The 53,395-nt window shown below is 65.9% G+C and carries 62 protein-coding genes and 1 tRNA gene (1 of these 63 cut by a window edge); 42 read left to right on the top strand and 21 right to left on the bottom strand.

Going from position 1 to position 53,395, the window contains the following annotated elements:
• Together msrA and ACTIFE_RS04015 are read right to left on the bottom strand one after the other, a co-directional pair.
• A protein-coding gene (gene msrA / locus ACTIFE_RS04020) for a peptide-methionine (S)-S-oxide reductase MsrA (RefSeq protein ID WP_439527881.1) crosses the window boundary here: on the bottom strand, window positions 1–530 show its 5' portion. Its footprint begins 154 nt before the window's first position; the window shows 530 of its 684 coding nt (coding positions 1–530); its start codon is at window positions 528–530; its stop codon lies off the left edge, out of view.
• Window positions 531–539: 9 nt separating this feature from the next.
• Window positions 540–863 carry a hypothetical protein gene (locus tag ACTIFE_RS04015; RefSeq protein WP_439527880.1) on the bottom strand — a complete coding sequence of 108 codons (324 nt, stop codon included), beginning with the start codon at window positions 861–863 and terminating at the stop codon, window positions 540–542.
• Between the two features lie 497 nt (window positions 864–1,360).
• Between ACTIFE_RS04015 and ACTIFE_RS04010 the strand changes: the two genes are divergently transcribed.
• A tRNA-Ser gene (locus ACTIFE_RS04010) sits at window positions 1,361–1,450 on the top strand.
• Window positions 1,451–1,715: 265 nt separating this feature from the next.
• On the opposite strand, the gene ACTIFE_RS04005 is transcribed toward ACTIFE_RS04010, so the two are convergent.
• The 10 genes from ACTIFE_RS04005 to ACTIFE_RS03960 all read right to left on the bottom strand — a co-directional run bounded on the left by ACTIFE_RS04005 (window position 1,716) and on the right by ACTIFE_RS03960 (window position 12,605).
• Window positions 1,716–2,432, bottom strand: a complete 717-nt coding sequence (locus tag ACTIFE_RS04005; RefSeq protein WP_439527879.1) for a M48 family metallopeptidase — start codon at window positions 2,430–2,432, stop codon at window positions 1,716–1,718.
• The gene (locus tag ACTIFE_RS04000) at window positions 2,429–5,656 is read right to left on the bottom strand and encodes a type I restriction endonuclease subunit R (RefSeq protein ID WP_439527878.1); all 3,228 of its coding nucleotides are present in this window, start codon (window positions 5,654–5,656) and stop codon (window positions 2,429–2,431) included. The genes ACTIFE_RS04005 and ACTIFE_RS04000 overlap by 4 nt, the downstream gene beginning before the upstream one ends.
• Entirely contained in the window at window positions 5,656–6,726 is a 1,071-nt protein-coding gene (locus tag ACTIFE_RS03995) for a DUF4917 family protein (RefSeq protein WP_439527877.1), read from the bottom strand. Before ACTIFE_RS03995 ends, ACTIFE_RS04000 begins: the two co-directional genes overlap by 1 nt.
• Window positions 6,727–6,729: 3 nt before the next feature.
• Window positions 6,730–6,960, bottom strand: a complete 231-nt coding sequence (locus tag ACTIFE_RS03990; RefSeq protein ID WP_439527876.1) for a DUF2188 domain-containing protein — start codon at window positions 6,958–6,960, stop codon at window positions 6,730–6,732.
• Complete coding sequence (locus tag ACTIFE_RS03985) at window positions 6,950–8,239, bottom strand: restriction endonuclease subunit S (protein ID WP_439527875.1); 1,290 nt, start codon at window positions 8,237–8,239, stop codon at window positions 6,950–6,952. The genes ACTIFE_RS03990 and ACTIFE_RS03985 overlap by 11 nt, the downstream gene beginning before the upstream one ends.
• Window positions 8,232–9,749, bottom strand: coding sequence for a type I restriction-modification system subunit M (locus ACTIFE_RS03980; protein WP_439527874.1), 1,518 nt, complete (start codon window positions 9,747–9,749; stop codon window positions 8,232–8,234). Before ACTIFE_RS03980 ends, ACTIFE_RS03985 begins: the two co-directional genes overlap by 8 nt.
• Complete coding sequence (locus ACTIFE_RS03975; RefSeq protein WP_439527873.1) at window positions 9,746–10,339, bottom strand: restriction endonuclease subunit S; 594 nt, start codon at window positions 10,337–10,339, stop codon at window positions 9,746–9,748. Before ACTIFE_RS03975 ends, ACTIFE_RS03980 begins: the two co-directional genes overlap by 4 nt.
• 81 nt (window positions 10,340–10,420) lie before the next feature.
• Window positions 10,421–10,819, bottom strand: a complete 399-nt coding sequence (locus tag ACTIFE_RS03970; RefSeq protein WP_439527872.1) for a hypothetical protein — start codon at window positions 10,817–10,819, stop codon at window positions 10,421–10,423.
• On the bottom strand, window positions 10,816–12,153 hold the full coding sequence (locus tag ACTIFE_RS03965; RefSeq protein ID WP_439527871.1) for a recombinase family protein: 1,338 nt from the start codon (window positions 12,151–12,153) through the stop codon (window positions 10,816–10,818). Before ACTIFE_RS03965 ends, ACTIFE_RS03970 begins: the two co-directional genes overlap by 4 nt.
• The gene (locus ACTIFE_RS03960) at window positions 12,150–12,605 is read right to left on the bottom strand and encodes a DUF2924 domain-containing protein (RefSeq protein WP_439527870.1); all 456 of its coding nucleotides are present in this window, start codon (window positions 12,603–12,605) and stop codon (window positions 12,150–12,152) included. Before ACTIFE_RS03960 ends, ACTIFE_RS03965 begins: the two co-directional genes overlap by 4 nt.
• A 497-nt stretch (window positions 12,606–13,102) precedes the next feature.
• On the opposite strand from ACTIFE_RS03960, the gene ACTIFE_RS03955 reads away from it, so the two are divergent.
• From ACTIFE_RS03955 to ACTIFE_RS03890, 14 genes are all read left to right on the top strand, one after another.
• A complete protein-coding gene (locus ACTIFE_RS03955; RefSeq protein ID WP_439527869.1) occupies window positions 13,103–14,341 on the top strand; it encodes a hypothetical protein in 1,239 nt (412 codons plus the stop codon).
• Complete coding sequence (locus tag ACTIFE_RS03950) at window positions 14,289–15,284, top strand: hypothetical protein (RefSeq protein WP_439527868.1); 996 nt, start codon at window positions 14,289–14,291, stop codon at window positions 15,282–15,284. Before ACTIFE_RS03955 ends, ACTIFE_RS03950 begins: the two co-directional genes overlap by 53 nt.
• Window positions 15,285–15,402: 118 nt before the next feature.
• Window positions 15,403–15,996 (top strand): hypothetical protein, encoded by a 594-nt coding sequence (locus ACTIFE_RS03945; protein ID WP_439527867.1) that lies wholly within the window; start codon window positions 15,403–15,405, stop codon window positions 15,994–15,996.
• Between the two features lie 28 nt (window positions 15,997–16,024).
• The gene (locus tag ACTIFE_RS03940; RefSeq protein ID WP_439527866.1) at window positions 16,025–16,366 is read left to right on the top strand and encodes a hypothetical protein; all 342 of its coding nucleotides are present in this window, start codon (window positions 16,025–16,027) and stop codon (window positions 16,364–16,366) included.
• Window positions 16,367–16,401: 35 nt separating this feature from the next.
• The gene (locus tag ACTIFE_RS03935; RefSeq protein ID WP_439527865.1) at window positions 16,402–16,884 is read left to right on the top strand and encodes a hypothetical protein; all 483 of its coding nucleotides are present in this window, start codon (window positions 16,402–16,404) and stop codon (window positions 16,882–16,884) included.
• A 104-nt stretch (window positions 16,885–16,988) separates the two neighbouring features.
• On the top strand, window positions 16,989–17,846 hold the full coding sequence (locus ACTIFE_RS03930; RefSeq protein ID WP_439527864.1) for an ATP-binding protein: 858 nt from the start codon (window positions 16,989–16,991) through the stop codon (window positions 17,844–17,846).
• Window positions 17,847–17,868: 22 nt separating this feature from the next.
• Complete coding sequence (locus ACTIFE_RS03925; protein WP_439527863.1) at window positions 17,869–18,645, top strand: hypothetical protein; 777 nt, start codon at window positions 17,869–17,871, stop codon at window positions 18,643–18,645.
• A gap of 79 nt (window positions 18,646–18,724) precedes the next feature.
• On the top strand, window positions 18,725–18,955 hold the full coding sequence (locus ACTIFE_RS03920; RefSeq protein WP_439527862.1) for a hypothetical protein: 231 nt from the start codon (window positions 18,725–18,727) through the stop codon (window positions 18,953–18,955).
• A gap of 140 nt (window positions 18,956–19,095) precedes the next feature.
• Entirely contained in the window at window positions 19,096–19,323 is a 228-nt protein-coding gene (locus tag ACTIFE_RS03915; protein ID WP_007426738.1) for a DUF6511 domain-containing protein, read from the top strand.
• Between the two features lie 11 nt (window positions 19,324–19,334).
• The gene (locus ACTIFE_RS03910) at window positions 19,335–19,550 is read left to right on the top strand and encodes a hypothetical protein (protein WP_439527861.1); all 216 of its coding nucleotides are present in this window, start codon (window positions 19,335–19,337) and stop codon (window positions 19,548–19,550) included.
• Window positions 19,547–20,344, top strand: a complete 798-nt coding sequence (locus ACTIFE_RS03905) for a hypothetical protein (protein ID WP_439527860.1) — start codon at window positions 19,547–19,549, stop codon at window positions 20,342–20,344. Before ACTIFE_RS03910 ends, ACTIFE_RS03905 begins: the two co-directional genes overlap by 4 nt.
• A complete protein-coding gene (locus ACTIFE_RS03900; RefSeq protein WP_439527859.1) occupies window positions 20,341–21,090 on the top strand; it encodes a hypothetical protein in 750 nt (249 codons plus the stop codon). Before ACTIFE_RS03905 ends, ACTIFE_RS03900 begins: the two co-directional genes overlap by 4 nt.
• Window positions 21,087–22,406, top strand: a complete 1,320-nt coding sequence (locus tag ACTIFE_RS03895; protein WP_439527858.1) for an ATP-dependent DNA helicase — start codon at window positions 21,087–21,089, stop codon at window positions 22,404–22,406. Before ACTIFE_RS03900 ends, ACTIFE_RS03895 begins: the two co-directional genes overlap by 4 nt.
• An 8-nt stretch (window positions 22,407–22,414) precedes the next feature.
• Window positions 22,415–25,006: a VapE domain-containing protein gene (locus ACTIFE_RS03890; protein WP_439527857.1), complete on the top strand. Its 2,592-nt coding sequence runs from the start codon at window positions 22,415–22,417 to the stop codon at window positions 25,004–25,006.
• Window positions 25,007–25,099: 93 nt separating this feature from the next.
• On the opposite strand, the gene ACTIFE_RS03885 is transcribed toward ACTIFE_RS03890, so the two are convergent.
• Window positions 25,100–26,326 (bottom strand): hypothetical protein, encoded by a 1,227-nt coding sequence (locus ACTIFE_RS03885; RefSeq protein ID WP_439527856.1) that lies wholly within the window; start codon window positions 26,324–26,326, stop codon window positions 25,100–25,102.
• Window positions 26,327–26,898: 572 nt separating this feature from the next.
• Here ACTIFE_RS03885 and ACTIFE_RS03880 point away from each other — a divergent pair.
• Genes ACTIFE_RS03880 through ACTIFE_RS03870 form a run of 3 tightly spaced genes read left to right on the top strand, consistent with a single transcriptional unit; the run spans window position 26,899 to window position 28,035 of the window.
• Window positions 26,899–27,420 carry a crossover junction endodeoxyribonuclease RuvC gene (locus ACTIFE_RS03880; protein WP_439527855.1) on the top strand — a complete coding sequence of 174 codons (522 nt, stop codon included), beginning with the start codon at window positions 26,899–26,901 and terminating at the stop codon, window positions 27,418–27,420.
• A complete protein-coding gene (locus ACTIFE_RS03875; RefSeq protein ID WP_439527854.1) occupies window positions 27,417–27,617 on the top strand; it encodes a hypothetical protein in 201 nt (66 codons plus the stop codon). Before ACTIFE_RS03880 ends, ACTIFE_RS03875 begins: the two co-directional genes overlap by 4 nt.
• Window positions 27,610–28,035, top strand: coding sequence for a DUF6362 family protein (locus tag ACTIFE_RS03870; RefSeq protein WP_439527853.1), 426 nt, complete (start codon window positions 27,610–27,612; stop codon window positions 28,033–28,035). The genes ACTIFE_RS03875 and ACTIFE_RS03870 overlap by 8 nt, the downstream gene beginning before the upstream one ends.
• A gap of 9 nt (window positions 28,036–28,044) precedes the next feature.
• Here ACTIFE_RS03870 and ACTIFE_RS03865 read toward each other — a convergent pair whose 3' ends face one another.
• Entirely contained in the window at window positions 28,045–28,458 is a 414-nt protein-coding gene (locus ACTIFE_RS03865) for a type II toxin-antitoxin system VapC family toxin (protein ID WP_439527852.1), read from the bottom strand.
• Window positions 28,455–28,739, bottom strand: coding sequence for a hypothetical protein (locus tag ACTIFE_RS03860; RefSeq protein ID WP_439527851.1), 285 nt, complete (start codon window positions 28,737–28,739; stop codon window positions 28,455–28,457). The genes ACTIFE_RS03865 and ACTIFE_RS03860 overlap by 4 nt, the downstream gene beginning before the upstream one ends.
• A 504-nt stretch (window positions 28,740–29,243) precedes the next feature.
• On the opposite strand from ACTIFE_RS03860, the gene ACTIFE_RS03855 reads away from it, so the two are divergent.
• Window positions 29,244–30,575, top strand: a complete 1,332-nt coding sequence (locus ACTIFE_RS03855) for a site-specific DNA-methyltransferase (RefSeq protein ID WP_439527850.1) — start codon at window positions 29,244–29,246, stop codon at window positions 30,573–30,575.
• Here ACTIFE_RS03855 and ACTIFE_RS03850 read toward each other — a convergent pair.
• Window positions 30,520–31,149 (bottom strand): hypothetical protein, encoded by a 630-nt coding sequence (locus ACTIFE_RS03850; RefSeq protein ID WP_439527849.1) that lies wholly within the window; start codon window positions 31,147–31,149, stop codon window positions 30,520–30,522. The genes ACTIFE_RS03855 and ACTIFE_RS03850 overlap by 56 nt on opposite strands.
• 67 nt (window positions 31,150–31,216) lie before the next feature.
• On the opposite strand from ACTIFE_RS03850, the gene ACTIFE_RS03845 reads away from it, so the two are divergent.
• Both ACTIFE_RS03845 and ACTIFE_RS03840 read left to right on the top strand, forming a co-directional pair.
• A complete protein-coding gene (locus ACTIFE_RS03845; protein ID WP_439527848.1) occupies window positions 31,217–31,420 on the top strand; it encodes a DUF7220 family protein in 204 nt (67 codons plus the stop codon).
• Between the two features lie 128 nt (window positions 31,421–31,548).
• Window positions 31,549–32,112, top strand: a complete 564-nt coding sequence (locus tag ACTIFE_RS03840) for a peroxiredoxin (RefSeq protein ID WP_439527847.1) — start codon at window positions 31,549–31,551, stop codon at window positions 32,110–32,112.
• Between the two features lie 108 nt (window positions 32,113–32,220).
• Here ACTIFE_RS03840 and ACTIFE_RS03835 read toward each other — a convergent pair whose 3' ends face one another.
• Window positions 32,221–32,793, bottom strand: a complete 573-nt coding sequence (locus ACTIFE_RS03835; RefSeq protein ID WP_439527846.1) for a DUF3489 domain-containing protein — start codon at window positions 32,791–32,793, stop codon at window positions 32,221–32,223.
• A gap of 89 nt (window positions 32,794–32,882) precedes the next feature.
• Window positions 32,883–33,107, bottom strand: coding sequence for a hypothetical protein (locus tag ACTIFE_RS03830; RefSeq protein WP_439527845.1), 225 nt, complete (start codon window positions 33,105–33,107; stop codon window positions 32,883–32,885).
• A gap of 121 nt (window positions 33,108–33,228) precedes the next feature.
• Between ACTIFE_RS03830 and ACTIFE_RS03825 the strand changes: the two genes are divergently transcribed.
• From ACTIFE_RS03825 to ACTIFE_RS03785, 9 genes are read left to right on the top strand one after another with little or no spacing between them, the layout of a single operon-like run.
• A complete protein-coding gene (locus tag ACTIFE_RS03825) occupies window positions 33,229–33,804 on the top strand; it encodes a hypothetical protein (protein WP_439527844.1) in 576 nt (191 codons plus the stop codon).
• Window positions 33,797–35,746, top strand: a complete 1,950-nt coding sequence (locus tag ACTIFE_RS03820) for a phage terminase large subunit family protein (RefSeq protein ID WP_439527843.1) — start codon at window positions 33,797–33,799, stop codon at window positions 35,744–35,746. Before ACTIFE_RS03825 ends, ACTIFE_RS03820 begins: the two co-directional genes overlap by 8 nt.
• 4 nt (window positions 35,747–35,750) lie before the next feature.
• Window positions 35,751–35,966 (top strand): phage head-tail joining protein, encoded by a 216-nt coding sequence (locus ACTIFE_RS03815; RefSeq protein WP_439527842.1) that lies wholly within the window; start codon window positions 35,751–35,753, stop codon window positions 35,964–35,966.
• A gap of 4 nt (window positions 35,967–35,970) precedes the next feature.
• Window positions 35,971–37,482 (top strand): phage portal protein, encoded by a 1,512-nt coding sequence (locus ACTIFE_RS03810; protein ID WP_439527841.1) that lies wholly within the window; start codon window positions 35,971–35,973, stop codon window positions 37,480–37,482.
• 4 nt (window positions 37,483–37,486) lie between these two features.
• The gene (locus ACTIFE_RS03805) at window positions 37,487–38,491 is read left to right on the top strand and encodes a head maturation protease, ClpP-related (protein ID WP_439527840.1); all 1,005 of its coding nucleotides are present in this window, start codon (window positions 37,487–37,489) and stop codon (window positions 38,489–38,491) included.
• Window positions 38,492–38,497: 6 nt separating this feature from the next.
• Window positions 38,498–38,869 (top strand): head decoration protein, encoded by a 372-nt coding sequence (locus ACTIFE_RS03800; protein ID WP_439527839.1) that lies wholly within the window; start codon window positions 38,498–38,500, stop codon window positions 38,867–38,869.
• A 25-nt stretch (window positions 38,870–38,894) separates the two neighbouring features.
• On the top strand, window positions 38,895–39,908 hold the full coding sequence (locus ACTIFE_RS03795; protein ID WP_439527838.1) for a major capsid protein: 1,014 nt from the start codon (window positions 38,895–38,897) through the stop codon (window positions 39,906–39,908).
• Complete coding sequence (locus tag ACTIFE_RS03790) at window positions 39,908–40,219, top strand: head-tail joining protein (RefSeq protein WP_439527837.1); 312 nt, start codon at window positions 39,908–39,910, stop codon at window positions 40,217–40,219. The genes ACTIFE_RS03795 and ACTIFE_RS03790 overlap by 1 nt, the downstream gene beginning before the upstream one ends.
• 5 nt (window positions 40,220–40,224) lie before the next feature.
• Complete coding sequence (locus ACTIFE_RS03785; RefSeq protein WP_439528004.1) at window positions 40,225–40,857, top strand: DUF6441 family protein; 633 nt, start codon at window positions 40,225–40,227, stop codon at window positions 40,855–40,857.
• Here ACTIFE_RS03785 and ACTIFE_RS03780 read toward each other — a convergent pair whose 3' ends face one another.
• On the bottom strand, window positions 40,858–41,229 hold the full coding sequence (locus tag ACTIFE_RS03780) for a helix-turn-helix domain-containing protein (RefSeq protein ID WP_439527836.1): 372 nt from the start codon (window positions 41,227–41,229) through the stop codon (window positions 40,858–40,860).
• Window positions 41,230–41,234: 5 nt separating this feature from the next.
• A complete protein-coding gene (locus ACTIFE_RS03775) occupies window positions 41,235–41,588 on the bottom strand; it encodes a type II toxin-antitoxin system RelE/ParE family toxin (RefSeq protein ID WP_439527835.1) in 354 nt (117 codons plus the stop codon).
• A gap of 75 nt (window positions 41,589–41,663) precedes the next feature.
• Here ACTIFE_RS03775 and ACTIFE_RS03770 point away from each other — a divergent pair, with 75 nt between their 5' ends.
• From ACTIFE_RS03770 to ACTIFE_RS03715, 12 genes are all read left to right on the top strand, one after another.
• Complete coding sequence (locus ACTIFE_RS03770; RefSeq protein WP_439527834.1) at window positions 41,664–42,083, top strand: hypothetical protein; 420 nt, start codon at window positions 41,664–41,666, stop codon at window positions 42,081–42,083.
• Between the two features lie 24 nt (window positions 42,084–42,107).
• Window positions 42,108–43,046 (top strand): phage tail tube protein, encoded by a 939-nt coding sequence (locus ACTIFE_RS03765; RefSeq protein WP_439527833.1) that lies wholly within the window; start codon window positions 42,108–42,110, stop codon window positions 43,044–43,046.
• Window positions 43,046–43,483, top strand: coding sequence for a hypothetical protein (locus ACTIFE_RS03760; protein ID WP_439527832.1), 438 nt, complete (start codon window positions 43,046–43,048; stop codon window positions 43,481–43,483). The genes ACTIFE_RS03765 and ACTIFE_RS03760 overlap by 1 nt, the downstream gene beginning before the upstream one ends.
• Before the next feature lie 68 nt (window positions 43,484–43,551).
• Window positions 43,552–43,710: a DUF7697 family protein gene (locus ACTIFE_RS03755; RefSeq protein ID WP_439527831.1), complete on the top strand. Its 159-nt coding sequence runs from the start codon at window positions 43,552–43,554 to the stop codon at window positions 43,708–43,710.
• On the top strand, window positions 43,703–46,156 hold the full coding sequence (locus tag ACTIFE_RS03750; protein WP_439527830.1) for a phage tail tape measure C-terminal domain-containing protein: 2,454 nt from the start codon (window positions 43,703–43,705) through the stop codon (window positions 46,154–46,156). Before ACTIFE_RS03755 ends, ACTIFE_RS03750 begins: the two co-directional genes overlap by 8 nt.
• 9 nt (window positions 46,157–46,165) lie before the next feature.
• On the top strand, window positions 46,166–46,792 hold the full coding sequence (locus ACTIFE_RS03745; protein WP_439527829.1) for a phage distal tail protein, Rcc01695 family: 627 nt from the start codon (window positions 46,166–46,168) through the stop codon (window positions 46,790–46,792).
• Complete coding sequence (locus tag ACTIFE_RS03740) at window positions 46,789–47,139, top strand: hypothetical protein (RefSeq protein ID WP_439527828.1); 351 nt, start codon at window positions 46,789–46,791, stop codon at window positions 47,137–47,139. The genes ACTIFE_RS03745 and ACTIFE_RS03740 overlap by 4 nt, the downstream gene beginning before the upstream one ends.
• Window positions 47,132–47,257 carry a hypothetical protein gene (locus ACTIFE_RS03735; protein ID WP_439527827.1) on the top strand — a complete coding sequence of 42 codons (126 nt, stop codon included), beginning with the start codon at window positions 47,132–47,134 and terminating at the stop codon, window positions 47,255–47,257. The genes ACTIFE_RS03740 and ACTIFE_RS03735 overlap by 8 nt, the downstream gene beginning before the upstream one ends.
• Window positions 47,258–47,266: 9 nt before the next feature.
• Window positions 47,267–48,106 (top strand): lysozyme, encoded by an 840-nt coding sequence (locus ACTIFE_RS03730; RefSeq protein WP_439527826.1) that lies wholly within the window; start codon window positions 47,267–47,269, stop codon window positions 48,104–48,106.
• Window positions 48,103–48,987: a DUF2163 domain-containing protein gene (locus ACTIFE_RS03725; RefSeq protein WP_439527825.1), complete on the top strand. Its 885-nt coding sequence runs from the start codon at window positions 48,103–48,105 to the stop codon at window positions 48,985–48,987. Before ACTIFE_RS03730 ends, ACTIFE_RS03725 begins: the two co-directional genes overlap by 4 nt.
• A complete protein-coding gene (locus tag ACTIFE_RS03720) occupies window positions 48,987–49,418 on the top strand; it encodes an NlpC/P60 family protein (RefSeq protein WP_439528003.1) in 432 nt (143 codons plus the stop codon). The genes ACTIFE_RS03725 and ACTIFE_RS03720 overlap by 1 nt, the downstream gene beginning before the upstream one ends.
• A gap of 9 nt (window positions 49,419–49,427) precedes the next feature.
• Window positions 49,428–52,934 carry a baseplate multidomain protein megatron gene (locus ACTIFE_RS03715; protein WP_439527824.1) on the top strand — a complete coding sequence of 1,169 codons (3,507 nt, stop codon included), beginning with the start codon at window positions 49,428–49,430 and terminating at the stop codon, window positions 52,932–52,934.
• A 39-nt stretch (window positions 52,935–52,973) separates the two neighbouring features.
• On the opposite strand, the gene ACTIFE_RS03710 is transcribed toward ACTIFE_RS03715, so the two are convergent.
• Window positions 52,974–53,395 (bottom strand): transposase (locus ACTIFE_RS03710; RefSeq protein ID WP_439527823.1); only part of this gene is annotated, 422 nt, incomplete at its 5' end.

Genomic DNA, 53,395 nt, shown 5'->3' with positions numbered 1-53,395 from the left:
GTCGTGATGGCGCGTGGATGCCCGGCTGTTGCAAGTGCCTTTGCATAAGCCGCGCGGGAAGCCTCTGCGAGAGCCAGATCCTCTTGATCAGGAACCAGGACCATCGAACGGAACTGGGTGCCGATGTCATCGCCCTGCCGCATGCCCTCTGTCGGATCATGACCTTCCCAGAACACGGCCAGCATCCTGCGCAAGGACACACATGCGGGATCATAAACCACGCGAACGACTTCGGCATGGCCCGTGCGGCCCGTGGCCACTTCGTTGCCAGTTGGATTGGGTGTCAGGCCGCCAGCGTAGCCTGCTGCCGTGACATGGACGCCCGGCACCGACCAGAAGCGCTTTTCTGCCCCCCAGTAGCAACCCATGCCGAAAAGCACAGTCCGGTAGCCATCCGGAACGGCGCCGCCAAGGGCATGACCCAGCACGGCATGATCCAGCTGCGGCACAAAAACGTCCGGCCGGCCCGGCAAGGCGTCTGCTGCGGTTGGCAAGGTAAACTTCTGGCTCAGAAGACGCATGAAGGACATTGCAACCTCTCAGACCGACGGCACGGCCGGGCGGCGGCGCATGCCCAGAATGAGCAGCGCAACGGCGAGCGGCGGCAGAACCACCCACACGGGCCACCCAAGCAGCGTCTGGATCACAGGATCCCACAACACCGGGCTGACATGGCGCTGGATTGCCGCCTGCGCAATGTTCAGCGAGGCTGGCGCCAGTTCGAACCAGACCTGACCCACCGGCGTATAGGCAAAGGCGGCCGCAGCGATCGATTTGCTGCCGTCAACAACGGCGGCAACAACTGCGATGCCGAGCAGAAAATAACCCGAGAGCCTGAGCAGGGCACGCAAGACAGCAAACATTAAAAGTCCTCCCGGCATTTGCACATGCACCAGAGCCAGCCCGGTAACGCCGCCCCGCCACGTCCAGGCAGCACTCCGGCCCGGCGCCGGGCTTTTCAGGCCCCGGGCAGACCGGGACATCGCAGCCTGCCCCCCAAGCATCTTGGCCGCCGCACGAGCGCGATGCACCACTCCAGGACAGTTCAGCCAGGCCAGGTTTCAGGCCAGACCCGGGCCGAACCCAGGCCGGACCTCTGATGACGATCGGCCAGGCCTTCCACCCTGCCCGGCACAGCGAATAGCGCCCGTTGAAGCGCTCATGCCACTATAGCTAGTTTGCCGGTCCAATCGCGGCAACGCACAAGTCCGGCACTGGCTTTTCCCATGGTTTTTGCAAGGGTTTTCCAGCCATTCCGCCGGCTGGCGAAGCTGGACGAAAAAAACTTCACAAGAGTTCTTGCGCTCCCCGGCGTCCTGAGTATATTCCGCCCACCTTGAGCGGCCCGCCGCTGAAGAATGGACAGGTGGCCGAGTGGTTGAAGGCGCACGCCTGGAACGCGTGTATACGGGAAACCGTATCGAGGGTTCGAATCCCTCTCTGTCCGCCATTTGCCCTTGAGAAAGCGTTCTCCCGATCCGGCTGCGCCCGGATTTTTCCGTTGTTTTCGAGGGTTATGCGGGAGGGCCTGAGCACTGGCCCCTGCGCCGGGAGGCCGAAAGCGGTCTCTCCGGGCCGATATTCTCCGGACCTCATGACTACGCGGTTTTGGTGAATTTCTCGTAAGTTATTGTAGCAGAAGAGAAATTTCAAACCGCTGAAATTGCTTGGATTAGAGTCGCGTTTGCGTCTACCGCGACCGGGTTCGGAAGTTCTCAGGCCATGGCCCTTTCCAGCCTCTGCTTCCGACGCTCCCAATCGGGCATCACCTTGTCGAGTAGCTCGAAAAAGGCAGCACCGTGATGTGGCTCGGCCACATGGCAAAGCTCGTGGGTGATGACATAGTCTATGGCGTCGACCGGCGCCTGTACGAGGCGGCGGTTCAGCAGCAGGCGTCCCGCTGGTGACATCGACCCCCATCTTTGCCGGATCTGGCGAACGATGAACCCCTTCGGCCGAAATGCCTCGGGATCCGGAAAGAGGCCGAGGCAGATTTCGATCCTCTCCGGAAACTTGATGTGCGCTCGGTCTCGATACCATGCCTCGACCAGTTCGCGCGTCACCTCCGGCCTGGTCGGCCGGTGTGTCTGCACAACGATGAAGCCGCGGATCAGCTTCACGCTTTCCTGGACATGCGGGACGACCTTCAGCCGGTACTGGCGCCCTAGGTAGAGACGCGTTTCTCCGGCGACGAACCTGCGCTCCGGCGTCCGCGGCAGGAACTGGGCGAAGTACCGCTGCTGCCGTGTCACCCATGCTGCGCGCTTCCGCAGCTTGGCTTCTATGGCGGCGAGCGTCGCGTCCTCCGGGGCCGCGATCACCACCGAAGCATCGGGCTCGACAGCGATCTCTAGCGTCTTCCTCGGACGGCGGACGATCTCGTACCGGATCTCCTGCTCGCCGTACTGCAGGCAGTGCAGTTCCCGCGTCATGCCGCGAACCGGGCCCGAGCAAGATCCATGATCTTGAGTTCGAGATCGTCGAGCACCTGCACGGGCAGGTCGACACCCCTCTCGTCACGCAGAACGTCGAAGAAGTAGTCATCGATGGCATTGCGCAGTTTGTTCTGGGCCACTTCGTTCGACCAGATGTCGACGATCAGGTGGGACTTGATGATGTCGATGATCTCCACGGCGATGGATGCTGCTTCGTCGCCGGACACCGGCTCATCGTCTTTGATCTTGAGCTGACCTCCCAGGATGCCGAAGAACGCCTGTGCATCCTCATCGCCCCGGATGCTTTCGGGAACATCCCGGCCCCGATCCTTGCGCGCCACCTTACTCGCGAGGTCCACGACGCTGTTCAGGTACTCGCGCTCGGAGAGCCGCTTCTCGCGATAGGCGCGAATGGTCTCTTCGAGCAGTTCGGAGAACTGTTTGTAGAACGTCGGGTCCTCATCCATCTTCTCGGTGATTGCCCGCCGGGTGGCGCTGGCGATGCGGTCCGCCCTCGAGGCTTCTGAGACGCCCGTCTCCTCGACGACCGCCTTCAGCGCATCAGGATCGTTGATGTTCATCACCTCGATGATGGTCTCGGCAGGCATTGCCACGACATGGTCATCTAGCAGCTTCTGGATCTTCGGCTCGAACTCGCGGACATCGACCGTCTCCTGGTAGCGGAGCTGGACCGAGCGCTTAAGTTCGGAGAACTGCTTCCAGTCCCGCTTCAGGGCGTCGACCTTGGCCTCGTCGAAGACATCGAACAGCTTGTCCGACGAGAGCGATATGTGCAGGCACCGGCTGAAAGCCTTGAGGCGTGCGTAGAACTCATGGCGAAGCGACTCGTCGGCAAGGTGCTGCTCGAACTGCTCCATGTCCTTCTTGTTCCTGACCGGCTTGAACAGGTCCCAGAGCTGATCGTGCAGCTGGGGCAGCTTGCGGATCTCCTCGCGGACGTCATGCACCGTCTCGGCGAGGTCCGCCGCCTCGTACCCCTCGAATGCGCTATAGGTCGTCAGGGCGCTGTCGAGCTCGCCCAGCAACCCTTCGTAGTCGATGATGAAGCCGAACTGCTTCTCCGTGCCACCGTCCTCGTACAGGCGGTTCACGCGCGCAATCGCCTGCAGGAGGTTATGTTCCTTCAGGGACTTGCAGACGTAAAGGACCGTGTTACGGGGCGCGTCGAAGCCGGTGAGGAGCTTGGAGACGACGATCAGGATCTCGGGATCGCCGGAGCCCTTGAAGGCGTCGATGATCTGGCGGTTGTACTCTTCCTCGGTCTTGTACCGCGCCATCATTGACGACCAAAATTTCCGCACGAGGTCCTTGGATTCCTGGTCGACCTCCTCGTTGCCCTCGTTCTCGTCCGGCGGCGAGATGACGATCGCGCTCGATACGTGGCCGATCTCGTCGAGAACCTCCTTGAAGCGGACTGCCGCGGCCTTCGAGGGGGCAACGAGCTGCGCCTTGAAGCCGGTCCCCTGCCAGTGCTGGCGATAATGCTCGGAGATGTCGAACGCCTTGGCTCGGATGGCCTGATCAGTCTTGGCCAGGGCGTCCATCCGGGAGAACTTCCGCTTCAGATCGCGCTTCTGGTTCTCGGTCAGCCCTTCGCTGATCTTGTCGAACCAGCGGTCGACAACGGCGCCCGAGACCTGCTGCTCAACGAGCCGTCCCTCGTAGAGCAGCGGCACGACGGCACCGTCGGCGATCGCCTCGTCGATAGCGTAGCGGTGGATGAGCCGCCCGAAGGTCGACAGCGTGTTCTTCTCCTTCTTCAGCAGGGGCGTGCCGGTGAAGCCGAGGTAGCAGGCCTTTGGAATGAGGCGGCGCATCTTGGCGGCGAACTGGCTGTGGCCGCCGTAGCGCCCCGTCTGAGTCCTGTGGCTCTCGTCCACCAGCACGAAGATGTTCGGATCGTCGTCCGCCAGCTTGCTGTTCTTCAGCGCCGTGTCGAACTTGTTGATGATTGTGGTGACCAGCGGAGCCTTGTTGTGGACGAGCTCCAGCAGATGCGCCCCACTCGTCGCGCGGACCGGCTCGAGGTCACAGGACTTGAAGGTGTCCTTGATCTGCTTGTCGAGATCGTCGCGGTCCGTGACGATGATGATCCGCGGGTTCTCGATGCTGCGCTCGAGAGCAAGCGAGCGCCCTAGCATCACCATGGTCAGCGACTTGCCCGAGCCCTGGGTATGCCAGATCACGCCGCCCTTGCGGGCGCCGCTCATATCATGCTGCTTGACGGTCTCGACGGCGCGCCGGATCCCGAAGAACTGCTGGTGGCGGGCAACCTTGCGGACGCCGCCATCGAATACGGTGAAACGGCGGATGAGATCGAGCAGTCGCTCGGGGCGGCACAGCGCGTACACCGTCCGGTCCTGAACCGTGACCGCGCGGTCGCCTTCGGCGGCCATCGCCTCGAAATAGGCGCGAGCGCCCGCGAAATCACTGGAGAAGATGGCGTCCTTCTCCGCTGCGGTGAGGACGCGGTTCGCAAAGGGCGCGATGGCCTCGTCGGTGTCTTCCTCGTCGCGCCAGGTCTGCCAGAACTTCCGCGGCGTCCCTACGGTCGCGTAACGCGCCTCGTTCCGGTTCATGCCGATCAGCAGCTGAGCGAAGTGGAAGAGCTGCGGGATATTGTCCTCGTTCTGGTAGCCGATCAGCTGGCTGTCCGCCTTCTTCAGGCTCTCTGTCGGCCGCTTGTTCTCGATCACCAGGATTGGGATGCCGTTCACGAACGCAACGATGTCGCAGCGCTTCGTCTGGCTCGACGCGCTCCTTTCGACAGAGAACTCGGCGGTGACATGGAAGACGTTGTTCTCCGGCCGTTCCCAATCGATGTAGCGGAACGAGTAGCTCTTCGAGTCGCCGTCGATGGACTTCGTGATCGTCGTGCCGAGCACGAGCGTGTCATAGATGTCCTGGTTCGTCCCGCGTAGCCCCTTCAGCCGATCTGGAGTGGGCTTGAGCCGCCGCATCGCCTCGTGCGCGTCCTCGAGGTCAAATCCGTATTCACGGCCTCGATGCGTGAAGCGGTTGATGCGCATGAGTTGCTCGGCGAGCACATCGTCCAGCACCACATTCCGCAGACGCCCGCCACGCAGGCGAAGCACCTCCTCCTGCGAGAGCGGGGTGAACCCCAGCGCCACGAGCAGCTGCAGCGCCGGAACCTGGGACTGGTGTTTCTCGCGGGTATCGAACCCATGGCCTCGATCCATCACGCCCCCCACACCTGGGCGGATCCGGCATCGAAGAACGCAACAGACAGCGGGACACGTTCATCACGGTGAGCCCCAAGGGCGTTCGCAGCCGACCTGATCGCCTTGTTGCCATCACTATTGGGATCGCCATAGAGACCGACGTAGATCTGCCCGACCTTGCCGCGCGCAATCTTCTTCAGAATGTGCTGGTCGTTCTCGGCCAGGCTATGCCCAAATATGAAGAGCGCATCATTCCTCTGACCCATTTGCGAGGAGAAGCTCTTGTATGAATGGTGCAAGTAGGCGCTGTGTTTGATCTTGGCCAGCTTCTGATTGCTTTTGCCTTCGGCTACGAAAAGCGGGAACTTGCGCGCTCCCATGGCTTCGCGAGCTTGCTCAAGCAGGGGTTTCCCAGTGTTGACCCAAGTGTATTTCTGGAGTTCCGCACCAGCATCGAACAGGTGCAAAGCGCCGTGGAGGTAATGAACGCGCTGTCCGTGCGCGCCGCTCTCGCCCATCCAGTTCACATATTCCGGCTCCGTGTCCTCGTCGCGGCCAAAGCCATCGTTGGCAGCAAGGCTGATGGGATCGTCGAAACCCATATCCTCGTGCATCAAGGTCCAGTAGAGCAAGAGGTCGTAATTTAGGGTGTAAACCTTTCCGTCTTTGTTCCCATCCCCAAGGAAGTGAGCCAGGAACCGGCGGCATGCCCAGAATTGCTCGTCGTTGATCTCATTCGGAATATTGGGGTGGTTGTTGGCCACCGTCTGAATGAGGATGTCTTTCAGAGCTTCGGCATCTGCAGCCATTTGAGCGGCCGCCTCCGTTGCCTCCTTTGAATAGACGGGGACGACACGCGAAGCGTCCTCCAACATCTTGATAATATGCTCGAAGTCCGTCGTTCCGACTGCGTCAAATACTTCAGGCAGGCGGGGCGCCGATGAAAAATCCGCCTGCTCAAACAGCGAGCCGTATGTAAAGATCTTCGGACGACAGGCAATGCTGAAACCGTTGCCGAGCAACAAGTGCCGCTTCTTGAATTGCGCTGAATGCTCAATGGCTTCATCGAATGTCAGGATGTCTGCCATGCGTCACCCTTTCGGTGGATAGGGGTCTTTTCCATAGGTGTTCCGCTCACGGATCTTGCCGTCGCGGCCCTTCAGGAAGGCCTCCCCCTTGGTTTCAGCGGCCTTCTCGCGGGAATGGACCCAGGCATCTGACTGGGTGTCCGTGACCTTGCTGGCACGCGTCGCGCCTTCGCGCTTGGACTCCCACTTCCCGTCCGGGCGCTGCTGGGTCCAGTAGTTCTTCTTATCTGGCATGTTCGGTCTCCTCGGTGCTTGCTGAGGGTTCGGAGGGGTCTAGCGGCACGCGCCATTCGCCCGTCAGGAGCTTCTGCATCAGGCCGCGCTTTTGCAGCGTGACGGCCTCGATCTCGCGCTCTGTTGCGGCCAGGTCGGCGCGCGCGGTGTTCAGGACGGTGGCGATGGCCTTTTGCTCGTCGAGTTCAGGCAAGGGCAGTTTCAGTGCGGCGAGGTCGTCGTAGTAGGTCCGCTGCCGCACGCTGCCAGAGCCGCCGCTGTTGATGTAGTGGGCCCACCATGACGTCTTGCGCAGGTGGTCGAGATAGTCGGGGTCGAGCCCGCCCGCGTTGCACGCGAAGACGACGTAATCGGGACTGACAAGCACCTCGTCTTCGCGCTCGTTCATCGCGATTGAGCCGACGTTGATGCGCATCGGGTTGTAGGCGAAGGCACGGGGCGGCAGGCGCTTGTAGCGGCTGATGTCGCCCGCGATGGTCTGCTCCCGCATGGGGACGACGCCTTCGGCCTTCGTGACGCCCATCACAAAGTCCCGGCCAAGCCCCTTGGCCCCGTTCCGTTTTGTCAATTCATGGGTCACCGCGCCGAGGCGCGTCGGCACCCAGTTGCGCCGCTGGCCGTTCAGGCGGAGCTCTCCGAACAAGAGGGCTGCACGAAGGCCTACGAGGCGTTTTTCCTTCGCCGCGCGGAGGGCGGTGAGCTGTTCGAGCGCCTCGTCCCAGGTCCGCAGGATCTCGGCGATCTTGCGCTGTTCGGGGAGTGGGGGAAGCGCCACCATGAAGTCCCGGACCGCGTGGATCGAAAACTCTAGGCGCGTCGAGCCAACTACAAGGTTGTCTATTCGTCTCTGGGTCTGTGGCGCTTGGATTTGCAATGAGAGGAACTGCGCGTCACAGCAAGGCTTTGGACGAATCCGCGCGATCTCGCGTGCGATGTTCCCGTCGAAGCCTTCAGGTACGACGCCAACTTCGCCAATCGTACCCTTGACCGACAGCAGGAGGTCGCCGCCCTGGACCCGGCTGCCCTTGTATTGGCCTTCGATTTCGGGCGACGCACGATGAAGTACGACGTCTCCGATGCGCCGAATGTGTTTGATCGGCACGATGGGGACTCCACCCGGCGTGTCTGGCCCGATCTGCACGACACCGTAGCGAATTGGTGCGCTGGACTCGCTGATCTCCTCTAAGCTCACGACGTCCCAGCCCGTCGGGAGCAGGCCGATCTTGGTTTCTTTGTAACCCTCTCGCTTGGGCGAGCATTCTTCTGCCGCCTTAAGCATCGACGCCGAGCTCCTTCAGATACTCGGCCATCTTCGCACGTACCTCGGCCAGCTCGGCCTCAATTCGCAGGATGTCCTTCTGCACTGCGGCGACGTCGATCTCGTCCTCCGCCTCGAAGGTGTCGACGTAGCGGGGGATGTTGAGGTTGTAGCCGTTCCCGGCGATCTCCTCGGGGCTGGCCCGATGCGAATACCGCGCGACCTCGGCGCGGGTGGCGTAGGTCTCCAGCACCTTGGCCACATGCGCCTCGTCCATCACGTTCTGGGTCTTGCCCGGCGTGAACTCGCGGCTGGCGTCGATGAACAGCACGTCGCGGCGGCCGGCATTCGCGCCGCCTTCCTCGCGCGAGCGGTCGAAGATGAGGATGGCGACCGGGATCCCCGTGGTGGTGAAGAGGTTGGCGGGCAGGCCGACGACAGCGTCGAGCAGGTTCTCCTCGATCAGCTGCTGGCGGATACGCCCCTCGGCCCCGCCCCGGAACAACACGCCATGGGGCACGATCACCGCCACGCGGCCGGACTGGCGCTTCGCGATTTCGATCATGTGGGTGATGAAGGCGTAGTCGCCCTTGGACTTGGGCGGCACGCCACGCCAGAAGCGCTTGTACTGGTCGCTGTCCGCATCCTCCGCGCCCCACTTGTCGAGCGAGAACGGCGGATTGGCAAGCACCACGTCGAAGCGCATCAGGTGGTCGCCCTCGACCAGCGCGGGGCTGTTGAGCGTGTCGCACCATTCGATGCGGGCCGCGTCCTTCGCGTGCAGGAACATGTTCATGCGGGCCAGCGCCCAGGTCGCCCCGTTCACCTCTTGCCCGTAGAGGGCGAAGTTTTCGGAGCCGACTTCCTGCGAGGCCTGGATCAGCAGCGAGCCGGAGCCGCAGGCGGGATCGCAGATCGTGTTGCCGGGCTGCGGCGCGGCCAGCTTGGCGAGCAGGCGCGAGACGGCGGTGGGCGTGTAGAACTCGCCCGCCTTCTTCCCGGCGTCCGAGGCGAAACGCGAGATCAGGTAGATGTAGCATTCGCCGATGATGTCCTCGGTCACCCGCGACGGGCGCAGGTCGAGTGCGGGCTTGGCGAAGTCCTCAAGGAGGTTCTTGAGGCGGCGGTTGCGATCCTTCGGGCGGCCGAGATTGGCCTCGGAGTTGAAGTCGATGTTGCGGAAGACGCCCTCGAGTTTTGCCCGGTTCGCGTCCTCGATCTTCTCCAGCGCGATGTTGATCAGCTCGCCGATGTTGGCCTCGTTCCGCTGGGCGTAGAGGTCGTAGAAGCTGGCGCCCTCAGGCAGGATGAAGCGCTCGCGCTCGAGGCGCCGGCGAATGCGTGCCTCGTCGTCGCCATACTGCTTGCGGTAGGTCTCGAGGTGGTCGTTCCAGAGGTCCGAAATATACTTCAGGAACAACATCACGAGGATGTAGTCCTTGTACTGCGCGGGATCGACGGCGCCGCGGAAGCTGTCGCAGGCGGCCCACGCGGCGCTGTTGATCTGATCCTGGGTGATCCGGTCGCTCATCGGGCAATTTCCTTCTGGTCGGCAGCCTTGGCAGCATCGCCGAGAATGGCGCTTACGAGTGTTTCCCGGCGAGCGGCGAGCTGCCGAAGCAACCGCCCTTCCTGCCGTGCGAGGGCGTCGAGATCGACGATACGTTTCTGCGTCTGCAGGTCGGGCACGGCTATCTGGAGGTTTTCGAGGGCCGCCATCGGGATCATCCTGAGACTTGTGCCCTGCGCCTCCGCGCCGAGCCTGCGCTGTGCGTCGGGATGGTTGATCGCCCACGCCAAGTATTCTGGAAGAATTCGCCGCCGGTCGGGTCGAACGATCACCAGCGGAACGATGACCACGGCAGGCTCCGGAAGCGGATCGCAAATTGCAGCCGCAGCGTTCGGCTCGCCGCGCGAGCGAAACACGACCTCGCCGCCACGGACAAAGTATCTGTCGGACAGCTTGCCCAGATCGTATCGTTGGAAGTCTGGGCCCGGTGCCGCGCCTTCCGTCCCGACATCACGCAGCTGCAGCGCCGGCACGCCGCCCTCAGGCAGTGGTTCGAGCCTGCCACGTGCCGTGTAACCGGAGTGAATGTCAGAGAGCTCCGCGAGCCGCATGGAAAAATCCTCTGTAAGGCGCTTACAGAGATCTAGGTTATCTCATCCGGCGAGTCAATCGCCCGCAATGCAGTTTTTGTCCTACAGAGAAAAATGCGTGCCCTGCAGCTGCCATGCTAGGGGGAACGGCTCCAGTCCTTGTGCCAGCGTTACCTTCGGCCCCTGCTTCCCGTCCAGGATCGCCTCGACGAGGTCCGGCGCGAGCAGGGTCAGGCGGAGGATGCGGGTGACGAAGGATGGAGTGACGCCCTCATGGCGGGCAAGATCGGTCAGGGTGGCGAAGTCGCCTGCCTCGAGCATCCGCTTCCATCGGAACGCACGGGCCAGCGCCTTGACGAGGGCGTCGTCCTTGCGCGGCGGTTCTGCGCTGCCGTCCGGCACCCGGATTTCCTTCCGGCCACCGCGCTTGATGAGCCGAAACGGCACATGCAGCGTCAGGGTATCGGAGGTGGACGACATCGCGGTCCCGGCTCTGGTCATGCCGCTTGATCCTTTGACTTGCTTGCGTCGTGCCGCGCCAACTCTGCCACGAGCCCGACAAGGCCATCACGGCGCAGGCGCAGGCTCAGACCGCCGAGACCAACATCGACACGCTCGACCAGCAACCCCACGATACGCGCCTGTTCGGCGGGGAACAGTTCGTCCCACAGCGGATCCAGCTGCTGCAAGGCCTTGCGCGCCTCGTCCTCGCTGAGGCTGCTCACTGCGGTGCGCAGCGCCCTCCCCGTCCCGGTGACGATCTCCGGCTGGCGGAAAACGGCGCGCAGCTGTTCGATGACCGCCGCCTCGATCTCGCCAGCGGGCACACGGCCCACCGGACAGGAGCCGGCCCCGTGTTGCAGGACGGTCTGGCTGACGTAGTAGCGGTAGAGCTTGTCGCCGCTGCGCGTATGGCTCGGCGAGAACGCTGCACCATCAGGCCCGAACAGCAGGCCTTTCAGCAGCGCGGGGGTTCCGGCACGGGTGCGGGCGGCGCGCTTGCGCGGGCTTTCTGACAGAATGGTGTGAACCTTGTCCCAGGTCTCGCGGTCGATGATCGCCTCATGCTCGCCGGGATAGCTGTCGCCCTTGTGCACGGCTTCACCAAGGTAGGCGCGGTTGTTCAGCGTTCGGTAGACGAACTTCTTGTCGAAGCTGTTGCCGCGCACCGACCGGATGCCCCGGGCACCGATTTCCCGCGCCAGCACTGTGCCGGAGCCGATCTCGATGAAGCGGGCGAAGATCCAGCGCACGTGACCGGCGCGCTCTTCGTCAATGACCAGCTTCCTGTTCTCGGCCCGGTAGCCATAGGGCGGCATCCCGCCCATCCACATGCCCTTCTTCCGACTGGCGGCGACCTTGTCGCGGATGCGCTCGGCCGTGACCTCGCGCTCGAACTGGGCAAAGGACAGCAGGATGTTCAGCGTCAGCCGCCCCATGGAGGTGGTGGTGTTGAACGACTGGGTCACCGAGACAAAGGTCACGCCATTGCGGTCGAACACCTCGACCAGCTTGGCAAAGTCGGCCAGCGAGCGGCTGAGGCGGTCGATCTTGTAGACCACCACCACGTCGACCAGCCCGTCCTCGATGTCCGCCATCAGTCGCTTCAGGCCGGGGCGTTCCAAAGTCCCACCAGAAATGCCGCCGTCGTCATACTGGTCGCGGACCAGCACCCAGCCCTCGGACCGCTGACTTGCGATGAAGGCCTCGCAGGCCTCCCGCTGGGCATGCAGGCTGTTGAACTCCTGCTCCAGCCCTTCCTCAGAGGATTTCCGGGTGTAGACCGCGCAGCGCAGCTTGCGGGCGGTCTTCGATTGTTCCTGCAGTTTTGTCATTTCCGGCCCCGCAGGTTCTTGAGGCCGAAGAACACCCAGCCATTCCAGCGCGTGCCGGTGATGGCGCGGGCGATGGCCGACAGCGACGTGTAGGGCCGACCCTGCCACTCGAAGCCATCGGCGGTGACGGTGACGATGTGCTCCGCGCCCTGCCATTCGCGCAGCAGCCGCGTTCCGGTAATCGGCCGGTCGCGGCCTGCGCGGATGCCGCGCTTCTTCTTGTCGCCGCCGTCCAGTTCCTCGCCCAGCCGCTCTAGCCGCCGGACCGTCTCGGGCTTCAGCCCGCCATAGGCGAGTTCCTGGATGCGGTAGGCCAGACGGGACTCCAGGTAGCGCCGGTTGAACGGCGGCGGCTCGCTGTCAAACAGATCCCGCCACTGCTTCTTCAGGTCGGGCGTCGGCATGGTCTTGAGCGCGGCCAGGCGCGCGGGGATGGGGTCGGGCGTGTTCATGCATTTCTCCGGTCGGTTGGAGTTGCATGACGGCATTGGTCGGCCGAATAGTGTAGGCAGCTTTTGTCATTCTCGTCGGTAATTTGAGCAGATTTTTTAACGTGAAGCCGCATCAACCCCAACGCCAGCAAGGCACAGAGTTCCGCCCGCCGTTCAGCAGCACTCATCCGGTCCGGTGGCAGCGGATTGGGGCGTTTGGCAAGACAATCCATAGGACAGCATCCGCAAAGGGTGGTACTCCCTTGTCTCCTACTCATGCACCTCGTTTGGCGTCCCATAACGACTGACACGTTGGGTGCACATCAGAATGACTCGACTCCTGGTTGCTTCATCGGTTAGGACATAAGCAGAACAGAGTTCAGTGTCCGACCGCAGCCACCGGACGAGGCCAGCGTCTCCGGTTGTCAATTTCTCATCCAGCCGATGGAGTTTCTGCAGTCCCGCCCGTGCAAATCTCCAGCCTGTCACAAGCAACCGTCGAATGAACGGAGGGAATGATGCCGAGGAGAATACGAAACTTCGTCGACAGGGCCTTTGCGCGAACAGTCGATCTTGATCTGCTGAGACGGTTCCTCGCCCCGTTCATGGACACGATCGACCTCGATTGGGACGCATTGCCGGCCGGCGAGGCAGATCGGCGCGAAGCCGTCTTCGACCTCTTCGCAAAGGCAGACAACCGTTTCCCGGCAGTGCTGCAATTTGCCCTCTACAACATCACAACGCTCTCGACCGACCCCGGCATGAGGATCATTCAGGAGATCGCACAGGAGGCGGGTGTCGATCTCCTGGCGCGGTACAGTGTTGACGGATGCACGGACGATCTGCGGTTCACACCGAGGTTCATTGCTCTGGTGACCTGGCTGGACCAACGCGTGATCTTCGACAGGGCGCTCAGTGCGGCAGCCTTCCTCGCGCACTCGACCCGGCTGGAACGCGACGCTGACCGCGAAGATCTGGTGCCGCAGCACCAGGAAGCGGCCGTGCGCGAGGCCTTTGCCGAAGCGGTGCGTGCGCATTTCGCCGGTCGTTACAACGGCCACTATTGTGATGTGCGCTGGTTTGAGGAAGACGACCTCCTGCGCATCCTGATCCTGCACGGCTCCAAGGCCGAGACCCGGAACGTGGATCAGGAAGGCACCGAGGACACTCTCAAGTTCCGCGAGATCATCCAGTCGACGATCGAGTTCGATCCACGGCGCGGCGCCGTGTCAGTCGGATCGAAGTCCGCCACTGACGCCAAGGCCCTCGTCCGGATCTTCGGCAAACATGTGCTGGGCGATGCAGACACCTTCGAGGCTGCCGCCAGCCAGCAGCTCTACTCGCTGGCTCCCTTGCAGGACCACGGGCAGGCCTTCCGGTTCCACATCGACCCGAAGGGCGAAATCACGCATGTCGCCCTTCGGGAACTGCGTGTGGATGAAGCGGAGTTGACACAGACCGGACGCTTGCGCCGATCGCCCTGGTTCCTGACCATCAATGATGCCAGCAATGCCATCGCGCGTCTGAAGCAGATCGCTGCCGATCTCGACATCAGGGATCTCAGGATCGTGCATGCCAAGATCGAGGTGACCGTGGAAGTGGACGACGTCGAAACCGTTGTGCCGGTGACAATCCGTCCGCCGCGCACGGTCAGCATGCGTGATCACTCGCATGAGCGGCTTATCCTGGAGATGCTTGAACACAATGGCATTCGAAAGCGCCGCTGGACTGGTCAGGCTGCTGCTGCGGCAGAGTGATCGGCATCCGATCCGCAGCATCAGTGCTGTGGATCTCGCCCCTTACGATCCGCACCTTGTCCGCTCCCTCCAAAGGCTCGGGATCCTTCTGGAACGTGAAGACCTGAACGATGACGGCACCTCGCTGTTTCAGGTGGATGGCGAGACAATGGTTGTCGTTGACCTCATCACCGGCGAATGCGAGCGCCGTCCGGACGCGCTCGAGGTCCAGTCTTTCGACCTGAACATGACAGCGCTGTGCCGGGCCTTGCGCGATCACTCGGCGCTGAAAGGACCGGGCCCCTCAGCGCTGTCCGCAAGGGTCTGGCGGCTTGGCCAGCAGAAGCGCCAAGAGCGCAGTGCCGAGGTCTGCCTGGTCCGGCGCCTGCGCGAGGAGACGGCACAGGAAATCGTGGATCATGTTCGCGGCGCCATCGATGGAGGAACACCGGTCATCCTGGTCAGCCTTGGAAAGTGCGAATTGCCGACTGCGGTCGCACGCCAGCTCGACGGTCTCTGCATGACGATAGCCCACGCCGAGGATCTGCTGCGCGAGGATCCGGATCGTCCCTTCGCGCTCGATCTCGGCCGGATCCGCGTGCCCACGGGACCACACGCGCAGGACGCCCGCTTGCAGATCGACCGTATCGGACAACGGGTGGTCTTTGATGGCGTCGAGCTTGCCATCGAGCCACGCGATTTCGGGGTGCTTTGCTTGTTTGCGGAAGAGGCACTTGTCGGCCAAGGCTGGGTCAGAAGCGATGCGATTGCAGCCACACTCCGGGACGGAACCAAGCGGGACAGCAATCCCGAACAGGTGGACCGCTGTGTCCATCGATTGCGCGATGCGTTTCGCAAACACTCTGGCCTGACCGCAGTGCCAGACAACGGCTTTATCGAGCGAAAATCGAGGGTTGGGGCGCGGCTCCGGATGGAACCGGACGAGATCGCACTCGTCGGGTAGATCTCGCTTCCATCAGCCGGGAGGATTTCGGGAGGAAATCGGAAGGAGTTCGAGAGATAAGCGATTTCAGCATGTTGCAAGGTCAGGTCGTCAACACGAACGACCAGGATCAAACACCATGCCTGCCCGGATTTCTCGCTCTGATCTCGCCACGCTGATCCACGAAGCCGACCTTGCCGCGCGTCGCCTGCAGCGCAAGCTGAGGCTGCCTGCCGCCGATCTTGATGACCTGCGTCAGGATCTCCTGGTCGACCTGATCTGTCGCCTGCCGGGCTTCGACAAGCGCCGCGGCACCATCGGCGCATTCGCAAACATTGTCCTGCGCAACCAGTGCTCGCGCATTGCGATCCGGCATCATCGCCAGCACCGGGCACAAGGTGGCACCATGCTGTCGCTTGACGCGCCCGGCGCCGGCAGCGCCGAGCCGCTGGGCTGCCTGCTGGCGGAGACGGACGGGCTGGCCGCCTGGCATGGCCAGGATCGTTGCGCCGCGGCGGACGTGGAGACCCGCCACGATCTTGCCCGGGCGCTCGCCGACCTGCCGGAGGATGTCCGCGGGCTCTGCGCGGCTCTCGGCACCTGCGCCGTCGCCGATCTGATCGGCCGCGACGGCATCTCCCGCTCCGCCCTCTACCGCCGCCTCGCACGCCTCCGGCTCGAACTCGCCATGCGCGGGCTCGGGGGGCGGTGGGACGGTTCGGAAGCCGCGTGAGTAGAGGGAGGACATGGAGATGCTCGTCATGCCCCCAACAGTTTTCACCCCGGCGCGGCCCCGGCCGCTCACCGACATCGAGTTCTGCGCCTGGATCGGACAGGCGATGCCCGGCGACCGGCTGGAGTACCACCGCGGGTTCCTCGGGATCGACACGACGGCCGTGATCTCGACGCTGCCGGAACCGGACCGCCGCGGGCTGGCCGCGCTGGCCGGCGCCGCGCACCGGGCCTTCGAGGCTGGCCTCGTCCACCTCGTCCAGGTGCGGCTCGGTCTGGACCGCTTCGCCTATCTCGCCATCGCGCGGACCAAACCGCGCCGCACGCCGGTGCCGCTCGCCCGCCTCATCGAAGACGCCGAGGCCGCCTGATGGCCGTTCCGTTTCCCTCCATCGGAGTTCCCGCCATGCCGCACCCCGACAACGCCCCCCGTTTCGACGATCTCGAAGGGTTCGCCGTCGGCGATATCGCGGCGCTGCCGCCCGAGATGCTGCTGGATCTGCAGACGATGGCGCTCGCCGAGACCGCCCGAGTGAAGCGGCTGCGGGACCGGCTCGAGGCAGGAATTGCGCAGCGCTACGAGGCCGCCGCCGCGGCGGAACGGGCTGCGCAGGGCAAGACCAGCGGCACCGTGCGGGTCGAGGACGAAGGCGTCGTGATCGTCGCGGACCTGCCGAAGAAGGTCACGTGGGACCAGAACCGGCTGGCGGCGATGGTCGAACGCATCCGCGCCGCCGGCGACGACCCGACCGAGTATCTCGAGATCGCCTATCGCGTGCACGAGCGGCGCTACGGCGCCTGGCCGGCGGCGATGCGCGAGGGTTTCGCGGACGCGCGGAGCGAGACCACCGGCAAACCCGTCTTCCGGCTCGAGGCTCGAGACCGGTGACGCGCGGCGGCGGGACGCCCGGTCGGCAACGCCGGGCAGGTTCCCCTTCGGCACCCGGTCACCCCCGCCGCCGCGCACCCTGAACGCAACTCCCGGAGAACCCCATGGCCTTCCGCATCATCACCGCCGACGAACGGCTTTCGGCCGCCGAGAACAAGACGTCCCTCGCCATCTTCGGCCCGCCCGGCGTCGGCAAGACGACGCTCCTGAAGACGCTGCCCGCCGAGGACACCGTCTGCCTCGACCTCGAGGCCGGCATGAAGTCGGTGCAGGACTGGCGCGGTGACTCGATCCCGGTGCGCAGCTTCACCGATTTCCGCGACCTCGCCGTACTGATCGGCGGGCACGATCCGGCCCAGCATCCGAAGTCCTGGTACGGCGCCGAGTATCACGCCTGGCTGCAGCAGCAGTATCTCGGCACCGGCATCGAGGACTTCCTCGCCCGGAAGCGGGTCGTCTTCGTCGACTCGATCACCGACCTGACGCGGCAGGCCATGGCCTATGCCCGCCAGCAGCCCGAGGCCTTCTCCGAGCGGACCGGCAAGCCCGATGTCCGCGGCGCTTACGGGCTCCTGGGGCGCGAGGTGATCCAGGCGCTGAAGCATCTGCAGCACGCCCGCGGCAAGACGGTGATCTTCGTCGGCGTGCTCGAGAAGGTCACCGACGAGTTCGGCACGACGACCTGGCAGCCGCAGATGGAGGGGACGAAGGCCGGGCGCGAGTTGCCGGGCATCGTCGATCAGGTCGTCTCCATGCAGCTCTTCGGCCGCGACGCCAAGGGCGAATGGACCCTCGACGAGACCTCCGCCGAGCGCCGGCTCGTCTGCCGCTCCGGCAACCCCTGGGGCCTTCCCGCCAAGGACCGCTCCGGCCGGCTCGATGTGACCGAGGCGCCCGATCTCGGCGCGCTGATCGCGAAGATCGACGGCCGCGCACCCGCCCACACCGCCACCCACTCCTGATCCAGACGCAAAGGACAGACCCATGAGCTACGATCTCAACGACGCCCAGCCGCAGATGGCCCCCATCGGCGAGCTGATCCCCGACGGCACCTTCGCCAAGGTCCGCCTGACCGTGCGCCCCGGCGGCGTAGACGGCGCGACCCCGATGGACGCGAAGCTCCTGAAGGCCTCGCAGTCGAGCGACGCGAAGATGCTGGACTGCGAGTTCACCATCCTCGAGGGGCCGCATGCCCGGCGGAAGTTCTGGCAGAGCTTCACCGTCGCGGGAGGCAAGGTCGACGAGAAGGGCCAGTCGATCGGCTGGAAGATCTCGAAATCCACCTTTCGGGCGATGGTCGACAGCGCTCTCGGGCTCGATCCCAGGGACGAGAGCCCCGACGCCAAGGCAAAACGCGTGCTGCCCGGGCTCAAGCATCTCGACGGCATCGTCTTCGCCGCCAGGATCATGGTGGAGCCCGCCTCCAACCCCCAATACCGCGACCAGAACCGGATCGCGAACGTCGTTCTGCCCGACGAGCCGCAGCATGCCGCGATCATGCTCGGCGAAACCGTGCCCCCGGAGCCCGTCAATGCCCCGCCGCGCAAGGCCGCGAGCGCGCCGGCGCCGGGCTGGCAGGCGCCCACGCCGGCATGGGGGGCGCAACCGCAAGCGCCGTCTGCGGCTCCCGCCTGGGGCACGCAGGAGCCAGCGCCGCAGCAGCCCCCGCAGCAACCGCCCGCCCAGCAGCCGCCGGCGTCCCCGCCGTCCGCGCCGGGCGGAGCGACGGCAACCGGCATGCCCGCCTGGCTCAATGGCTGAGGTGCGGTCGGCAGCACGGCGGCGGAGGTCCGAACGGCCTTCGCCCCCGCCCGAGGCCCGGCGCGATCCTGCCGGGCCGATGAACCCGGATGAATGGCAGGCGCATGTGACGCGCGAGGCGGCGCTGGAGATCGGACGATGGCTCGAGGCCCGAGGAAGACTGCACGCCCCCATCGCAAGCCTCGGCCTCGGCGACCTCGAAGCCATGGCCAGCAACGCGATCTCGCGCTGGATCGTGCTCCAGTCCGAAAAGCTCCAGAGGGCGGGTTGGCCGCCCGAGGACCCGATCGCGACCTTCTTTCTCGGGTAGCGCTCTGCGCGGTCTGCGCACGCGAGGCGCGCGGCTTCGGATACTGCCACGGACTCCGATGGGGTCTCCACCCTTACCACCGTTTCTGCTCGCGCCGCTGTCAGGACGTGGGCAGCGCCATTGCCCAAAGGAACAACGGCATGATCGACAAGACTGCGCGCGAGGCCCGTGCGATCCGCGATGCGCGGACGCTCTTCGCCGAAGCGCTCACCGACCTCGGGCTCATGGAGCCCTTCTTCCACCGCAGCGCCGAGGACATCGACCGCCTGATCGAGGCGGCCGTCACCGGCTACATCGACAGCATGCAGGACCAGGCCGCGCGCAAGGAGCGCACCGGCACGGCCCTCGACGACCCCATTCCGTTCTGAGGGGGCGCGCGATGATCGACCTGAACGAAGACACCGCGTCCTGCAGCTGGAAACCTCTGCTCGAGACGGCCACCGAGAACGCTGTCACCGACTTCGAGATCGAGTTCTGCGACAGCCTCCGCGAGAAGCTCGCGCGGTTCGGAGAGAGCGCCCGGCTGACGGACGCGCAGTTCCACAAGCTGACCTGCATCGCGCAGGCCGGCGGGTTCTGGGAGCGCGAGAGATGATCGACCTCAACCATGGCTCGGGCTGCCTCTACGGCGCCGGCGCGCCACGCCCGCCCATCGCCGAAGCCGTCTCCGCGGCCATCGACACGGCGCTGTCCGCGCGCAACCGCGCAGAGCGTCCGCGCACCTATGTCAGTTCCTCGGGTCTCGGCCGCGACTGCCTGCGCCAGATCCAGTACGACTTCCTCGCGGTGCCCAAGGACGAAGGCCAGGAGTTCGCGCCGCGCACGCTGCGCATATTCGAGGTGGGCCACCGGGCCGAGGACATCGTCGCAGGCTGGTTCCGGATCGCCGGGTTCGACCTGCGGACCGAGCGACCCGATGGACGCCAGTTCGGGTTTGAGGCCCTCGGCGGCCGCTTCAAGGGTCACATCGACGGCTGTTTCATCTCCGGCCCAGTCGCGATGGACTATCCCGCGCTCTGGGAGAACAAGGCGCTCGGCGCAGCCAGCTGGAAGGACGTGGTCAAGCGTGGCGTCAGCCTCGCGCGACCCGTGTATGCGGCGCAGATCGCCCTCTATCAGGCCTACATGGAGCTGCCGGCCCCGGCGCTCTTCACCGCGCTGAACCGCGACACGATGGAATTGCACGCCGAGCTCGTGCCCTTCGACGCGCGTCTCGCGCAGGAGATGTCGGATCGCGCCGTCGCCGTGGTGCGGGCCTCCGAGGCCGGGGAATGGCTGCCGCGCGCCGCGGCCGAGCCGAGCGCAGTCCTGTGCCGGGGTGGGATGGCGGCCGGCAAGTGGCACGCGCCCTGCGCCTGGGCGACACGGTGCTGGGGAGAGCGGCGATGATCCCCGACGCCTACGAGCTCAAGCGGATCGTGCGCGCGCATCGCGACCGGTTCTGGTGCTCCGACCTGCTTGGAGCGGCAGAGTTCGCGCCGATCTACTTCTTCGACGATCAGGCCGCCTTCGATGGCGAAATCGTCGACCGCGCGATGACCCGGGTCTTTACCGGTCCGCTTCGGCTGCCGCATCCGTCCGTGATCTTCGAGGTGCGCGAGCAGCGCGCGTCTCCCTCGGGGCTGATCGTCTGCGCCCGCGCCGACGGCGACATCGTCGAGGCCACGTTTCTCATGCGCAAGCGGGCGCCGCGCGGCTGGACGGATTGCCTGGTGCGGGTCTGGATGCATCCGGACGGCAAGGCGGAGATCGAGGGCAACCCGGCCGAGTGGAGCGACGAGACGGTCCGCGGTCACGGCGAAGTCGCCGCCGGCATCGTCTGGCGCGCGCTGACCATCCTCGGCGCCTCACCTGAAATCCGCGACCGCAAGGTATCGCTCGCGAAACGCTCCCGCCTGTCCCGCGAGGGCGTGCGCGGATGGGTCTGGCGCCAGGTCGCCATCGATCCGGCGCGCCTGCAGGCAGCGACGCCGCCGCAGGGCGGCATTCACGCCAGCCCGCGCTGGCACATCCGCCGCGGTCACTGGCGGCAGCTCGCGGACGGTCGCCGGGTCTTTGTCCGCCAGTGCGAAGTGGGCGATCCGACCCGCGGCGGGATCGTCAAGGATTACGCAGTGGAGATGCCCCAGCCATGACCGAGTTCACCCCATCCGCCACGCAGGCCGCCGCGATCCGCGAGATCAAGGAGTGGTTCGAGACCCGAACCGAGCAGCAGCAGGTGTTCCGCCTCTTCGGCTATGCCGGGTCCGGCAAGAGCACCGTGCTGAAGTTCGCGCTCGACGAACTCGGCCTCTCGCCCCACCGCAGCGCGAAGGACGGCCGGTGCGTGCCCGGCGTCGTGACCGCCACCTTCACCGGCAAGGCCGCGCTGGTGCTGACCCGCAAGGGCACGCCGGCGCGCACCATCCACAGCCTGATCTACTCGGTGATCGAGGCGACCGAGGAGGAAATCGAGGAAGCCGCGAGGAAGATCGCGCTGGCCGAACGCGACGCGCTTCGCCTCACCGGGTTCGCGCGCACCACGGCCGATGCCACGATCGAGGCGATGCGCCAGGGACTCTCGGCGATGAAGCACCCACGCTTCGCCCTGAACCCGCAGAGCGACGCCGCCGACGCCCGGCTCATCGTGCTCGACGAGGTGTCGATGGTCGGCGAGGAGATGGCCCGCGATCTGATGAGCTTCGGCAAGCCGATCCTCGTGCTCGGCGATCCCGGCCAGCTGCCGCCGATCCGGGGCGAAGGCGCCTTCACCCGCGACGAGCCGGACGTGATGCTGACGGAGATCCACCGCCAGGCGGCCGAGAGCGCGATCATCCGCCTCGCCACCATGGCGCGCGAGGGCCGGCCCATCGGCTTCGGCGTCTACGACGATCATGTCGCGAAGCTCCGCAAGGGCGACATCACGCCGGAACAGGCGCTGCGCGGCGGCCAGCTGATCTGTGGGCTGAACGCCACGCGGCTGCAGATCAACAACGCCATGCGCGCGGCTGCGGGTCTCGGCGGGACCTGGCTGCCCACGGGGCCGGCCGAGAAGATCATCTGCCTGAAGAACCAGAACGATCTGGGGCTGATCAACGGGATGTTCGTCACGCTCGAGGACATCGTCGACGAGGGCAGCCTCTACTTCTCCGCCGTCGTCCATGACGAAGACGGGCGTCACATCGGCGAGCCCTATCAGGACGGGCGTCCGGGCCGGCTGCGCATCTACAAGGGGCATTTCGAGGACCATGTCGCCTACGACGACAAGCGCCATGACCGCGATTACAAGGAGAAGCGCCTGCTGACCGAGGCGACCTTCGGCTGGGCGATCACCGCGCACAAGGCGCAGGGCTCGCAGTGGGAGAACGTGATCGTCTGGGACGACGGGCTCGGCCGCAGCGAGATCGACCGGCGCCGCTGGCTCTACACCGCGATCACCCGGGCCGAGCGCGGGCTCGTCCTTCTGGCCTGAGGGGCGCGATGATCGACCTCAACGACATCGCGATCCCGAAGACCAGGCACGATCTCGCGGCGGTGAAGGACCGCCTGGCCTGCACGGCCGCCGACTGGTTGCCGAGGCTCTTCCCCGAAGCCCGGCTGGCGCGCGACCGTCGTTCCTTGCGCTGCGCCGACCTCTCCGGGCGCCCGCCACGGAAGGAAGGCTCCTGCACCATCCATCTCGACGGGCCCTATGCCGGCTGGGGCTTCGACTACGCCACCGGCGAGCGGGCCGGTCCCATCGACCTGATCGCGCAGGCGACCGGCCTCTGCGACGGCGCGCTCTTCGACGAGGCGGCGCGGCTTGCGGGGATCGACCATCCCGCGACGCGGAAAGCGCCGGCGTCGCCCATGCGCGCGCGCCCCGACCATTCCGCCGAGATCGCGCGTCTTGTCGGCGGGGCCGTGCCGCTCGCCGGCACGCCGGGCGAGACCTATCTGCGAGCTCGCGGGCTGTCGGATCCCGGATCGCCCGACCTGAGGTTCCATCCCGATCTTCCGGACTTCGAAAGCTGCCGCGGCTGGCCCGGCCTGATCGCAATCCTGCGGCTGCCGGACGGGGAGCGCGCACCGGGCATCCACCGCACCTTCCTGCTCGATGACGGCAGCGCGAAGGCGCCCCCGGGCAAGAAGATGCTCGGCAGCGTGAAGGATGCCGTGGTTCGCCTGTTCCCGATGCCGGAGGACGGCCACATCGGCATGGCCGAGGGTATCGAGACGGCGCTCGCCGCGCACGCGCTCTTCGGCACACCGGTATGGGCGGCGCTGTCGGCCGACGGTCTGGCGCGGTTCCAGTGGCCCGAGGGCACCCGGCGCGTCACTATCTACGCCGATGCCGGAGACGCCGGCCGTCAGGCGGCCGCAACGCTCTCGGACCGTCTGAACCGCGCCGACATCCCGAACGAGATCGTCGCTCCGCTCCACGGCGACGACTTCAACGACGATCTGCAGCGTGGCGCCCGCGCCGAGGATTACACGCGCGACGCGGACACTACAGTGGAGCCGCAGGCCGCGGATCCGGTCGAGCCGGAGACGGCCATGCCCATCGTCGCCTCCGCTGGCGATCCGGCAACGCTGATTGCCGCAGCCGAGGCGCTGACCAACCCGCCCGAGTTCGAACCCCTGTCCACGCTGCTCGGGCGCATCGCGCTGGCGAAACTCGACCCGCTGCCCGAACGGCAGGTCATCGCGCGTATCAAGTCCGCGACCGGGATCGGCATGTCGGTCCTGACGCAGCAGCTGGCCGAGCTTCGCCGACGCGTGAACGCCAGCGGCGATCCGCATGCGCCGATCCCGAAGCCCGCCTGGTTCAGACGCCTCAGGCTCGATCTGGCCGGCGCGCCCGAGCGCAACGAGGCCAACGTCATCGTCGCGCTGACCTCCGATCCCGCCTTCGCCGGCGTTCTCGCCTTTGACGAGTTCGGGCAGGAGATCGTGGTGCGCCAGCCGCTGCCGTGGGATTGTGCGACCGCGCCACTCCCGCGCCCCTGGGAGGACGCCGACGACATCCGCACCGCCGAATGGCTGCAGCTCCGCGGGATCAACGTGGCGCCGGTGGTCGTGAGCCGCGCCGTTGGCGCCGTCGCCCGCGAGCTGCGCATCCATCCCGTCCGCGACTGGCTCGACACCCTGACATGGGACGGCACGCCCCGGATGGAGACCTGGACCAGCGCCTATCTCGGCGCCGACCCCACCGCGTTCAACCACACCATCGGCGCGCTCTGGCTGATCTCGGCCGTCGCCCGCATCTACCGCCCCGGCGTGAAGGCCGACCACATGCTGATCCTCGAGGGGCCGCAGGGCGCCCGCAAGTCCACTGCAATCAAGGTACTGGCCGGCGAGGAATGGTTCACCGACGAGCTGCCCGAGCTCGGGTCCAAGGACGCGGCGCTGCACATGCAGGGCGTCTGGATCGTCGAGATCGCCGAACTCGACGCCATCGGCCGCGCCGAGGTCTCGCGCATCAAGGCGTTCCTGACGCGAACCACCGACCGCTTCCGCCCGCCCTATGGCCGCTACACAGTCGAGGTGCCGCGCCAGTGCGTGTTCGCCGGCACCGTGAACCCCGACACCTATCTGCGCGACGAGACCGGCAACCGCCGCTTCTGGCCGCTTCGCTGCGGTGCAATCGATATCGCGGCGCTCGCCCGCGACCGGGACCAGCTCTGGGCCGAGGCCGTCCACCGCTTCCGCGCCGGCGCGATCTGGTGGATCGACGACCCGGCGCTGCTGGCGGAAGCCCGCGAGGAACAGGGCCGCCGCTACCAGTCGGACGCCTGGGACGACCTGATCGAACACTGGCTGACGCACGAGATCCGCACCGTCTCCGATGGCTTCCCCGACTACGGCAACTCCCGCACCGAGAGCGTTCCGCGGCCGGAGCCGCTGAGAGATGTATCGGTCGGCGAAATCCTCGAGGAAGCCATCGGGCTCGAACCCGCCCGGTGGACCCGCGGCGACCAGATGCGCGTCTCGGCCTACCTCAAGGCGAACGGATGGGAGCGGTACCGCCGCCGCGACGAGGGCGGGCGCGAGGCGCCGCGGGAGTGGCGGTACAGAAAGGACAGTGAGTAGGCAGCCCAAACCGATCCAGTAGGAGCGTAGCGTAGGCAATGGTGGCTGAGCCAAGTAGGACCTTAGCCGCGCTGCAGAACTCTCTCCTCCTTTTCAGAGTGGCCTGATGCGAGGACTGGCCTCGTGATACAGGTTGAACACGAAAGCGTGCACCGTGACGCGACGCCCTGCGTCTTCAGCGCTACGCATCTGGACTCGCCATTCCCCCGCTTCTGTGCACGGCAGTTCCCGAAGGAACAGCTGGTGCGCGCGCAACGTCTCGGGCATCGCTTCAAGTATCTTGCTGAAATCCTTGTTCTTCGCGTTGAACATGATCAGCGCAGCCTTGCTGTCCCGCCATGTTAGATAGCCAAGAAGCTGGTCCAATGCAGAGGTGAGGCCGGCTGGCCCCGTCCACAGCTTGCACTCGCCGACGAACGCGGCGCGATTGTCCTGTTCGATGCAGATATCCGTCTTGCCCTTGCCCCGAAATGCTTCGCCGACAGCATCGCCCTGAAAGTGCCCGTTCAACTGGGCCAGAATGATGTTGCGCAGATCCTCCTCGCCGTGGACTGCATAGGTGCTAGGCGTTCGCTCGAACGTGCGCCCCTGATGCCGAATGAAGCGCAGGATATGCTCGAAGGTCTCTTCCGTAATGCCTGGCTCCGGCGCAAGCCCCGTCTTCGGGGGCACCGGTAAAGTCGGGGGACGACGGATCTCCACTTTCACGGGGGCAATGGACGGCGCGCCGGGCCGGGTCGCCAAAGGAATATCGAGAAGCGCCGCGATGTTGCCATGCCTACCAAGACGGTCGCGACGATGGTTGACCGCCTGCTGCACCAAATTGGGCAAGCTCTCGTTGTAGGCGAGCACCTGCTTGTGAGCGCGATCCACATACTCGCGGATCAACTTGATCTCCCGTTCATAGATGGACTTGAAGGAGGCCGGGTCAGCATCGTGAGGCTGTGAGATAGAAAGGCGTAGGTGTCCACGCTGAACCTCGGCACGGGGAAACACCGTCGACCACGGATTGGTCCGATACCGGAAAATCCATCCCTCGCCGATGAACGGGATGTCGATATCCACCCGCGTTCCCGGAATGTAGAAAGGCCCACTCCGACCGGGGCTAAAGTAGCGCATCTGGTCCCTTGAGACATCGATCTGCGTTTCTTGCTGGTTCATTGTCATTGCGTCTTCCCGCAGAGAAACGGGTTCGACTGTGAGCGCTGAAACCACGTGATCTAAGATTTCCTGGTCACTTGAAACGAGAAATTGGTCCTTCGCTATGCCGTCGACCGCTCCAGAAACGCTCTGCTGACGTGCCCGCAGCTGAGCGTCCAAGTCTTCTTCAAAGAATAGGAGGTCTCTATCTCGCATAGGGAATATCGAACCGTGCTTTCAAAGTGTTGGAGCTTCATGGTGAGATCGTCCGTGCAAGCGCGAAGAGTTGTCAAGCGCCACAACGCCGAAGCTTGCAGTCGACGCGCGTCCCAACCCCCTCGTTGGTCCCAACCCTGTCCCAACCTCCCGAGGGGGTTGGGGACACGAAAATCCGTTCAAAAACAAAGGTGTCCCCAACCTCACCCCGTGATCCCAACCTTTTGCTACACATTCATGTGGGAGAACGGAAAAGGTCGGGAACATGTTTTTCTATACGAAAAGAGAAGGACCCCCGTTGGGGACACCGAGGTTGGGACCACATCCGGGCAAGTCATTGAGGTAAAACGATAATGGGCTGTCCCAACCCCCTCGAAGGTTGGGACCACGCGCTCGGAGGTTGGGACCGGGACGGGCAGCGCGTCGATCTTCGCCGGCCGCATCGTCCCTGGTCGTTTTCGCTTTGGCCGAGGACCGCCGGATGCTAAATCCTGAGGTGACCGAAGCCGAAGGCCCACAGCTTGTGAGCCTTCACGATGAACACACCGATCCCCGCGCAGAACGTCCGCCCAGAACCGGGCGCGATCAGCCGGTCCTGCATCCTCGCCCTCGATCTCGGCACCACGACCGGCTGGGCGCTCCGCAGCCATGACGGACTGATCACCAGCGGCACGGTCAGCTTCCGCCCCGGACGCTTCGACGGTGGCGGCATGCGGTATCTCCGCTTCACCAACTGGCTGACCGAACTCGACCGTCTGTCCGGCCCCATCGCCGCGATCTGGTTCGAGGAAGTCCGCCGTCACGCCGGCACCGACGCAGCCCACATTTACGGCGGGCTGATGGCTACCCTGACCTCGTGGGCCGAAGTGCGCGGTGTTCCCTACGAGGGCGTTCCTGTCGGCACGATCAAACGCCATGCCACTGGCAAGGGCAACGCTCCCAAGGAGGCGATGATCGCCGCGGCGCGAGCACAAGGGTTCTCCCCCGCCGACGACAACGAGGCCGACGCCATCGCCATTCTGCACTGGGCGATCGAGACGAACGGGGGCCTGGGATGAGGTGGTACCCGAAAGGCTACGGCGGCACGCGCCGGGATCCCGACCAGGTGAAACGCGATGGCTGGCATGACGAGGGTGTGCTTGCCGTCTCCGTTGACGACCATCGCCTGACCTGGCCAGAGCGCGAGCTGGTCCGTCAGCTCGGTGAGAAGCTGTATGGGCCTCGGGCGAACGACCGGGAGGCCGCGAATGGCTGAGTGGACGCCCACCATGGTCGAGGACCGGCTCGAGAGCGCCGCCGACGTGTTCCGCTCGTTGCCCGAGGTGAAGCCGCAGGGCTACTTCAACGCCTGGCCCGAGTATTTCCACAGCTTCGCCGACCAGGTCGGCCAGGAGCCTCGGATGCGCCGGCCCAAGCCCGGGCCGCGTGACATCACGCAGGCCGAGGATGCTCTGCTCTGGCTGCGCTGGCTCGACCCTGCCGATGCGCGCCTGCTCTGGCTTCGGGCAAACCGCAAGCCGTGGAAGCCTATCTGCTGGGAGCTCGGCATCAGCCGCGCCACCGCCAACCGGCGCTGGCAATACGGGATCGCGGTCATCGTCTGGCGGCTGAACGGCAGGCGCGTGCCGAAGAAGCGGTCGATGGAATTCGTAGTGGCGAAGGCGGGGCCGTGACCCGAGGGTTCAATCCTCGAACGGGTTCAGCACCGCGACCCCGAGACCGGACACATCCGCCTCGTTGCGTGTGACCAGCGTGAGGCCATTGGCCTTCGCCGTTGCGGCCAGAAGCGCGTCGATCACCGGTACCGGGCGGATCGCGCTCATCCTTCCCCATTCGTCCGCGACGGCCGCATCCATCGGCAGCAACCGATCTCCGAAGCCCGAAACCACTTCGCCCAGCCACGCCTCCAGCACCGATGCTTTGTCCGGATCGCGGCGGCGCGCCAGTTCGATACCCTTGCGAATCTCGCCGAGGATCAGCGTACTGAGCCACAGATCGCCCTCGGCAACCTCAGCCCACCACCTTGCAACACCAGGATTGCAACGCGCGCCCTTGCGGATTTCCGAGATGATGTTGGTGTCGATCAGGAAACTCAAATGGCCGTCTCGCGTCCGAAATCGCGCGGGCGGTCCAGGTCGATCCCGTCCAGCGGTGCGGCCGCCAGAAGGGCCTTCAGCCCACCAGCCCGTGCAGGGGAGACACGTTCGCGCAGGATGGACCGAGTTTCGGCCTCGCGCGCGGGGTCGCCAAGGGCAGAGGCGACATCGCGCACCAGCCCTGCATCCTCGCGGCGCACCTGCACCTCGACGCGCACGAAACCCTGCCGCTGGCGGCGCTGACGCCATGCGGTGACGGGCGAAGGATCGGTGTTGGCCATGCTGCCCTCCATTTCCGGAAATCATACCGGAAAGGTGGGCGTTCGACAACGGGCTTCAAGACCGCACTGTCAAGTCCGAAGGCAGGCGCGAGACATTTTCCTGCGAGACATCGCAAGGCGAGACGGATCGCCCTTCTGACGCTATCCATAGCGATATGCTCGCTCTCGTGCGCTCAGGCGAACCGCCGTTCCTCCTGCGGTGGATACCGGAGCTGGCTTCTGGCGTCCAACCAGAGTCCATCCGGCCAAACCATTGTTTTCCGGTTCCTTTCCGGGCCGAAACGTATGCTGGCGGGCGAAGCGCGGCACATCGCTAGCGACAGGGCCGGCTTTTTGGGAAGCCACCCGGAAGCCAGCGTTGCCTGAACCCGCCTGAAACACTGCAAAATCAAACCCTTGATGCTGGACACCCGTGGTGGCCGCTGGACCCCACGTGGAGTCCAGACTGGACCCCGGAGTCCGGGGGCCAGGGGTTTCCACCCTGATCCGAGGAATGACCCGCCGATGACGCTGAGCTTCGCCCCAGAGCGGATCGAGACTTGGCCGCTGTCGCGCCTCCAGCCCTACGCGAAGAACGCGAAGGCGCATGGCGCGGACCAGGTCGCCAAGATCGCGGCCAGCATGGCCGAGTTCGGCTGGACCGTGCCGTGCCTCGTGGCCGAAGACGGGGAACTGATTGCGGGCCATGGCCGGGTGCTGGCGGCAACCCAACTGGGGCTGACCGAAGCGCCCGTGATCGTTCTCGGGCATCTGACCGAGGCGCAGCGGCGGGCCTACCGCATCGCGGACAACAAGCTCACCGAACTGGGCACTTGGGACGAGGCGCTGCTGTCGGCGGAACTGAACGACCTTCTGGCTGAGGATTTCGACCTATCGCTGGTCGGCTTCTCCGACGGCGAGCTCGACAAGCTGCTGGCCTTCGTGCCGGAGGGGGACGGTGAAGAGGGTGGCGCCGGGGGCTCCGTGCCGCCGGTCACCATCCCTGAACCGCCGCGCAATCCGGCGTCGCGGACGGGCGATCTGTGGATCCTCGGCGACCATCGCCTGCTGTGCGGCGACAGCACCAGCGCGGCAGATGTGCGCCGCCTGATGAATGGCGAACGGGCGATCCTGTTCGCGACGGACCCGCCGTATCTTGTGGACTACGACGGCTCGAACCATCCGACCCGGAACAAGGACTGGTCGGCCTCCTATGGCACGACCTGGGACGACAGTTCACAGGGGGCCGAGCTTTACGACGGCTTCATCGCGGCGGCCGTGACGGAAGCCATCGCCGAAAACGCCGCGTGGTACTGCTGGCACGCCTCGCGCCGCCAGGCGATGCTCGAAGCCTGCTGGGAGAAGGCGGGGGCTTTCGTCCATCAGCAGATCATCTGGGTGAAGGACCGCGGGGTCCTGACCCGGTCGCATTACCTATGGAAGCATGAGCCCTGTTTCATGGGCTGGCGCCGCCCGAACCGCCCGCCGAAGGTCGCCGAGCAGACGCTTCCCTCAACTTGGGAGATGCCGTCCTTCGCCAAGGACGAGCGGCCCGACCACCCGACGCCAAAACCGCTCGACGCCTTCGGCATCCCGATGCGCCAGCATGTGGCGCGGGGCGGACTTTGCTACGAGCCGTTCTCGGGCTCCGGCTCGCAGATCATGGCCGGTGAGGCCAACGGCCGCCGCGTCTTCGCGATGGAAATCAGCCCGGCCTACGTCGACGTCGCCATTGAACGCTGGCAGGCCGAGACCGGCTGCGAAGCGATCCTTGATGGCGATGGTAGGACCTTTGCGGAGATCAAAGCGTACCGACTGGAGGGCGGACAACAAGACATTGATCATCAAGAGCATTGAGATCGCTTGTCCAGCCTGTACGAAGCATCATTGCTCCAAGCAAATTCAGGCACTCTGGTTCACAGATGGCGCTTTCCAAAGGCCTCCGCTCTTCCAGCATCGCCAACAAATGCCTTGCGGCAAGCTCAGCGTCTTCTACGTGGCGGGCATCGTGCGATTTCTTTTGGTTTGTCACGAAAGCCTCGAAAAAAAGAACTCCAACGGGTGCGGAGAAGAAGCTGCGATAGTCCATAGTGGCAACGGAATCTGGCGCCGCTGAGCGAAGAGCGCGCAGGACGTACGGCACCACGACAGTAGCAATCACCAGAACAGTGCTTCCCGCACTTGCTGAATAGGGTCGATTGACACCACCGACGCACTCACCCGATCGCGCCTTCGTCAGCTCACCGGCCGCTCTGCGCATCGGTACATACAATGGGGCTTCGAAGCCGAGCGCTACCGGGCCCCGCGAAATGCGGTCCGAGATCTCATCAATCGCTTCATCAAGGTCTGTGCCTGAGGCGGGGTTGGAGCCGACAATTGCCCAGCCAAGGTTCTTGCCCGGCTTTCCGATGTCAATCACAGCAACATGCATAGGCTCTCCAATGTCTCGCGACGGGTGTAGTACACAGCCAGTAAACACCAAATGCCAATCGCGAACCATGTCGCTGGTCCAGTCCGTCACCAACGTGGCGGTCGGCTACAGCGTCGCGGTGGTGACGCAGGTCCTGATCTTCCCGGTCTTCGGGCTGCACACGACGCTGGCGCAGAACCTCAAGATGGGCGCGGTGTTCACGATGGTGAGCATCGCGCGCTCCTTCGCACTGCGGCGACAGTTCGAAGCGATCTGGGTGAGGAGTGTATAGAGCGCCACCGCTGCCCAGCACAATTTCTCAGCACGCCACGAGGAAATCTCCGACCGCGAGGTTGGGCGCGGCCCAGCCACTTCGTGTATTTCGCTCTGGAAGCCTGGGTAGTAGGAGGCATGCGCCCAATGACCAATCTGAACGACGTTGACTGGACGAATCTTCCTGAGCCGATCAACGACGGCGCTGCAGACCACCTGCCTGGCCGTCGCGTGCCTGCCGTAATGCTCGCCTCTACGGTTGGAGAAGCAGTCGACCTCTCGTCACTTTCTGGAACGACCGTGGTCTATGTCTATCCAGTGACAGGAAGACCCGGTTTGGCGCTCCCCGCGGGTTGGGACGCCATTCCCGGCGCTCGCGGCTGTACGCCTCAATCCTGTGCCTTTCGAGACCATTTCAAGGAGTTGAAACGTCTTGGGGTCGACCATTTGTTCGGTTTGTCGACGCAGACGACCGAGTATCAGAGGGAGGCCGCGGAGCGCATGCATCTTCCCTTTCCGTTGCTCTCGGATTCGCAACTCGAGTTGCAGAGGTCCCTTGGGCTTCCAGCATTTGTTGTCGACGGGATGACGCTACTCAAGCGGGTCACCGTCATTATTCGAAACGGCGATATCCGGAAGGCCTTCTATTCGGTGTTTCCGCCTGACCGAAACGCGGAGGACGTAATCTGCTGGCTGCGCTCCGCGAATTGAACGAAAGACCCAGGCCCGATCGACATTCGCCTCTGGAGTTGATCTGCAGACGGCGAGTGCCGCGGGCTATTCCCGCCCGCGGCTCCTGAACGCGATTGATGAACTTCGTCAGTCGCGCGGCAGGCTGTACACGCGCCCGCGTCCCTCCACCTTCTCGGAGGCCACCTCGAGCCCGAGTTTCTTCTTCAGTGCCCCGGCCATCGCGCCGCGCACCGTGTGCGACTGCCAGCCTGTCGCGGCCATAATCTCCTCGATGGTCGCGCCAATCGGCGCGCGCAGCATGGCGATCAGGATGGCCTGCTTGGTTCCCTCGCGCGGTGGGCGCGCCTTGGGCGCGATCTCGGCCCGGGTGGGGGTGTTCGTTGCGCCGGTGTTGTTCCGCGCCACGTCGGCGCCCGCAGGCGCGGCATTCGCGTCCTCAGGCGCAATGCCGATGGCAGCAAGGCCTGCGTTAGTTGCAACCAGCGTGGTGCCGTGGCCGTCGCCAGTCTCGCGCCAGACGAGTTCGCCTCGCCGCAAGTTGACCTCGACCTCTTCGATCAGTCCCTTGGCGAGCATCGCGCCGACCACCTTGGCAGCGGCGCCCCCACGCAAGGACTCCGGCAGCGGCAAGGCGACGTTGTCTGGCCGCTGGGCGGCGGCACTCAGGATCAGGGCTTGGGTGTCGGAAAGCTGGGTCATCATCGTCTCCCGTCTCGGGGCCGCATGATGCGGGCCCTTCTACGAGGTCGAGCCCGCCAGTCGACGGGCAGGACCGGGAGCGGGTTGGTTCAATCGGCGTATTCGCCCTCGCGAAAAGCGCTGTCCGTGATCTCGCGCAGCTTGGCGCGGTAGTGGTTCAGGGTGCCGACATGGCCCCAGTTGATCTCGTCGGGGTTGGTCTCGAAGTGGTCGGCGCTGAGGGCAACAAGCCGCTCCAGCATGGCGTCGATCTCGATCTTGGCGGCAATGAAAGCGTCGAGTGCCTTGGCGTTGTCGGTTGCTCTGCGGGTCATTCTGGTGGCTCCCTGCTGGGGTTTGATCCTTGCGCTGGATTGACGTTCGCTCTGGTTGCGACGCTTATCAACTGAATAAGCATCTGTTTTTGTATGATAATCGGATCCACGAATGCAGGGCATGAGCGAGCGCCAGTACGCGGCCCATGTCGGGCTGTCACGCGGTGCGATCCAGAAGGCGAAGCTCGCCGGGCGGCTGGTTCTCCATCCCGACGGCAGCATCGACGCGGCCGCCAGCGACATGCGGCGTGCCGAGATGACGGATCCGTCCAAGACCCGCAAACCGCCCGCGCCGAAGCTGAAGCCCGTGCCCGAGGCAGCGGTTGCCGCTGTCGGCGACACGCTGCGCGAACAGGGGCTGGCGGTTCCGGCGGGTGGGGGTGGCACGACCTTCCTGCAAGCCAAGACGGCAAACGAGGTTCTGAAGGCGCAGGAACGGCGCATCCGCCTCCAGAAGCTGAAAGGGGACCTGGTTGACCGCGCGAGGGCGGAGACCCTGATGTTCCGGCTCGCGCGCGATGAACGCGATGCGTGGGTGACGTGGCCGGCGCGGGTTGCCGCGCTGATGGCCTCGGAGCTGACTGCCGCGCTGGGGAACGCAGCTGTGGTGGAACCGGCGTTGATGCAGAAGGTTCTGGAGGCCCATGTCCGCGCCCAGCTCGAGACCCTCTGCGAGGTACGCCCCGGACTTGGATGACGGCGTTTCTGACTTCGACGGTGCGGACCGGCTGATCCGGACCTGGCGCGAGGGATTGCGGCCTGATCCGGATCTCTCGGTCTCGCAATGGGCGGACCGGCATCGCCGCCTGGCCTCGCGGGCCTCGGCAGAACCGGGCCAGTACCGGACCGCGCGCACACCCTACATGCGCGAGATCATGGACCGGCTGTCGCCGGGCGAGCCGACCCAGCGGGTCGTGTTCATGAAGGCCGCACAGGTCGGTGCGACCGAGGCCGGCAACAACTGGATCGGCTTCGTGATCCACCAGGCGCCGGGTCCAATGCTGGCGGTCCAGCCGACCGTGGAATTGGCGAAACGCAACTCGCGTCAGCGGATCGACCCGCTGATCGACGAGAGCCCCGAGTTGCGGGAGAGGGTGAAGCCGGCGCGGTCGCGCGATGCGGGCAACACGATGCTGTCGAAGGAGTTCGCGGGCGGCATCCTGATCATGACCGGGGCGAACTCGGCCGTGGGACTGCGCTCCACCCCTGCCCGCTACATCTTCCTCGACGAGGTCGACGCCTATCCGGCATCCGCCGACGAGGAAGGCGATCCGGTTACGCTGGCCGAAGCGCGCTCTCTCACCTTCTCCCACCGGCGCAAGGTGCTGCTGGTCTCGACACCGACCATCCGTGGGCTGAGCCGCATCGAGCGGGAGTTCGAGGCCAGCGACCAGCGGCGGTTCTTCGTGCCATGCCCGCATTGCGGGGCGATGCAGTGGCTGAAGTTCGAGCGACTGCGCTGGGAGAAGGGTCGCCCGGAAACGGCTGAGTACATCTGCGAGGGCTGCGACGCTGCAATCGCGGAGCATCACAAGACGCAGATGCTGGACGCTGGCGAATGGCGCGCGACCGCCACAGCCACCGATCCCATGACGGTCGGCTACCACCTCTCGGCGCTCTATTCGCCGGTGGGCTGGCTCAGCTGGCAGCGGATCGCGCGGGCGCATGAGGCAGCTCGGGGCAGCGACGAGGCGATGCGGGCGTTCCGGAACACCATCCTCGGCGAGACCTGGATGGAGACCGGCGAGGCGCCCGACTGGCAACGGCTCGCTGACCGGCGCGAGGCCTGGACGGCGGGGACCGTTCCGGCGGGTGGCCTGTTCCTGACTGCTGGCGCCGACGTTCAGAAGAACCGGATCGAGGTTGATGTCTGGGCCTGGGGCCGGGGCTTGGAAAGCTGGCTTATCGACCACATCGTGATCGACGGAGGCCCCGGCGATCCGGTGTGCTGGCAGCAGTTGACCGGGTTGTTGGGACGCTCCTGGATCCATGCGTCAGGTCAGCCGGTGTTGCTCACCCGGCTCGCCATCGACACCGGCTTTGAGACCAGCGCGGTCTATGCCTGGTCGCGGCAGGTGGGATGGACGCAGGTTGCGCCGGTCAAGGGCGTCGAAGGGTTCACCCGGACGAGCCCTGTGACCGGACCGACGTTTGTTGACGCAACGGTCGCGGGCAAACGTCTGCGGCGCGGCGCGCGGCTGTGGACCGTCGCAACCTCGACCTTCAAGGCGGAGACCTATCGCTTCCTGCGACAGGACCGGCCGACGAAGGAGGATCAGGCAGCCGGCGACAGCTGCCCGCCAGGGACGATCCATCTGCCAGACTGGGCAGACGGTGAATGGCTGAAACAGCTGACGGCCGAGCAACTGGTGACGGTTCGCACGAAGCGCGGCTTCGCAAGGCTGGAATGGCACAAGCTCAGGGAACGCAACGAGGCTCTGGATTGCCGGGTCTACGCCCGCGCCGCCGCCTGGATCGCAGGGGCTGACCGGTGGCCCGAAGCGCGTTGGGCAGAAATGGAAGCTCAACTTGGTCTGACGCACCACGAGGCGACCCAACCCGGGCGGCCCATGGCACCGTCTGCCGCGCACCGAACGACCCCGCGCAGGCGCACGGTGCACTCCAACTACATGAGGTAACCTGATGAGCACGGCCGCAGAGCTTCGCGCCCGCCGCGATGCCCTGACCGCACAGCGATCCTCCGGCGTCGCGCGGGTCAGCTATGACGGCAAGACCGTGGACTATCGCAGCATCGCCGAGATCGACCGGACCATCGAGGCGCTGGACCGCGAGATCACTGCTGCCGAGGGGCGGCGGATTGTCCGGCACGTGCGCGTGACGACAGCGAAGGGTCTCTGAGCCTATGGGCCTCTTCGAACGCTTCAGCCGCCGGTCCACCGGCGGCCCCGCAGCCGTGCGCGCCCGTCTCGAAGGTGCCATGGCGAAACGCCGGCTGCGCGGCTGGAACCCGCCGCTTGAGAACATCAACGCGCTGGTTGCCTCAGGCGGCCCGCGCCTACTGGCCCGGGCCCGCGAACTGGTGGTCACCAACGGCTATGCGGCCAATGCCTGCGAGGCCTTTGCCGCAAACCTGGTCGGGGACGGGATCAAGCCGTCGTCACTGATCGAGGACGGGAGCCAGCGCGAGACGGTCCAGCGGCTCTGGCTTGCCTGGACCGACGAGGCCGATGCGGACGGCCTGACCGACTTCTACGGCCTGCAGGCCATGGTCGCCCGCGAGATGTTCGTGGCCGGTGAATGCTTCGTGCGGCTGCGGCAACGGCGGGCCGAGGACCGGCTGCTGGTCCCGCTACAGATGCAGCTCCTCCAGTCCGAGATGCTTCCCTTCGAGAAGACCGAGACGGCAGCCAACGGCAATCGCATCCGCTGCGGGATCGAGTTCGATCGCGTTGGCCGGCGCGTCGCCTACCACTTCCGCCGCCGCCATCCGGGTGACAGCACCGACCAGAGGACGGCTATTCCGGAGACGGTGCGCGTGCCAGCCGAAACCGTGCTGCACATCTACCGGCCGATCGATGCGGGGCAGATCCGGGGCCTGCCGCATGTGGCACCCGCCATGGTGCGGCTGTTCCTGCTCGATCAGTACGATGACGCGGAACTCGACCGGAAGAAGACCGCGGCGATGTTTGCCGGGTTCATCACCAAGACGGCGCCCGAGGAGCCCATGATGGGCGAAGGCGCCGCCGACCCTGACGGCACGGCCATTGCCAGCCTCGAGCCCGGCACGATGCAGGTGCTTCTGCCGGGCGAGGACGTGAAGTTCTCCTCGCCGGCCGATGTAGGCGGCGGCTACGAGGCGTTCCAGTACCGGACGCTGCTCGCCGTCTCCGCCTCGCTGGGGCTGCCCTATCATCTCGTCACCGGCGATGTCCGGCAGGCAAACTACTCGTCCCTTCGCGCCGAACTCGTCGAGTTCCGCCGCCGGATCGGCCAGCTGCAGCACGGCGTGATCGTGCACCAGCTGTGCCGCCTGGTGTGGCGGCGCTGGCTGGAGACGGCTGTGCTGACGGGAGCGCTCGATCTGCCGGGATTTGCCGCCGCACCTGCTCCGTTCCTGGCCGCGCAATGGATCCCGCCGCGCTGGGACTGGGTCGATCCCTTGAAGGACATCCAGGCGCAGGTGCTGGCGATGGAGGCAGGCATCACCTCGCGGCGCAAGGTGGTGGAGGCGACCGGCTACGACATCGAGGAAGTGGACCGCGAGAACGCTGCCGATGCCCGGCGGTCGGCCGATCTGGGCCTGCGCTACCGCACAAGCCCCGGCGAGACGCAAGGCGCGCGAGCGACGCCCTCAAGGCTACCCGATCCGGAAACCGATGGACCCGTCGCCGGCGCGCAATCCGATAAGGAGTGACAGGATGAAGAACTGGTACACGATCCGCGCCAGGGGCCAGGCTACGGAGGTGCTGATCTATGACGAAATTGGCGCCTTTGGCATCAGCGCCAAGGGGTTCCTCGCTGAACTCGGCGCCTTGTCGGACAATGCGCCCATCGATCTTAGGCTCAACAGTCCGGGTGGATCGGTGTTCGATGCGGTCGCGATCTACAACGCCCTGCAGCGACACGAGGGACCGGTCACTGTCTGGATCGACGGCATTGCCGCCTCGGCCGCCTCATATGTGGCCATGGCCGGCGACGAAATCGTCATGCCCGAGAACGCTTTCCTGATGATCCATGATCCCGCCGGTCTCGTGATGGGCACGGCCACCGACATGCGGGAGATGGCCGACACCATGGACAAGATCGCCGGCACCATGGTTCGCGGCTATGCCGCTCGCTCAGGAAGCTCCGAGGATGAGATCGCAGCGCTGATGGCGGCCGAGACCTGGTTCGATGCCACAGGCGCGCTTGAGGCCGGGCTTGCCACCCGCATGATCGAACCGGTTCGGATTGCCGCCAGCTTCGACATCACCCGGTTCCGCAACGCGCCGCCCGCGCTGGCAGACGCCATCGCCGATCCGGTTTCCACGAGCGACCGGGAAGGCAATGAGGCCGCCGAAGATGCCATGGGCGACGAGACCGGCGATGAGGCTCCCGCAACACCAGAGGATCCCAGGCTTGAGCCGGGAACACCGGCGGGTCCCGGGCCTGTGGTGACCGGCGTGGATCCAGCCGACATCCGGCGTGACGCCATCGCCCATGCCCTTGCCGTCGTCGACTTCTGCCGCCTGGCAGGACAGCCGCAGATGGCCGGGCGCTTCCTCGATGAGGACGCCAGCCTTGAGGCGGTGCGCACCAGCCTTCTCGGCGCAAGGGCTGATGCGGAGGCCGAGATCAGCCCCCATCACCCCCAACCCGGGCCCTCCCCCACAGCGCGTCCCTGGGGCGACGTGATTGCCCGCACCTTCAAGCTGAAAGGATGAACTCCCATGACCACACTGACCGAAGGCCGGCACCCGGGCAGCTTCCTCGTCTGGGAAGCCTTGCGCGACTACACCCGGGAGACGGTCACCCTCGCCTCCGGCGCAGGCAAGCTCGATCCTGGAACCGTGCTCGGCAAGATCACCTCGGGTGGCAAGTTCACCCAGCTCGCTCCCGCAGCCTCGAACGGAAGCCAGACCGCTGCCGCGATCCTCTGGGGGGCCGCCGACGCAAGTGCCGCCGATGCCCCGGCCGTCGTGGTCCTGCGCGGCCCGGCCATCGTCAACCGCAACGAGCTGGTCTGGCCCACAGGCGCAACGGAACCGCAGATCACGGCCGCGACTGCGGCGTTGACTGCGCTCGGCATCCTGCTGCGCTGACCCCTCCCCGCGAAAGGACATTCCCATGGCAACCATGGACATCTTTGAAGGCGATGCCTTCTCGATCATCGAGCTCACCCGTGCGCTGGAGACCATTCCCTTCAAGCCCGCGATCCTCTCAGGTGCGGGGCTCTTCGGTGCGCGCGGCGTCCGCTCCCGGACCGTCATGATCGAGAGCCGGGATGGCACCCTGTCGCTCATCCCCTTCTCCGAGCGTGGCTCGGCCTATGAGCAACAGGTCCCCGAACGGCGGCAGATGCGGGCATTCGTCGTTCGCCAGTTCAAGAAGCAGGACGTGCTCTGGGCCTCCGAGATCCAGTCAATCCGGGACTTCGGTTCGGAAACCGCTGTCCAGCAGTTGCAGGCTGAAGTCGCCCGCAAGTTGGGGCGGCTGCGGAACGACGCCGAGGCCACGTTCGAGTTCCATCTCTTCAACGGTATCCAGGGTGTGGTGAAGGATCCGAAGGACGGTGTGACCGTGGTGGACTACTTTGCCGAATTCGGCATCACGCCGGCGCCAGAGGTGGACTTCGACCTCGACAATGCCACCCCGGCGTCGGGTGCACTGCGCAAGCGCTGTCAGGCGCTCATCGAAAGCGTCGAGGACAGCCTTGGCGGGCTGGCAGCCGGACAGGTTCAGCTTCGCGCCGAATGCGGATCGAGCTTCTTTGCCGATCTCGTCGCCCACAAGGAGGTGCGCGAGACCTATCTCAACACCGCTGCAGCCGCGGATCTTCGTGGCCGTGTCGGCGAGGAGGTCAGCTTTGGCGGCATCACCTTCCGCCGCTACCGGGGAGGTCTCGGCTTTGGCGTTCCCACCGACAAGGCGTACTTCTATCCCGAGGGGGTCGAGGGGCTGTTCGAGATCTACCATGCCCCGGCCGATACCTTCGAGACGGTCAACACGCTCGGCCTGCCGCTCTATGCCCGCATGATCCCGGACCGCGACCGCGACGAATGGGTCCGCCTCGAGATCGAGAGCAATCCGTTGCCGATCTGCACCCGCCCGCAGGTGCTGCGTTCGGCGCGGCGGACGTGATGAGTGCGCTCGCCATCGCGCTGGATGCGCTGTTCCTCGACCCGAACATCGCGCGCGATGCCACATACATCGCCGAGGGTGCCGCGCCCCAGCTCATCCGCGTGGTTGCGCGCCGCGCCGATGCGCTCACCGACTTCGGCGATGCGCGGCTCTGGTCCGAAACCACCCGGATCGATCTACGCGTGGCCGAGATCGCAGCTCCCCGCCCCGACGACCGCATCGAGATCGACGGCGACGCCTTCCTCATCCAGGGCGAGCCCGTCCGCGACCGCGAGCGGCTGGTCTGGACCATCGACCTGCGCCCGGCGTGACCGCGATGAAGGTGAAGCTCGACATCGATCCCGATATTGTCGCGATGATGGCGGCCGAGGTCGCAGCGGGCGAGCGGGCCGTATCGGCCGCGATCCGCGAGGCCGGGACCAGGCTGAAGACCGCATGGCGGCTGCAGATCACCGGCGCGGGGCTGGGCACCCGGCTCGCCAACTCGATCCGGAGCCAGAACTTCCCAAAGTCGGGCGAGAGCCTGGATGCGACGGCGCTGGTCTGGTCGAAGGCGCCCGTCATTGTCGGGGCGCATGACACAGGGCCGCTGATCCGCTCGAAAGATGGGTTCTGGCTGGCGATCCCGCTCCCCGCCGCAGGCAAGTCCCTGCGTGGCGGCAGCATCACGCCCGGCGAATGGGAGCGGCGACGCGGGCTGCGCCTGCGCTTCGTCTATCGCCGGACGGGCCCGAGCCTGCTGGTCGCCGAGGGGCGGCTCAACACGAAGGGTCAGGCGGTGGTGTCGCGCTCGAAGATCGGGCGCGGCAATGTCACCGCGCCGATCTTTCTGTTGGTGCCGCAGGTCAAACTGCCGAAGCGGCTGGACCTGGCGCGGGATGCAGATCGGGCATTGGACAGTGTGCCGGGGCTGATCGTGGCGAACTGGGCAGAGGACAGGCTCCGATAGTTAGGCGCGCGCGGCAGCCTGTTCATTGCCGCGTGCAGAACGGCGGCGGCGAGGTTCCTCAATCTCGCCAAAACCCTCGAGCGCCACCGGCGCCTTGCCGGGAAACTCGACCATGAGCTTCAGGCTGCCCCCCATGGCCTGCACATAGCTTGAAAGCGTCGATAGCAGCAGATCGCTCTGACGCTCGTATTTTGCGACGGTCGCTTGCTGGATGCCGAGGGTTTGGGCCAGCTGGACCTGCGTCAGGTCCTTGGCCTTGCGAAGCTCCTGCAGCGTCAGATATTCGGTGTGGAGGCGGTCGGCCTCGGCCTCGACGCCCGCGCGACGGGCCGGTTCGAGCGCGGCCAGCTTGTCCTTCAGGGTCCGTGCCATGGTCCTCATCCTTTCCGTTTCGCCAGATGACGGTCGAACCGTTCATCAGCCCGGGCGATCAACTGCTTGTAGAAGCGCTTCTCGCTGCCACCTGACTTGTCCCCGCCGACAAGCAGGATCGCCTGCCGGTCGGGATCGAATGCAAAAGCGATGCGCCACACGCCATCAGCGGCGTTGCATCGCAACTCCTTCATGTTCGCATGTTTTGACCCGGTCAGGGTGTCGGCATGCGGGCGACCGAGCAATGGCCCCTCGCGCTCTAGAAGAAGGGCGCGGGCAAGGATTGCATCCTGAACCTCAGGCGGGAGTTCGTCGAACTCCGGCTCGAATTCTTCTGAAAACGAAACGGTCCAAGGCATACGGTCCTCATATCTTGGAAGATATATAGCTTCGAAGCACTAATTTTGCAATAACAGTCTGATGAGCATCCCTGCATGCCAAGCCCTCGCGAAACCATCCTCGCCGCGCTGCACGCACGGCTCTCGGCGCTGCCCGCCACGGCCCTGCGCGGTGACATGCTGCCCGAACGCGTGCCCGCAGAGGGCCTGCTGATCCTGCGCGACGGCGAACCAGGGGAGCCGGAGGTCACGCTGTCGCCGCTGGCCTATCACTACCAGCATCGCGCCGAGATCGAGGCGGTCGTGCAGGGCGCGGACCGTGACGCCGCCTTCGACATGCTGACCGCCAGCATAGGATCGGCGCTCGCCGCCGACCGCACGCTGGGCGGGCTATGCGACTGGGTCGAGGCGGAAGCGCCGCGCCCGGTCGATCTGCCGGTCGAGGGCGCGGCGAGCCTGAAGGCCGCCGTGATCCCGGTCGTGCTGCACTATTCCACGACCAATCCGCTCGGCTGATCCCGACAACCCGAGGAGAACACCATGGCACGAGCCCAGGGGGCGCGGGCGCTGATGGCGCTTGCGTTCGAGACGACCTATGGAACGCCGCCCGCGAGCGGCTTCACCCGCATGCCCTTCGCCAGCACGTCGCTGGGGGCCGAGCAACCGCTGCTGAACTCGGAGCTGCTCGGCTACGGCCGCGATCCGCTGGCGCCGATCAAGGACGCTGTGACTACGGACGGCGACATCGTCGTGCCGCTCGACGCCGTGGCCTTAGGATTCTGGCTGAAGGCAGCCTTCGGGGCGCCGACCACGACAGGCACTGGCCCCTGGACGCACGAGTTCCAGTCGGGGTCCTGGACGCTGCCCTCGATGTCGATCGAGACCGGCATGCCGGAGGTGCCACGCTATGCGATGTACTCGGGCTGCGTGCTCGACCAGATCACCTGGCAGATGCAGCGATCGGGCCTGCTGACCGCGACGGCGCGGCTGATGGCGCAGGGCGAGACGGTGGGCACGACCACCAGCGCCGGAGCACCCGCCGCGCTTGAGCTGAAACGCTTCGGCCACTTCAACGGCTCGATCGCCCGCAACGGCTCCGCCCTCGGCAACGTGGTCTCTGCCGAGATCACCTATGCCAACAACCTCGACCGGATCGAGACCATCCGCGCGGACGGCCGCATCGACGGCGCGGACCCGTCCATCGCGGCGCTGACCGGCCGGATCGAGGTCCGCTTCGCCGACCAGACGCTGGTGACGCAGGCGATCAACGGCGAAGCCTGCGAGATGGAGTTCGCCTACGTCCTGCCGTCCGGTGAGAGCTTGCGCCTGACCGTGCACGCGGTCTACCTGCCGCGCCCCCGGATCGAGATTTCCGGGCCGCAGGGCGTGCAGGCGACCTTCGACTGGCAGGCCGCCCGCGACAGCGTCGTCGGCCGGATGTGCACCGCCACCCTCGTGAACGACGTGGAGACCTACTGATGCTCACGCTCGACCTGACCAACGCGCCGCGCTGGCATGACCTCGCCCCCGGCGTCCGGGTCCAATTGCGCCCGCTGACCACCGCGCTGATGGTGGCTACGCGCAGTGATCCCTCAGTCGAGGCGGTGCCCGAGGAGGCCTCCGACGAGGAGCGGGCCGTCGCCTTCGCCAAGGCGCTGGCGCGCCGGGCGGTGCTTGCCTGGGAGGGCATCGGCGACGCCGACGGCAATCCCATCGACCCGAGCCCGGAGGCCATCGACGCGCTGCTCGACGTCTGGCCGATCTTCGAGGCCTTCCAGATGACCTACGTCTCCAAGGGCCTGCTGCTGGAACGAGAAAAAAACGCCTCCGCGCTCTCGCCGAATGGTCCTTTGGCGGGGGCGAGCGCTACTGCGAAGCCTGCACGCAAGTCTGCCCGGACTGCCCGGCGCGGCTGAACCGGCCGCTCACCCACGAAGGCGGGCAGGTCTGGGACCTCGTCAGCCGCCTCGGAGGCCAGCTACGTGTGCTGCCCGGTGCCGTAATCGGCTGGGACATGGCGGCGGCGCTCGCGCTCGGTGACGCGCTCGGCGTGCCGCCGCTCGCCACGGCCGAACTGCTGCCCGTCATCGAAGCGGTGATGGTCGCGAAGCTCAACGAACAGATGGATCATCCCCGTGGCTGAGAAGAGGGTCAGCGTCCGCCTCGCGGCCGTGGGCGGACGGCAGGTGCGCGCCGAACTGGAAGGGGTGGGCGAAGCCGGGTCGCGCGGCTTCGGACGGCTTGCCCACGAGATGGAGGCTGCGAACGCCCGGCTTGCGGCCTTCTCGCGCCGGGTGCGTGTCGCAGCGGCGGCGGCTGTCGCTGCCGCTACGGCCGCTGGCGTGGCGATGATCCGCTCTAGCCTCCAGACCGTCGATGCGCAGGCCAAGCTCGCGCAGTCGCTCGGCACCACCGTCGCCTCGATCCAGACACTCGAGCGCGCGGGCGAGTTGGCTGGCGTTTCCATGTCCGGCATCGAACAGGCAACCAAGGATCTGACGCGCCGCCTCAGCCAGGCGGCCGCCGGGACAGGACCGGCTGCCGACGCGCTCGACCGGCTGGGCCTTTCGGCCAACGACCTGATCGCGCTGCCGCTGGACCAGCGCGTCGGCGCGATCAATGCCGCCATCGAGAGCTTCGTGCCTGCGGCGGAGCGCGCCGCCGTCGCGGGTCAGCTCTTCGGCGAGGAAGGCTCCATCGCCATGTCGCGGATCGACACCGCGACGCTGCGCCAGGCGACCGAGGACGTACTTGCCTTCGGTGTCGTCGTCTCCGAACAGGATGCCGACCAGATCGAGCGGACGAACGACGCGATCTCGCGCCTCGGCCTCATCTGGCGGGGGCTCTCGAACCAGCTGGCGGTCGCCGCGGCCCCGGCGCTGGAAGCTGTCGCCAACGCCATGGCGGCGGTGGCCAGCCGCACCGGACCGCTCGGCATCGCCATTCGCGGGCTTTTCGACAACATCGGCCGCCTGACCACCTATGCCGTGACCTTCGCGACCTTTCTCGCGGGCCGCTGGGTTGCCGGGCTGGCCGCCGCCGCGCTGTCGGTGCGCGGCCTTGCAACGGCCTTGGTCGTGCTGCGCGGTGCGCTGATCCGCACCGGCCTCGGGGCTCTGATCGTCGGCGCGGGCGAGCTGGTCTACCAACTCTCGCAACTCGTCGAGCGGGTTGGCGGCGTAGGCGAAGCGCTTCGCCTCCTTGGTGATCTGGCCCGCGAGATCTGGTCGCGCATCGGTCTGGCGCAAGACGCGGCGTTGGCCCGAATGGCGGCCGGTTGGGAGAGACTGAAGGCCGCAGGTCTCTCGGCGCAGGAGGGCACCATCGCAGGCGTCGTTAGCTTTGGCGACCGGACGAGCGCCGTCTTCCAGGGGGCCTACGATGCGGCCGTGGCAATCTGGAGCAGACTGCCCGGTGCCATCGGCGATTTTGCCTATCAGGCGGCGAATGGTCTGATCTCCGGTGTCGAGGCGATGCTGAACGGCGTCGTCACACGCATCAACAGCTTCATCGAGACGCTGAATGCGGCCCTTGCGTTGCTGCCGGACTGGGCCATCGGCGAAGGTGGGGTGCGGGTCGGTACCCTCGCGCCGATCGATCTCGGCCGCATCGGCAACCCGTTCGAGGGGGCGGCAACGGCTGCAGGGGCTGCGGCGACCGATGCGGTCTCCGCCGCGCTGGCACGCACCTATCTGCAACCACCCGACCTCGGGCTTGATGCGATGGCCGACGATGCGCGCGCCCGGGCCGGAGGCGACGCGCAAGTCGCAAGCGAACTCGCCGAAGCCGCAGGTCGGCCGCTGGCCAGCTGGCAGGCGCTGAAGAATGCCGTGACAGGCACAGGGATCGAAGCCAAAACCGCACTTGCAGATGCAGCAGCCTCGGCCGGCACCCTCACGGCCGGACTGAACGACACCGCCGCCGCCGCCGAACGCGCCGGCGAGACTTCGGCCAAGGCCGGGGCCGCGTCCACCAAGGGGGCAAAGGAAGCCCTGACCGGATGGCAGGCTGTGACCGCTGCGCTCACAGACTATGCGGCCCGGGCGCGAGACATCGGCGGCGAGATCGGCAGTACGCTCGTGGGCGCCTTCCAGTCGGCCGAGACCGCCGTTGGCGCATTCGTGAAGACCGGCAAGCTCGATGTCCGCGACCTCGTCACGTCCCTGATCGCCGATCTCGCGAGACTTGCGGCGCGGCGCTTCATTCTCGGGCCGATCGCCAGTGCCCTGTCTGGTGCCCTGTCCGGCACACTGGGTGGCATGGGTGGGATCTTCGCCAGCATCCTGCATGCAGGCGGGATGGTCGGCTCTTCGGGACCAACACGCCTGGTCCCGGCCATGGCCTTCGCGGCCGCGCCCCGGATGCATGCCGGCGGCTGGGCAGGTCTCAAGCCAGACGAGGTGCCCGCCATCCTGCAACGCGGCGAGCGGGTTCTGTCGCGCCAGGAGGCGGCAAGCGACCGCCGGATCAGCGCGCCTACCGTCAACATCACGATCAACGCCCGCGACGTCGAGAGCTTCCGCCAATCCCGCACGCAGGTCGCCAGCGACATTGCCCGCGCCGTGTCGCTTGGCCGGCGCGGCCTTTGAGGAGCCCCGATGGCCTTCCACGACGTCCGCTTTCCCGACAGCATCAGCCGGGGCGCACGCGGCGGACCCGAACGCCGCACCCAGATCGTGGAGCTGACCTCCGGCCACGAGGAGCGCAACGCCAGCTGGGCCAACTCGCGCCGCCGCTACGACGTCGCCTATGGCATCCGCCGCGCTGACGATCTCGCCGCCGTGATCGCCTTCTTCGAGGCGCGCAATGGCCGGCTTCACGGCTTTCGCTTCAAGGACTGGGCCGATTTCAAGTCCTGCCTGCCATCGCAGACCCCGCATCCGACCGACCAGCCCATCGGCCTCGGCAACGGCGCCACCAAACAGTTCCAGTTGATCAAGCGATACGCTTCTGGCGCCCAGTCGTGGTCCCGCCCGATCACAAGACCAGTGACAGGGTCGGTCAGGGTTGCGGTCAACGGCACTCCTGTCGCCACCGGCTGGTCGGTGTCCTCATCCACCGGCCTTGTCAGCTTCGCGGCAGCCCCGGCAGCCGGGGTCGCGATCACGGCCGGCTTCGAGTTCGACGTCCCCGTCCGGTTCGACACCGACATGCTCGACATCACCCTCGATCTCGAGCGCCTCGGCTCGATCCCCTCAATCCCGCTTCTGGAGATCCGGCAATGAACGATCCCAATGGCTTCCTGAACGCCGTGCTGCGCGAACTTGGAGCCTCGACCGCTGTGATCCTGGCGGCCTGGGGCGCCCTTGGCGGGGCAACCAACGCGCTGACCACCAAGATGCGCCTGCGCGATGCCCTGAGGCACATCCTGCTCGGCGGACTGATCGCCGCCGGCATGGGCAGCCTGTCCATGGCCGTGATCACCAGCTGGCTGAACCTGCCTGCCGAGACGATCCCGGCCGGCAGCGCCGCAGGATCGGCCGCCTATCTGGTCGGCGTCTTCGGTCCAGCCTTCATCGAAGTCGTGCTGGCCCGGTTGCGCCGGCCAAAGGACGGGGGCCGCCATGAATAAGCTGCACCGCCTTGCCCTCGCCCTGCGCTGCAGGCGCTCCGACCCCGACCGGGTGTTCATCCACCGTCTACGCGTCGGTCTCGTGATCGCCGCGCTGATCCTGCTGTTCACGACCTGAGGTAACACCATGCGCATGAGCGATCGCGGCCTCGTTGCCCTCATCCGGCACGAAGGCATCGTCCCCGGCCCTTACCGCGATGCCAAGGGCATCTGGACCTTCGGCATCGGCCATACCGCAGCCGCCGGCCCACCGGACCCTGCCCGGATGCCACGCGGCATGCCCACAGACCTGGAGGCCGGCATCCGCGACGCTTTCCGCGTGTTTCGGACCGATCTTGCCCACTATGAAGCCGAGGTGCGGCGCGCCGTCACCGTTCCCCTCGCCCAGCACGAGTTCGATGCACTCGTCTCGTTCCATTACAACACCGGCAGCATCGCCCGCGCCGCGCTGACCCGCCATCTCAACGCCGGCAACCGTGCCGCCGCCGCCGAAGCGTTTCTGCACTGGCTGCGCCCGGTCGTCCTCAAGCCGCGCCGCGAAGCCGAGCGCGATCTGTTCCGCCACGGCCGCTATCCCACTGGCAGCATACCGGTCTGGTCCGTCGACCCTGCAGGCCGGATCGACCTCGCACGGCCGCTGCGCAGCTTGAGCGAAGCACAGGCTCTGGCGCTTCTGACGAATACCGACCGCGCAGCACCAGTCACACACCCCGCCCCTACCCCGTCACTCCCTCTCCCGATCCAGAAAGGACCTGCCATGACCTGGACCCTGACCCGCGGCCTTGTCTATCTCGCCTGTCTCGCAGCCTCCGTGCTGGCCCTCGCCGGCCTGGCCGACTTCGACAGCACCTCCGGCACCCTCGACATCCGCCCCTTCAACCTATACGCCCTGACCGGGACAAGCGGCGGGATCGTCGCCTCGACACTTGCCTCGCTCGCCCTCTGGCACGGCTGGGGTCGCAAATGAAAGCCCTGCCACAGGCCCTGCAAGCTCATCTCGACGAAGGCACAACGACGCTTGCCTGGGTGTGGCGGATCACCCGCACCGATGGCCTCACCTTCGGCTTCACCGACCACGACCGGACACTCAGCTTCGACGGGACCGAGTTCGAGCCGGACAGCGGGCTCACAGCGTCAGAGGTCCGTTCAAGCTCCGACCTCGCCGTCGATGCGCAGGACGCAGAAGGCGTGCTGACTTCGGATCGGATCACCGAGACCGACATCCTCGATGGCCGCTGGGACAACGCGGCGGTGGAGGTCTGGCGCGTGAACTGGACCGACACGTCCCAGCGCATCCTAATGCGGCGCGGCGCCATCGGCCAGATCCGGCGCGGGCGGCTGGCCTTCGTGGCCGAGATACGCTCGCTGGCCCATGTGCTCGGCCAGACCGTCGGGCGGACGTTTCAGGGGACCTGTGACGCTGCGCTCGGCGACACACGCTGCGGCGTGAACGTCGAGGCTCCGGCCTTCAAGGGCAGCGGCTCGGTGATCGACATGGTCCGGGACCGAGCCTTCACGGCATCCGGTCTCGGTACATTTGCGGCGGGCTGGTTCACGTTCGGGCTTGTCGAATGGACCGGCGGGGCAAATGCCGGGCGGCGGGTCGAGGTGCTGGCGCATGAGCTCGTCGACGGGGTGGCGATCCTGACACTGCTGGAAGCGCCGGTGCGCCCGATCACGGCGACAGATACCTTCACCATCCGCGCCGGCTGCGACAAGCGGATCGGGACCTGCGGTGCCAAATTCGCCAATGTCGCCAACTTCCGTGGCTTCCCCCACATCCCCGGTCAGGACACGATCCTGCGCTATGCGGCCCCCGATGGAGGGCATGAGGGAAGCGTGCTGTGATCCCCGCCGATCCTGACCGCGTCATCACGGCAGCACGCGCCTGGCTCGGTACGCCCTATCACGATCAGGCAAGCCTCAAGGCCATCGGCTGTGATTGCCTCGGGCTCGCTCGCGGTGTCTGGCGGGACGTTGTCGGCCCGGAGCCGTTCCTCATCCCGCCCTACAGCCGCGACTGGGGCGAGACCGGACCGCGCGAAGTGCTGGCCGAGGGCGCGGCAGCCGTGATGATCAGGGTCCCTCCGGCCAACGCTCCCCCGGGCGCGCTGGTGCTGTTCCGAATGGAACGACGCGCCATTGCCAAGCACGTCGGGATCCTGACCGGCCCTGCGACCTTCCTTCACGCCTGCGAGCGGCTCGGCGTCATCGAGCAAGCCCTGACCCCGGCCTGGCATCGCCGCATTGCCTACGCCTTCCAGTTCCCCGCAATCTGAGGCCGTCCCATGGCTGCACTTGTCCTTGGAGCCGTTGGCACCGCCATTGGCGGCGCATTCGGAGGTACGATTCTGGGCGTATCGGGAGCTGCGATCGGCGGGATCGTCGGCTCCACCATCGGCTCGGTTGCAGACAGCTGGATCCTTTCCTCGCTCGCGCCCTCCCAGCGGATCGAAGGCGCAAGGCTCGAGACCCTGCGCATCACCTCCGCGACCGAAGGCGCCGTCCTTCCGCGCCTCTACGGCCGCATGCGGATCGGCGGCAACATCATCTGGGCCACCGACTTTCGGGAGGAGACCCGAACCGCAACCCAAGGCGGCGGCAAGGGCGGCGGCGGCAAGGTCCGGACCACCGAATACCTCTACTCGGCCTCCTTCGCTGTGGCCTTGTGCGAGGGACCGATTACCGGGATCGGCCGCATCTGGGCCGACGGCAAGCCGATGGACCTCTCCGGGGTCACCTGGCGCTGGTATCCGGGCAACGAGATCCAGACGGCCGACCCGTTCATCTTGGCGAAGATGGGCACGGCCAATACGCCCGCCTATCGCGGCACGGCCTATGTCGTCTTCGAGGAACTGCCACTCGCGGCCTACGGCAACCGCCTGCCACAGCTCAGCTTCGAAGTGTTCAGTCCCCTCGCCGATCCCGACACCGCCGAAGGGCTGGTGAAGGCCGTGACTCTCATCCCGGCCTCGGGCGAGTTCACCTATGCCGTCCGCCCGGTGACCAAGTCGGACGGCATTCGGACACTTGCCGAAAACCTCAACGCGCTACCTCAGACCACCGACATCCTCGTCGCCCTCGACCGGCTGCAAGCCATGGCCCCCGCAGTCGAAAGCATCAGTCTCGTTGTCGCCTGGATTGCCGACGATCTGAGAGCCGGCCACTGCCGCATCGAACCTGGCATCGAAGTCAGGGAAAAGGACACCGGCACGGCCGACTGGCAGGTCAGCGGCCTCTCCCGGGCAGATGCCCGCCTCGTCAGCCAGGATGCCCAGGGGCGGCCGGTCTTCGGCGGTACGCCGGCGGATTTTGCGGTGATCGAGGCAATCCGCGAGATCAAGGCGCGCGGGCTGCGCGTGACCTTCTATCCCTTCCTGCTCATGGACATTCCCCCCGGCAACGCCCTGCCCGACCCCTACAGCGATCACGCCGCAAAGTCAGGACAACCGGTGTTTCCCTGGCGAGGCCGGATCACCGTCTCTCCCGCGCCAGGCTTTGCCGGCAGCCCGGACAAGACGAGCGCAGCCGCAACTGCCGTCGCCAGCTTCTTCGGCGCTGCCTCTCCCTCCGACTACGAGGTCAGCGGCGACCTCGTTACATGGCGCGGTGCCCCGACAGACTTCGGCCTTCGCCGCATGGTCCTCCATTATGCCCATCTGTGCGTCGCAGCCGGCGGCGTCGATGCCTTCATCATTGGCACGGAGATGCAGGGCCTGACCCCAGTCCAGTCGGGTCCGGCCACCTACCCTGCCGTCGGCGCCTTCAGGGATCTTGCCTCCGCCTGTCGCAGCATTCTCGGCCCCGCGACCAAACTCGGCTATGCCGCAGACTGGCCGGAATATGCCGGGCACCGGCCACAGGATGGGTCCGGCGACGTCTTCTTCCATCTCGATCCGCTCTGGGCCGATCCCAGCATCGATTTCATCGGCATCGACAACTACATGCCGCTCTCCGACTGGCGCGACGGTTTTGAGCATGCCGATGCACGCGCAGGCTGGACCGCAATCCACGACCGCACCTACCTGCAGGCCAACATTGCCGGCGGCGAGGGCTTCGACTGGTTCTATGCCTCGGCCACCGACCGGGCCGCGCAGATCCGCACCCCGATCACCGATGGCAGCGCGGGCAAGCCCTGGGTCTTCCGCATCAAGGATCTCCGCGCCTGGTGGTCCAACCTCCATTTCAACCGACCGGGCGGCGTGGAAAGCGCAACACCCACGCCGTGGGTCCCGCAGTCAAAGCCCATCTGGTTCACCGAATTGGGATGCCCGGCCATCGACCGGGGCACCAACCAGCCCAACGTCTTCTTTGACCCGAAGTCGTCCGAGAGCTTCACGCCGCATTTCTCGCGGGGCTGGCGGGATGACGCCATCCAGCGCGCCTATCTCGAGGCGACCTGCCTGTGGTGGGGCGATCCAGCCAACAATCCGCTCTCCCCGCTCTACGGCGGCCGGATGGTCCATCTGCCCGAATGCGCGGCCTGGACCTGGGATGCGCGGCCCTATCCCTTCTTCCCCGAACTGACTGGCGTCTGGACGGACGGTCCGAACTGGCGTCTTGGCCACTGGCTGACCGGACGACTGGGCGCCGTGTCGCTCGCAGCCCTCGTGCGTCACCTCTGCCTGCGCGCCGGGCTGGCCGAGAACCTGATCGACGTCTCGGGCCTGTGGGGCGCCATCGAGGGCTATGTCATCGGCGCGCTGGAAAGCCCCCGCGCCTCGATTGCGACTTTGGCCCGCCACTTCGGCTTCGACGCTGTCGAGACCGGCGGCCAGGTCCGCTTTGTCATGCGCGGCCGCGCCCCGGTTGCGACGCTCGCCATCGATGATCTGGTCGCCCCTCGCGACGGGGAGCCGTTCGAACTGACCCGCGGCCAGGAGAGCGAACTGCCCCAGGCCCTGAAGTGGCAGATGGCGCGCGCCGACGAGGACTACGACGCAGCTCTCGTGGAAGCCCGCCGCATCACTGTCGACACCACCCGCATCGCCTCCGAGAGTTTCCCATTCGCCACAGCCCCTGAAGAGGCAGAGCGCCGCTGCCGGAGGGCTCTCATGGAAGCCTGGATCGGCCGCGAGACAGCCACCTTCACCTTGCCCCCGTCCCGGCTGGCGCTGGACCCGGCGGACGTGATCGAGCTGCGACACGATGGCCGCAGGCTTGAGGTCCGGCTGACATCAGCTGCCGACACGCAGGCACGGCGCTTTGAGGCGGTGCGACAGGACCGGAGCGTCCATGATCTGCCCCCGGGCGACACACGCCCGGCCTCCCTCACCCGTCCGGTTGTCTTCGGCCCGACCACCTTTGCTTTCCTCGACCTGCCGCAGGTGCGTGAGGAGCTGCCTGCCCATCGCCCCTTGATCGCAGCCCATGCCAATCCCTGGCCGGGCGAGATTGCCGTCTTTCGCAGTCCCGCGATGGACGGGTTCGAGCCGGTTGCCCGCGTCAACCGCCGAGCCAGGATCGGCCGCCTTGCTGCCGATCTCCACTCAGGCCCCACCTCACGCTTCGATCTGGGCAATGTGCTGATCATCGAGCTTCAGCACGGTGACCTCCAAAGCATCTCGGACCTCGCCCTCTTCAGCGGGGCCAATGTGCTGGCCATCGAGAGCGCTGCCGGTCAGTGGGAGATCGTCCAGGCTGGTTCGGCAGACCTTATTGCACCACGCCGCTACAGGCTCACCAGGCTCCTGCGCGGTCAGCGTGGCACCGAGCATGCCATGGGCACCCCGACCCTTGCCGGCGCCCGTGTCGTTGTCCTCGATGACGCCCTAGAGCTGGCTCGGTTGATCTGAACAGGTGCCGGGCGTTTTCTAAGTGGTTTTCCGCCTCGGTTATGCCGCCAGCACTTCGGGTGTCGGCGGATTGAAGTAGGCCTGATCGGGGGTTTTCCCGTCAAGCGACGAATGCGGGCGGCGGCTGTTGTAGAAGCCCAGATATTGGCCGATCCCGGCGCGTGCCTCGGACACGCTGGCATAGGCCCGGAGATAGACCTCTTCGTATTTGATGGTCCGCCACAGGCGCTCGACGAAGACATTGTCCCGCCAGGCTCCCTTGCCATCCATGCTGATCTTGATCTCTCGGTCGGCCAGCACCTTGATGAAGTCGATGGACGTGAACTGGCTGCCCTGATCCGTGTTAAATATCTCGGGTGTGCCGTGACGTGCCAAAGCCTCCTCGACAGCCTCCATGCAGAACTCGGCCTCCAGCGTGATTGATACCCGCCATGCCAGAACACGCCGGGTGAACCAATCCA

It is taken from the genome of Pannonibacter sp. (genome assembly GCF_051860505.1).
Lineage (GTDB): Bacteria > Pseudomonadota > Alphaproteobacteria > Rhizobiales > Stappiaceae > Pannonibacter.
Note: the sequence above shows the minus strand (reverse complement) of the source record. Positions and strands in the feature narration are given on the sequence as shown.

Excerpts from the sequence above, each read along its gene's own strand:
- ACTIFE_RS04015 (WP_439527880.1), bottom strand. The coding sequence starts at position 863 with ATGTTTGCTGTCTTGCGTGCCCTGCTCAGGCTCTCGGGTTATTTTCTG.
- ACTIFE_RS04005 (WP_439527879.1), bottom strand. The coding sequence starts at position 2,432 with ATGACGCGGGAACTGCACTGCCTGCAGTACGGCGAGCAGGAGATCCGG.
- ACTIFE_RS04000 (WP_439527878.1), bottom strand. The coding sequence starts at position 5,656 with ATGGATCGAGGCCATGGGTTCGATACCCGCGAGAAACACCAGTCCCAG.
- ACTIFE_RS03995 (WP_439527877.1), bottom strand. The coding sequence starts at position 6,726 with ATGGCAGACATCCTGACATTCGATGAAGCCATTGAGCATTCAGCGCAA.
- ACTIFE_RS03990 (WP_439527876.1), bottom strand. The coding sequence starts at position 6,960 with ATGCCAGATAAGAAGAACTACTGGACCCAGCAGCGCCCGGACGGGAAG.
- ACTIFE_RS03985 (WP_439527875.1), bottom strand. The coding sequence starts at position 8,239 with ATGCTTAAGGCGGCAGAAGAATGCTCGCCCAAGCGAGAGGGTTACAAA.
- ACTIFE_RS03980 (WP_439527874.1), bottom strand. The coding sequence starts at position 9,749 with ATGAGCGACCGGATCACCCAGGATCAGATCAACAGCGCCGCGTGGGCC.
- ACTIFE_RS03975 (WP_439527873.1), bottom strand. The coding sequence starts at position 10,339 with ATGCGGCTCGCGGAGCTCTCTGACATTCACTCCGGTTACACGGCACGT.
- ACTIFE_RS03970 (WP_439527872.1), bottom strand. The coding sequence starts at position 10,819 with ATGACCAGAGCCGGGACCGCGATGTCGTCCACCTCCGATACCCTGACG.
- ACTIFE_RS03965 (WP_439527871.1), bottom strand. The coding sequence starts at position 12,153 with ATGACAAAACTGCAGGAACAATCGAAGACCGCCCGCAAGCTGCGCTGC.
- ACTIFE_RS03960 (WP_439527870.1), bottom strand. The coding sequence starts at position 12,605 with ATGAACACGCCCGACCCCATCCCCGCGCGCCTGGCCGCGCTCAAGACC.
- ACTIFE_RS03955 (WP_439527869.1), top strand. The coding sequence starts at position 13,103 with ATGCCGAGGAGAATACGAAACTTCGTCGACAGGGCCTTTGCGCGAACA.
- ACTIFE_RS03950 (WP_439527868.1), top strand. The coding sequence starts at position 14,289 with ATGGCATTCGAAAGCGCCGCTGGACTGGTCAGGCTGCTGCTGCGGCAG.
- ACTIFE_RS03945 (WP_439527867.1), top strand. The coding sequence starts at position 15,403 with ATGCCTGCCCGGATTTCTCGCTCTGATCTCGCCACGCTGATCCACGAA.
- ACTIFE_RS03940 (WP_439527866.1), top strand. The coding sequence starts at position 16,025 with ATGCCCCCAACAGTTTTCACCCCGGCGCGGCCCCGGCCGCTCACCGAC.
- ACTIFE_RS03935 (WP_439527865.1), top strand. The coding sequence starts at position 16,402 with ATGCCGCACCCCGACAACGCCCCCCGTTTCGACGATCTCGAAGGGTTC.
- ACTIFE_RS03930 (WP_439527864.1), top strand. The coding sequence starts at position 16,989 with ATGGCCTTCCGCATCATCACCGCCGACGAACGGCTTTCGGCCGCCGAG.
- ACTIFE_RS03925 (WP_439527863.1), top strand. The coding sequence starts at position 17,869 with ATGAGCTACGATCTCAACGACGCCCAGCCGCAGATGGCCCCCATCGGC.
- ACTIFE_RS03920 (WP_439527862.1), top strand. The coding sequence starts at position 18,725 with ATGAACCCGGATGAATGGCAGGCGCATGTGACGCGCGAGGCGGCGCTG.
- ACTIFE_RS03915 (WP_007426738.1), top strand. The coding sequence starts at position 19,096 with ATGATCGACAAGACTGCGCGCGAGGCCCGTGCGATCCGCGATGCGCGG.
- ACTIFE_RS03910 (WP_439527861.1), top strand. The coding sequence starts at position 19,335 with ATGATCGACCTGAACGAAGACACCGCGTCCTGCAGCTGGAAACCTCTG.
- ACTIFE_RS03905 (WP_439527860.1), top strand. The coding sequence starts at position 19,547 with ATGATCGACCTCAACCATGGCTCGGGCTGCCTCTACGGCGCCGGCGCG.
- ACTIFE_RS03900 (WP_439527859.1), top strand. The coding sequence starts at position 20,341 with ATGATCCCCGACGCCTACGAGCTCAAGCGGATCGTGCGCGCGCATCGC.
- ACTIFE_RS03895 (WP_439527858.1), top strand. The coding sequence starts at position 21,087 with ATGACCGAGTTCACCCCATCCGCCACGCAGGCCGCCGCGATCCGCGAG.
- ACTIFE_RS03890 (WP_439527857.1), top strand. The coding sequence starts at position 22,415 with ATGATCGACCTCAACGACATCGCGATCCCGAAGACCAGGCACGATCTC.
- ACTIFE_RS03880 (WP_439527855.1), top strand. The coding sequence starts at position 26,899 with ATGAACACACCGATCCCCGCGCAGAACGTCCGCCCAGAACCGGGCGCG.
- ACTIFE_RS03875 (WP_439527854.1), top strand. The coding sequence starts at position 27,417 with ATGAGGTGGTACCCGAAAGGCTACGGCGGCACGCGCCGGGATCCCGAC.
- ACTIFE_RS03870 (WP_439527853.1), top strand. The coding sequence starts at position 27,610 with ATGGCTGAGTGGACGCCCACCATGGTCGAGGACCGGCTCGAGAGCGCC.
- ACTIFE_RS03860 (WP_439527851.1), bottom strand. The coding sequence starts at position 28,739 with ATGGCCAACACCGATCCTTCGCCCGTCACCGCATGGCGTCAGCGCCGC.
- ACTIFE_RS03855 (WP_439527850.1), top strand. The coding sequence starts at position 29,244 with ATGACGCTGAGCTTCGCCCCAGAGCGGATCGAGACTTGGCCGCTGTCG.
- ACTIFE_RS03850 (WP_439527849.1), bottom strand. The coding sequence starts at position 31,149 with ATGCATGTTGCTGTGATTGACATCGGAAAGCCGGGCAAGAACCTTGGC.
- ACTIFE_RS03845 (WP_439527848.1), top strand. The coding sequence starts at position 31,217 with ATGTCGCTGGTCCAGTCCGTCACCAACGTGGCGGTCGGCTACAGCGTC.
- ACTIFE_RS03840 (WP_439527847.1), top strand. The coding sequence starts at position 31,549 with ATGACCAATCTGAACGACGTTGACTGGACGAATCTTCCTGAGCCGATC.
- ACTIFE_RS03835 (WP_439527846.1), bottom strand. The coding sequence starts at position 32,793 with ATGACCCAGCTTTCCGACACCCAAGCCCTGATCCTGAGTGCCGCCGCC.
- ACTIFE_RS03830 (WP_439527845.1), bottom strand. The coding sequence starts at position 33,107 with ATGACCCGCAGAGCAACCGACAACGCCAAGGCACTCGACGCTTTCATT.
- ACTIFE_RS03825 (WP_439527844.1), top strand. The coding sequence starts at position 33,229 with ATGAGCGAGCGCCAGTACGCGGCCCATGTCGGGCTGTCACGCGGTGCG.
- ACTIFE_RS03815 (WP_439527842.1), top strand. The coding sequence starts at position 35,751 with ATGAGCACGGCCGCAGAGCTTCGCGCCCGCCGCGATGCCCTGACCGCA.
- ACTIFE_RS03810 (WP_439527841.1), top strand. The coding sequence starts at position 35,971 with ATGGGCCTCTTCGAACGCTTCAGCCGCCGGTCCACCGGCGGCCCCGCA.
- ACTIFE_RS03805 (WP_439527840.1), top strand. The coding sequence starts at position 37,487 with ATGAAGAACTGGTACACGATCCGCGCCAGGGGCCAGGCTACGGAGGTG.
- ACTIFE_RS03800 (WP_439527839.1), top strand. The coding sequence starts at position 38,498 with ATGACCACACTGACCGAAGGCCGGCACCCGGGCAGCTTCCTCGTCTGG.
- ACTIFE_RS03795 (WP_439527838.1), top strand. The coding sequence starts at position 38,895 with ATGGCAACCATGGACATCTTTGAAGGCGATGCCTTCTCGATCATCGAG.
- ACTIFE_RS03790 (WP_439527837.1), top strand. The coding sequence starts at position 39,908 with ATGAGTGCGCTCGCCATCGCGCTGGATGCGCTGTTCCTCGACCCGAAC.
- ACTIFE_RS03785 (WP_439528004.1), top strand. The coding sequence starts at position 40,225 with ATGAAGGTGAAGCTCGACATCGATCCCGATATTGTCGCGATGATGGCG.
- ACTIFE_RS03780 (WP_439527836.1), bottom strand. The coding sequence starts at position 41,229 with ATGGCACGGACCCTGAAGGACAAGCTGGCCGCGCTCGAACCGGCCCGT.
- ACTIFE_RS03775 (WP_439527835.1), bottom strand. The coding sequence starts at position 41,588 with ATGCCTTGGACCGTTTCGTTTTCAGAAGAATTCGAGCCGGAGTTCGAC.
- ACTIFE_RS03770 (WP_439527834.1), top strand. The coding sequence starts at position 41,664 with ATGCCAAGCCCTCGCGAAACCATCCTCGCCGCGCTGCACGCACGGCTC.
- ACTIFE_RS03765 (WP_439527833.1), top strand. The coding sequence starts at position 42,108 with ATGGCACGAGCCCAGGGGGCGCGGGCGCTGATGGCGCTTGCGTTCGAG.
- ACTIFE_RS03760 (WP_439527832.1), top strand. The coding sequence starts at position 43,046 with ATGCTCACGCTCGACCTGACCAACGCGCCGCGCTGGCATGACCTCGCC.
- ACTIFE_RS03745 (WP_439527829.1), top strand. The coding sequence starts at position 46,166 with ATGGCCTTCCACGACGTCCGCTTTCCCGACAGCATCAGCCGGGGCGCA.
- ACTIFE_RS03740 (WP_439527828.1), top strand. The coding sequence starts at position 46,789 with ATGAACGATCCCAATGGCTTCCTGAACGCCGTGCTGCGCGAACTTGGA.
- ACTIFE_RS03735 (WP_439527827.1), top strand. The coding sequence starts at position 47,132 with ATGAATAAGCTGCACCGCCTTGCCCTCGCCCTGCGCTGCAGGCGCTCC.
- ACTIFE_RS03730 (WP_439527826.1), top strand. The coding sequence starts at position 47,267 with ATGCGCATGAGCGATCGCGGCCTCGTTGCCCTCATCCGGCACGAAGGC.
- ACTIFE_RS03725 (WP_439527825.1), top strand. The coding sequence starts at position 48,103 with ATGAAAGCCCTGCCACAGGCCCTGCAAGCTCATCTCGACGAAGGCACA.
- ACTIFE_RS03715 (WP_439527824.1), top strand. The coding sequence starts at position 49,428 with ATGGCTGCACTTGTCCTTGGAGCCGTTGGCACCGCCATTGGCGGCGCA.